This is a genomic window from Nitrobacter hamburgensis X14 (assembly GCF_000013885.1).
Classification (GTDB): domain Bacteria; phylum Pseudomonadota; class Alphaproteobacteria; order Rhizobiales; family Xanthobacteraceae; genus Nitrobacter; species Nitrobacter hamburgensis.
This window is the reverse complement of the sequence record NC_007964.1, coordinates 4,154,796-4,212,466: the sequence shown is the minus strand read 5'-3', so window position 1 is coordinate 4,212,466 and position 57,671 is coordinate 4,154,796. Positions and strand designations below refer to the sequence as shown.

Here is a 57,671-nt window from a genome sequence, read left to right as displayed (position 1 = left end):
CGTACTTGCAGACCTCGAAGAGGGATTTGCGGCCGAGATCATCCAGGGGCGCGCCGCCGCCGACGCCTGGCATCGCCCGGATATCGCACACCGGCGTGTAATCAACCTGCAGGGCCTTCTTGAACATCCCCGCCCATTCGGCTTGCGTGATGTATAGGCCCTTGGCGCGCTTAAAGTACTCCGGCGGGAAAAAGACGAGTAGGTGGATATGCGGGTGGAATTCGCCGGTTTCAGGGTTGCGGGTGATCTCAGTGGTGCGATACCAAGCGGAAACCGCTGCGCTCACCCGCTTGTAGCGCATGAGCTTGCGAAACGCCTTAAGCAACCGATCGAGCCAATAGCGCAGCTTCTCCTCTGTCATGTTCTTCATGGTCAGTGTCAGCAGGGCCGCTTGGTGTTGCGGATTCTGCTTTAGGAATCGTTCGACGGCTTGCGTGAGCCTAACGTGCAGCCAAGCGCTATTGCGCTTCATGCAGAATGGGCAGAGGCGTTCGCGACAGAACGAGCCATTTGCAAGAACACGAAAGGGCTCCTCGCAATCGCCGATGCGGTAGCGGTCAAATGCCAGCACTTTGCCGCAATCGTACATTCGCGCGGCGCGCTTCTTGTGCTCCGCATGTTGAGCATAGCGGTCGGCGATCTGATCCGTGAGCCGGTGTTTGGAATTGTGCTTGGTGAGATCGTGGCTGCCATCGACCAAATGGTCGGGGCTCTTAGCAACCTCGGCTAGATCGGCTTCATCGTCGTACATCGAGAAGCCCATCTATTCGTCGGTACCGGACTGTATGCGAACCACGTCGGGGCGATCGATTTCGAGGATCCCACGCCAAGTCCCGTCACCGCCGTCACGGATCCATGCACGGCAGTTTCCGATGGGGAAATAACGATTCTTATCTTCGTCTTCCCAGCTATTGATCGACGAGATGATGCCGATTTGTACGGTCTGCTTGGTGATCATTTCCGTCTCCATTCGAGAGTAGAGAGTACGCATCGTAGTCCTCTCTCTCTGGAGGCTGCATCACTCGTGACGCACAAATAGGTCGATCAGATATTTGGAGAAAATCTTTGGAAGGCATCATTCGTGCTTAGTTGACGGAAGAATCGACTTGCATTGCCGCTGCTCAAAAGCTGAGGTATTATGACCGGCAAGATCAATCTTCAAACGTTTGCGAAAGGGCCATCATGACGAATATCTCGTCGGTGAATGCACGCGTGCGCTTTAAAGATGCTTATCGGGCCAGTCGGCTTTGCATGAGCATGTTCGACAAGGTCGCTGAAGTGGTTGAACCGTTCTGCGACGCAGCGCCCACAGCCATCAACTATAATCTGCTACTCGGAGCTGTCGGGCAGTCGGTCCGTTCGACAGATCCGGCTATCGATAGGGCTGTGCGAATTGCGCGCGACCCTTTGGGTTCCGACCCGTTGCTGAAGCGGCGGCGATTGAGAAATATTTCGCTCGCCTTGAAGCGAGATGCGCGACGAGGTCAAGACATTTAGCGATCACACCAGGAGAGAGAGCATAGCCGCTCCCTCTCCTATTTTTCTGGCGGGACAACATCTTTGGTCAAGTGGACCAATCCATGTTTTTTGGCAAGGTCAAGCGCTGCCGCAGAATCGGCGCCGGCTAGCCTGGCTAGATTGAGGTCGTTGCTCTTCTTTGAAAGCGAGAAATAGATAGAGGCTCGTGTTTTCAGCAATGAGACGAACGCATATGGCGCGGTTACACCACTTTGAGCGAATCCCGCCAAGCCCTCATTGACAACGTCCATGGCCCTTTCATGGTGCTTTGCCCTGTCGAGGGCTCGCGCCAGACCACCGGCCGAAAAAGCAGCCCCTTCAAAGTCACCATCGTCGATATCTAATTCGCGTGCTCGCACCAGCATCTCTCGAACTGATAGTCCGCCAGCCTTGTCGACTTTGGCATCAAAATCGTATCCGATCCCGGTTGCGCAGGTGCCCGCGTTGTGCAGCAGGCCTCCCTCGCACATGCCGTAACCAAAAAACGGGTGGTTCGACTTCTTGATGTTGTAGCCCAGCATCAGCGCTTCGAAAGGGGCGTCAGAAGTCGCCGATTGGTATCCCTCGTGTTGCAACAGAACGAGGTCGCATAGATCGGCAAAGTCAGTATGATCTTTTTGAAGCGCTTCGACCTCCCGACGAAACCAAACGAGCTGATCGCCAAGCTCGTGCTGGTAAGCTGCGTAGCCGATCCTGATCAATATGTTCAGTCTGAGGTTGACGAGCGCTTTTTCGCTCAACGAGAAAGATCCTGGCCATTTTGTGAAGGCCATATAAATCTGTCGGCCCTTGCCGAATGCTCGAACGCCGTTTCCACGCTGTCGTTCCGAGAAAACGAGCGGGTCGAGAAAAGTGCGGAGGGCAGTCGCGTCTGCCAGGTCCGAACTTTTTAAATTGTTCGCCGACAAAGCCCTTTTGGCAGCGCCGACCGTCTGACCTTTATTGAACGTACCGGTCAGACTTGTACCCTGTCCTAGACCGCTCAGTAGGAGCCACGCTTCCAAATATTGTTCATAGGCCAGGAGCAGCTGGTCCATCTCAGCTTCGGAAAAGTATAGGTCATTGGAATTCGAAGACACCGGTCGGCGGGACAGGGCATCTTCCAATTCCGAATATCTAACCTCACTCAGCTTGCGAAGCGGCTTTCCGTTCAAACGAGGATTTAGATATTCAGCCCGCTTCTCGATAAACCACTTGATACGAGAGAACACATGCTCCCGCAGATCCACGTCATTGGCCCGTGCCTCGAAAACTTCAAGGAGATCCAAAAAGTAGGCAATTCTGAATATTGCTCGTGCGCGATCCATGGTCGTCCTCCGCCTATGAACCGATTTTATCGCGGACCCTATTCCCGAAACGCAACAGAAAGTTCCTCCAAATTAGTAGGCCGTCGCCGTTTTCCGGGCGATTTCTTTCGCGATAACAGGGCCTTGCATTCTGATGTATAACCGTCGACGACGGTCACGTTCGGCGGCATCCCTACACCGGGAGGGAAATGACCAGTGCCGGAAGTCTATCGGTGTGTCTGTTGCGCGTCCCCGCAACCAGTACCCCCTAGACTTTAGGGGATCGGCCGCCGCCCTCTCACCCTGTCCGAGAGGGAAGACGCTCTGCTCTACTGGTTGATCAGCGAGTCCTTTGCTGGTTTTACCGTCGAACATGAGGGACGCACGGTTCTGCCGAAGATAAATCAGCAAGGTCTCAATCAGACACCCGTTCCTCTTCCGCCTTTGCCCGACCAATTGGAGACTGTCAGACGACTACAGACGGCATTCAACTGGATCAATCGTTTCGCCGCCGAAGCGACCAGCGCCCGCCGACTGATCGACAGCCTCGATCAGGCCGTGCTCGCTAAAGGCTTCCGGGGCGAACTCGTGCCGCAGGACCCCAACGACGAATCCGCCAGCGTCTTGTTGGAGCGGATCAGGGGTGAGCGAGCAAACGCTCGCCCGTCCCTCAATTCGACGCAAGCGGCAAGTGATAAACTGAAGGCTCAGCGGAGAATTAAGGGGGTGTCCAAAAAGAACCTCTGCCAAGAGGATTCCGCATGGTTCCTGTCAGATGCTTCTTGGTCGTTGCCTTCTCCACAGCGAACCTCCATCATCCAGTTATCATGATCTATCGGTAGTGAAGCAGTGCCAGACATCATCAGCTTCGAAGGAGCTATAAAGAAGACAGACGGTGAAGATCGTGCGTTACTCATCGGCAATGGGTTTGCCGCACAGTATTTTACTTATGCCAGTTTGCTGACCGAGTCCGGGCTCAAGGAAGGCACGCCGCTGCGCAATCTTTTCTCAGCATTGGAAACGGCAGATTTCGAGGTGGTCGTCCGCGCCCTTGAAGGGGCTGTCATCGTCGAACAGGCCTATGGGAATGAAGACCACGCTAAAGAACTGGAGACACATGCCCAAGAGGTGCGAGAGGCCTTGGTAAAAGCGGTAAACAAGACGAGGCATTGCAACGATTTAAACGGAGAGAATGGGGTCGCTCCTGCCACGTCAACGATTCATCATGGAAAGGCTCGACTTGGTGGAGAGCGGTCGTTTCCTCTGTCCCTGTGGGGCCTCAGCTTCGTGAAAGCGGACGTTCGGAAAAGACTGCGGGTGAAATCGCAGGCACTTCAAAAATCAACCGCGTGAAATCAACATTCGTCACGTCTAAGTTGGAGCGCCATCTGTTCTGACAGATCACGTGTCCACACGTTAAAAAGGCCACATATTGAGAGGATTAGAAAGCGTGCCACCTGCTGGACATTGTACACCTCGTAAGGCCCCAGACGCTGTGTCTCTTTTCCAAAGGCATGTGCCGTCATGAAATTCCGCAAGTAACTGCAGGCGTGAATTGCGTCGGGAAGAGGGAATTCGATGTCTCGGACTATTTGCCCATCGCCATAGTCTGAAAATCGGTCGCGTGCCGGCTGGATTGTAAGTTCGGTCTCATCTCCCCTCACTACCCAATCGACGGTTCTCTCCGGATTGATCCCAACCTTTTCGAGCCGAGACTTGATGTCCTTCAAGACTGTCGGGTTCCACGTGTATTTGTCGTCCAACCATCGCGGCTTTTCCCGGCTGGAATTCACTTGCAGTTTCATCTCCTCGATAGCGGAGAAGGCAAGGTTTATGGCAATGGAACTGCGTACATGATCCGAGAACTCGCCGGAATGTTTCTCAAAGATCTGCCCATACCGTGGGTGCGCCGACCAGGGCGTAATGGCGTCTGTTTCGTAGCTTTTTGAGAGTTTGTGGATCGCATAGACAATCCGCCTATCTGACCAGGCGTTGACCGCCATGGCAACGGCCACCGGCCTCTCCATCTTGAACGAAAAAAGCTCAAAGAACCCGTTAGTCTGGAAGATGTCTTTGAAGATGCTTGCCTGCTCGGACGCATCGTCCGATATCTCGAAGCCCGAAGGGTTTCCGTATTTCTGATCCGGGAACCCTTCAACGACAACATTGGCGGCGCGGATGAGTTGGATGATGTTGTTAGCCTCGGTCCTTTCAGCCTCCACGACCAACAACTGCCCGTGATTTTCGCCGTCTCCGAGAGAGCCAAAAGCCGCCAAAGCCCTAGGTTGTGCAACTTCAGAATGCCCACTTTTATGAAACTTATAGCGTTTTGAAGGATCAGGAATGAAGCGAACGTTCCAACCGGCGCCCCGACAAAGGGATATCACCAACTTAGTTTGACTTGGTTCAAATACGAGGAAGCTACAGAACGACGGCACACACCAGCTCCAAGTTTTGATCTACTGGTTAGCATAGTGGTTGTTCAGCCAGGTCAGCAAGATCGCGTGGCGATACGGCACACTAGTCTGAAAAACCGGTAGAAACCGGTTTGCACCTCGACACGGTCAAGGTGAAGGTGCGGGATTCCAAATGACGGGGTGTCGCGGCTACTGCAGCGCCGCTGCTTTAGCAAATCTATACGAACGGCGCCGCGGCGAGGATGTTCTGGCCCTGGACGATGATGTTGCACCAACGCCTGGCCCGCGTCACGGCGTTGTAGAGCAGCCGGCGCTTGTGCTCGACATCGCCGCCGACCTGATACGGCCATATGACCACGACGCCGTCGAACTCGCGGTTCTTGGCTTGTTGCACCGTCATCGCGGTGAAGAGATGCGCTGCACCACCGCCATACTGCCTGCGCAACGCAACATTTCGAGCGATCACGGCTTCGATCTCCACGCGGGGAAACTCCGTACGCCCGACAGCATGGATTTGATTTTCCACCCATAGGATTGCAGCGCGCACCGGCCCCGATGGTGGCAGCGAACGCAGCGCGGCGCATGTCGCCACAGCGGTCGCGTTCGCAACAAGCTCGAGCCCCCCGAGGATGACCTGCGTCTCGTCTCGATCAGTGCCTTCCCACTGGATCGCGTACGGTCCGTTCTGCTGCTGTCCGCAGGGGCCTTGCCCCACGCGCGTTACCACAGACTGGACGAATCCGCCTTGTAGCGCCGGTGTGATCACAGCGACGTTGCCCCCTTGTCGCCACGCGATAGCGTTGGCAAGTAAGGTCGCAGCCAGAGGAACGCTTGCGCCCGGCTGCAAGATGCGGAAGCCCTGTCCATTCACCGGCGCCTGGCCGTTCCGGATCGCCGCCGCCGCCGTCAGAAGGCCCCCAATATTCGTGCGGCGCACTTGGACCAGCGTTTCTGGTTCTGCCGTGCCTTGCAACCAGGTCACCAGCGGATTTGGCCGCAGCGCCTGGTCGAGACATTGAAACTCATCTGCCGCAATCAATGCGTGGGTAGCGCCAGACAGCGCGACCAACATCCGTAGTCGCTGCGGCCTCAGATCCTGTCCCTCATCCACCAGCACGATCGGGAAGCTCGCCGCCGTCCAGGCCCGGACCTGCTGCTGCTCAAGAAGCAGTCCGGCTGCATCGCAGACCGCATCGAACTCGCCTTCCGTGGCAGGTGCGCTTCCCAGCGCCACGGCAAGGCCGCGCCAGCGCCGGTAGATGCGCCATGCGAAGGCGTCGACGGTGCAGCATTCCACCCGGCCCATGAGACCGGCAACGGTCCGAAGCCGGTCGGACAAGCGGCGCCTCGCACCGTGCATGAAAGTCAGCGCAAGCACGCGCTGCCCCTCGATCAAAGGATGGGCAGCGAGCGTCTCCGAGAGCATCTCCATGAGACGATACGTCTTTCCGCATCCGGCAGCTCCCTCGACCGCCCGAACCGTCACGGTTGGAACGCCCTGACCGCCGGATTAGCAGCATCCGCGGCAAACAGCGGGTTGTTCTCTCCCTTCACCACATCGGTGATCGCGTTGAGCAACGACCGCGCTCGCGCACAACAGGCTTCCGTGGCGCCGATCGCGCCCGCGATGATCTCGTAGCTTGACGTGTCCTTCTTCAGTCCCCCGGCAGCGCGATTGTCGCTTTTTAGGCGCGCGACCAGCTCTGCCACGGTGGCTGCCGGTTGATCGATCTGAATCGCCGGAAGACAGGCATTCGCATTGGCATTGATGATCCAGCCAATGGTATCCTCAAGCATCTGGCCATCCGCCCACCGAAGGATCACGCCCGAGTTTGGAGATCCGGCCGCCACAAGAGTTGCGGCGTATCCGACGCCCTCCACGTCCCCGTCGACCATCGCCACAACGCGGGGATGCAACGGCGCCATGGCCTCGACCGTCCTGACGACAGCGCCATCATGCGTCGGGATCACGCCGACAAAAGCATCGAAACGGCACTCGTCCGCCGCCGCCCAGCTTTGATGCAGATCGACCGCGCGAACCAGCAGCCCGAGCCATTCATAGTCGGTACGTCCTTCGGGAACCAAGACAAACTCGTGCATCACGGCCGCGACCGTTTCGACGCGGTTGACCTGGAACAGCTTCCGCACGCTGTTCGGCGTGTCAGCAGGCAGTGTGGATGTCAGCAAAGGAATGGCAGTCAGCACTCCTCCGTCATTGCGGAGAACCGCCACGCCCTTCGGGTCTGCGAGTGCCGCCACCATCGGCGAATGGGTCGAGACGAACGTCTGTCGGGAAAGGGCCTGAATTCGATGAACCAGTCGACGCTGTAGGGCCGGCGGCACATGCAGCTCCGGCTCCTCAAGCGCCATCCAAAATCCTTCGTTGGCTTCGGCGCGCATACGGCCAAACTGCAACAGCAGAAGCAGATGCTGGAGCGAGAGAAGGCCGCTGCCATGCCGCCTTGCTGGCAAAGGGAGATCAGCCCCCTCATGGGCATAGTGCGAGACGACGGATTCAAGCAGGCCATCGCTATCAGTAGCCGTCACTCTCAAATGGAGCGTGGGAGCTGTCCGGAAGAAACCGCGTAGCTCCTGATTCAGGCGATTGACGATCGGAGCCAAGCGCTCATCCTGCTCAAGCCGCGCCTCCGGCATGCGCAATCTGTCCCGCTCGCTAAGAACTGACTCGGACGGCTGCCCTTCGCCGGCGGCTACGACCCTGCGAAATAACTCCGATCCGAACGACACCGTCCGATCCCATGTCCGGGCGGCCGGCACGAAGAAGAACCCGATGTCGCGGATCAAGCGCGCGGAGAAAGCAGTGGCGCTCTCGTCGGCAAACACATCGCCTACCGCATCGTCGTCGTGGAAGTACCGAAGCGTCTCTACTTCGAGCGACGGCCTGTGAAATCGCGCGGCGAAAGTGACTTGGCATGCGAGCTTCCATGACGGGTCGGTGCGGGCGGGCATCACGGCGCCATCGACCGGATTCCACCACTTTACGATTCCGCGATCGTCCCGAAACCAGTCCATATGCTGAGCCGGGTCGTCACCATCAAAATCGATGACCGTGGCGACAAGGCGAATTCGGTCCACGGGCTGAGGGTTGCTGCCGTAGAAATCATGCTCGGTCAGTTGGCGGACCATCCGATCCCGGCCGAACAAAAGCGCCAGCGCTTCGACAACTGTAGTCTTCCCGCAGTTATTTGAGCCGACGAGGACGGTATGAGGTGAAAAGCGAACGACGCCTTCGCGGATACCCCGAAAATTCTCGATCTCTAGCTTTGCGATTTGCACGGTTGTCCCCCCCACAAATGCATATAAAATATTTCCTCGCGGTGTGACAGGTTAGACGTGCGATATCCGCTCTTTGAGCATGCGCATGTTCCTAAGATGTCAATCAGCACGCAATCGGGACCCGGGATCGGCACCCAAGAAGTATGCCGATCACCCCAAAAACGGGGTCCTTATTCCATGCCTATTCACACCTAAGATGAGGGATCGCATATGACCGTCGACTGGACGCCGGTATTCGTCCTGCCGAACATACCGTTGGACCATGCGGTCGAATGCGAGATCGCGGCGATAGCGCCGGCTCACGACTCTCGTGTCAGAGCCCTGAAACGCGCTCATCCGACCTTCAAGCAGTTCCTCAATCGCTTCACGGACAATTTTGGAGCAAAATTCGAACCGGCAGTGCTGCTCCTCGACGCAGCCGCGCCGCCAAGCTTCCGCGATGTCGCCGCCTTGGGAAGCTTCCGCGACGTCATCGCGCTGTCGACCATCACCCACGGGCGCTCGCTGGAGCTTCGTTATCCGCGCGGACATCGCGTTCTCTTCGGAGAGGCCTTCGCCATTTATCCATGGATGCTCGACCGGCACTACAAGGACGTCATCGGCAGCACGCCGGCGATCCTGGGCACTCACCTGGTCTCCAGCTTTCGTGGCCAATCGTCTCCCGCTCTCTTCCGCACGTCGCTCGCCGCGAGCGACATCGATGAGCCGCTCCTCGCCGCGCTGCTGGCGCGATGGCGCCGACGATATGAGGCCGAGGAGCCGGCGTGGGACGACGTGGCGCTGATGCGCTCACTCAACATGGCGTATCACGCCTCGCTCCTGCCTGCCGGGACCGATACGACATTCTACGACGTTGGCCGGATCGTCTCGCTCTGGGTCAGCGCTTTCGAAATTCTGGTTCACCCGGGCGGAAGCGGCAAGGCCAACCGCGAAAAGGTATTCGAGCTGATCGAGCGGACGCGGTGGGCGATCCCGGCGAGCGGCCAGCTCGCACACGACACCGGCAACAAGACGAAGGTGAAGCGAACATTGGCGTCATGGCTGGTCCAGTCGCTCTATGACTGCCGAAACGACTTCCTCCACGGCAATCCCGTCGAGAGAAGCACGTTATTGCTCGCCACGCCTCAGCGCACGATCTTCGAATATGCGGCGCCTCTCTACCGGATCGCGCTCACCGCCTTCCTCCCGCTCGTATATGACGCGCCGATACCCTCGGCGACCGATGCGGACGCCTTCGGCGGTTTTATCGCCGATCGGATGACATTCATGGACCCGCAGAAAACGGCCGAAGATGCGCTGCTGACTGCGACGCAAGCGCCGCCCGAACCAGGCGCGCGGCGACCCCGGATCACACGGCCCGCACCACAGGAATAAAGCACACAAGCTACGAAAACGAAGAACGCGATGACCGATATCAACGACCTCCGCACGCCCGTGCTCGCGATGAACAATCTCCCCAACGTCGATGGCGCATACACAATGCACGACTGGCAGCTAACGGGCTGCCAAGCACGATAAGCGGACGCTCGTTTATCATTGCCCCGGGGCTGCAAAGACCCATAATCGCTCATCCCGAACCGTTCCCGCTCCGTCTAACTTCAGACGCTCATTCATGTGGCAACATCGGCATTATGGGCTGCCGCTGATCACTGCCCGTTACGGCGTAGATCGAGACGCTGCGCGGGAGGGCGAATGAATGAAGTTGAGCGGCGAGCAGCGAATCCGGCTGAAAGCGACTTCGCAAGACTTATCAGAAGCTTGCGGCACCCTCGATTCTTTCCCATTGTCCGTCGTCAGATGATTTGAGACTGATCAGGGATTTTGAGAAGGGCGGCTCTGGCTCATCAGGGTTAGAGTTTAAGCGGCCTGCAGTCGATGCTGCAAGCGACGGTTTGCGATGGTATCGCGTTTGATGCGCTGACGTTCTGCGAGGATGGTCTCGGACCTGCCGAAGTAGACGTCAGCCGGGGTCAGATTGTCGATGCTTTCATGATAGCGGTCGTGATTGTAGTGCTCGACGAAGGCGCCGACCTGCCGCTCGAGATCGCCAGGCAGGTAATAGTTCTCGAGCAGGATGCGGTTCTTCAAGGTCTGATGCCAGCGCTCGATCTTGCCTTGGGTCTGGGGATGATACGGCGCGCCGCGCACGTGCTGCATGCCTTTGCTCTCGAGCCACTTGGCCAGGTCGTCCGCCACGTAACTCGATCCGTTGTCGCTGAGAAGCCGCGGCCGCTGCTTTCCATTGATGTGGTCCAGCCCCGAGGCCGCGAGCGCCTGGTCCAGCGTCGCCGTGACGTCGGAAGCGCACATGGTGGGGCCGAGCCGCCAGGCCACGATGTAGCGCGAGAAGTCGTCCAGCACGGTCGACAAATAGTACCAGCCCCAGCCGGTGATCTTGAGATAGGTGAAGTCGGTCTGCCAGAGCTGATTGATGGCGGTGGTCTTGTCCTTGAACTCGTTCGCCGCCTTGATCACCACATAAGCCGGGCTGGTGATGAGATCGTGCGCCTTCAGCAGCCGATAGACCGAAGCCTCGGAGACAAAGTACTTTCGCTCATCGGTAAAGCGCACCGCCAGTTCTCGCGGGGACAGCTCGGGGAGCTCCAGCGCCAGTCCAATGATCTGGCCCCGCACATCGTCGGGGATGCGATTCCAGACCCGGTCCGGCCTCGACCGATGATCGGCCAACGCCTCAAGGCCGCCCGCGCGGTAGCGATCGTACCATCTATAAAACGTGGCCCGCGGGACACCGAGCTTGTCCAGCGTGCGCTTGGCCGGTAGATGCGATTGTTCGACCAGCTCGATAATTTCGGCCTTCTCGGACGCTGGATACCTCATGCCTCGTCCTCCCCATCCCCGTTCAAACTTTTTTTGAGCAAACGGTTCTCCAGGGTGAGGTCGGCCACGACCTCCTTGAGGGCGGTAGCCTCGCGACGAAGATCCTTCACCTCGCCGGACGTTGCAGCACGCGCGGTATCGCCCGCCAGCCGGCGTTTGCCGGCCTCCAGAAACTCCTTGGACCAGCCGTAATACATCGAGGCGGCATACATCGAGGCGGCGATGCCCTCGCGGCGACAGAGCTCGGAGATGTTCTCCTCGCCGCGCAGCCCCTCCAGCACAATGCGGATCTTCTCTTCCGCCGAGTACTGCCGGCGGGTCTGACGTCGGATGTCCTTCAGCACTCGTTCTGCCGGCACTTTGCCCGGCCCGGATTTCTGTTTCATCTGCGCTCCTTGCGGCTACGATGAACCAGAAATCCTCCCTCCGGAAAGTCCCTCAATTTGTCTCATGGGCGCTGACGGCAGACACCGAAACCCTAAAAAAGCCGCGCGGGCCCAACGGAACAAGCAGGCTATTGTTAGGAGCCCGAAAAACAACCCCCGGCCTTCTGTTGCCACAGGCTCGATTGAATCGCCTCTCAAACTTCCTGACGATTCAAAACAAAAGGCGCCCATCGTGGAGAATCCGGTGGCTGCCTTACAAGATGGCTTCAGTCAGATGATGCGAGATAAGTATCCAAGGAAAGGGTTTGACTTTTCTTTAGCGACGGCAAACATGCAGGCTTTCCAAGCGACGCTTCTGGAAATGGCACAAGCCAACCTGCAATTGACTTTTGAATTCGGCCAGAGGCTTGGGACGATCAGGTTGCCAATCGAATTTTTCGCCGTCATTGCCGAATTTACAAACAGACGGATGGACACGTTCCAGAAGTATTCAAACGAAATGACTGCTGCATATCCGTTCCGGGCGATCGACGCTTCCCGGGAGCTCACAGCTTTGGCGGGAGGATGACCGCGAACCATCTGCTGCGGCAAACGGTAGCCTCCGCATTGGCCGATTGTGTTGAAGAAGTCGCCTTTTGGACTGGGGTGACGTTAGGTCGAGCGAGCCGTGGCGCTGAAGGGGTCGTAACCAATCAGGCGGCCATGATCGGTGCGGGGGCGGAGATCAGCTTGCCAGTTCCTTGGTTCTGAGCAACGGGGTGAGCACGTCATGTGCGCCCCATGGGCCGCGCAGTCGCTGTCGGTCGAGCTTGAGGATGCCTGAGGTGGGCCAAGCTTATCTCACCTTTTTGCGCTGTCCCCGCGAGGTTAGATATAGCGATGTGCGCAGCGCACTCGGACCGCATAGCGCGGATCCAAAAATTAGGAAAAGCCCAAAAAGTTTCAAGCGGTCTAACAAAAATTCCCGCCATGCCCGGCGGGTTTTTTTATCGTGCACGGTCGTTCATCAGGTGTTTTAGCATCGCATCGCAGGCGGCTTCGGCCTCCTCGAAAGACTTAAACGGGGAGCCGATGATCTTGATGGCGCCACGGCCTCGGTAAAGTGGACGCCATGAGGCCACATAGCCCCGCCTACCTTGAAATCCGGGACCGGAAAACTTTTCGAAGAAGCTGATTGTGAACGAATAGCCGTCGCTATTTGCGCTCCATATTTCCATCTTCTCGAAGACACGGTGGAACTGAAGAGCCATTCATTCAGTCAATGTTCCGTCGGCTGGTTCGTTCCGGAACTGCTTGTCAATCGGACGGAGAACTGAACCAAAGTATCCTGAGTGCGTCACTGTCAAAGAGTAAAACGTATGGCCTGCGCCGCTGCAAGCGTAATTAGAGATGGTTTGAACAGTCTGCACAAACGTATCCGGCATGTCGGCGCTTATGCCGCTGCCAAGATGGAGATCCGCGCATCCCGATCCTCATAAAGGGGCCGGCCTCGAAGGCCATTTTACGCCGGAGGTTTTCGAGACACCGATCGACTGTCAGGCCATCTTCCTTTCACCGCTCGCAGTTCGTCGCGTCCGACCAGTATCCGCCGGGGGCTTGTTCCTCATGCCGTTATCGACACGGCCTGATAAGTCCAGCGCCCAGACGGTGCGCGCCATCTTCGCGGCCAATGCGACGACGGCGACGTTGGGATGGGCGCGGGCGAGAAGTGCACGCAGCCAGACTGTGAATACTGATTGAACTTTGACCCCCTCAATCGTCGCACCCGTAATCTAAAGTTTCGATTTTATTGATGTGACAATAGTGACCCTGGCGCCGATCGGCGTCCAAACCTCGCGCCGAAACACATTGGATTCCAGCCCGGCGGCCGAACAACTCGTTAGCAATTCTTCCGGGATGATCTTGGTCGGGTCGAGCACATCGAAATCAAAGTTGTCGGCAAACGCCTGATCAAACAATTGCACCCGCAGTTCCCATTCGGGGAAATTGCCGGACTGGATTGCGTGCCACAGATCGCGCCGGTGGAAATCCGGATCGGCCCCGTTAATCTTCACCGCCTCGTTCCACACGACCGACTGCAATCCGAGTTTTGGCTTCCAATGAAACTTGACGAAGGTCGACTCGTCCTTGGCATTGAGAAAACGGAAGGTATGGACGCCAAATCCCTCCATGAAGCGGAAGGAGCGCGGGATCGCCCGGTCCGACATAATCCACATGATCATGTGCATCGATTCTGGCGTCAGGCTGATGAAGTCCCAGAAGTTATCATGCGCCGACTGTGCCTGCGGGAATGCCCGATCCGGCTCTTCCTTCACGGCATGGACCATATCCGGGAATTTAATGGCGTCCTGGATGAAGAAGACAGGCATATTATTGCCGACAATGTCCCAGTTGCCCTCCTGGGTGTACAGCTTAACCGCGAAGCCACGCACGTCACGCGCCAGGTCAAAGGATCCCTTGGAGCCCGCCAGCGATCTCCGGTTCCGGAAGGGGCCGCTTCTTGAGCAGATGACCGACGTGGTCGCATCAAAGCCGCGGATCTACCCCGCATCACGAGCGCCCCTACCCTGATGGAACAGCGACTTCGTCCAATGCGCCAACCTCGCGGATTGCTGCTGCGTGAAGGCTCAATCTTCTTTGGCCCGGCCTGCGCCTCGATTTGATCGAAAGTACATTGCAACGGAGCCCTGTCCGGTCGCCATCGAACAAACTTCGTTCTACGCCTGAAGCGATGAGCGGTGACGTGATAAAATCGCACTCGACGAAAAGCTTGGGCGCCACCGGTTCTCAATCATCAATTCGCTTAGCGCTCCTCAAGCCGATTCTGGTCGGCCGGCTCGTTCTCGACCGCATTGCCCAAGAATTTCTTTGCCGAGACCGAGCAGGTTGCGTTCATGACGCAGAACGTTCCGCCGGGCATCGACTTCTCGAATGATCCGCTCTTGCAGGGCCGCAATTTCTCCTATCTCGACACTCAGTTGAAGCGTCTCGGCAGCGCGAATTTCACTCACATTCCGATCAATGCGCCGAAATGTCCGTTCCACCATTTTCAGCAGGACGGCCATATGGCCATGCGCAACCCGGTCGGTCGGGTTAACTACCAGCCGAACTCGCTCGGCGAAGGACCGCGGGAAAGTCCGAAAGGTGGCTTTCGCTCCTTCGCGGAGGTCGAAGAAGGCCGGAAGGTGCGGTTACGGGCCGAAAGCTTCGCCGATCACTACAGCCAAGCCCGTCAGTTCTTCATGAGTCAGACGGCACCGGAGCAGCGCCACATCGCGATGGTCTCTCGGTGCTCTTCAGGCCATCCCATTTGCACCGTTCCGTTTAACTTCTGCGACAAGTGAAAAAATCCGGGCCCCGATTGTATCAGCTATAGGGGCGGGCATCTGAGAGCTAACAGGCCAAAAGGCCCGCCGAGGGCATGGGGGCCAGTTCGGAAGCAGCTTGGAGCGAGGACGCGGAGAATCCCATTTGAAGTTTTAGTGCTTCCAGCCAAAAAAGCCCGCCGTAAAAGCGGGCCTAAGGCAGTGGTTCCGAGCAATTGAAAACCCGCCGGAGTGGAGTGGGATTTTTATTGGGAAAGGCCGCTCACTGGGGCGACCGTCATGACGGTCGGCAAATAGAGAAACGCTCCGATCAGGACAATAACCCCAGCGGCGATGATGAGAAGCAGGACTTTCTGGGGACCGCAAATATGATCCAATTCGAATCCCTCTGGCCTACCGGCGAGTCTTCTAGCCGCGTGGCGGGTGCGAAACGGCTGTCCGGTGCTTTTCATCGGCGTTCCGTGGATCACCCCAACAAATCCCGCAGCGTCAGCCCCGTCAAAGCCGGTGCCCTTCGCCCCGATCGAACTCGATCTCCCGCTCGGGGTTGTTCTGTGAGACCGCTAGGCTCGTCAACCCGCTCCGGCGGGTTTTCTTTTAACTAAAGGGCCGCCCCACTGGGCTTTACGGTTGTTCGTGATCTTGTAGTGCGAGCGATCTTGGCGATCGTGACGGCGTTGCGGATGGCTTCGTCTGGGCGTTTCTCGCCTTTAGGGCTTCTGGGCGTCAGCTAGCCCTCAAGGACAGATTTCGTGGCCTCGAACACTTGTTCCGCCGTGCCCTTGATTGTGCCTTTCGCCCACGCCTGAAACACCGCCACGAAGGCATTTTTATAGGCGTCGTCGTCAGCCGAAAAATAAACTTCCTCGGTTTTGGTATCTAAAACAAGCGCTCCTGTATCGATGCAAATTTCCTCAACGAGAACCATGCGCACTTCGCTTTCGGCTAGGTGTCGTTTAACAATGCTCATTGGGAACTCCAGCTTTGCCCGAATCTAGGAGCGGAGCCGCCTCCAATACACCCTAAGCGTGCGCGCCGCAACTTCCTCTTACCATGCTCCTTGACGAAGGAGACAGCCCCTCGTTGGTTACGTCGCGCTCTGTCACTTATGCCACCCGTCCCGGCTTTTCACCCGCTCACACGATGCTCAACGAACTTTTGCGGCCGGTTCATTTCGCAATTCGATCTTTATCGATTTTAATCGTTACGACGATGCCGTCTTTAAGCCACTGACGATCTATCGAACCGCCGAGTTGCGCCGACATGCTGCGCGTGACCATTCTGCTTCCAAAACCTCCGTCGCCTTCCGGTGCCGAAACAGGCGGACCGCCACGTTCCGTCCAAGTTATGACAATCTCAGGATCAGGAAGCGCACACGACACATCGAGGGTACCTTTCGGCGACGACAAGGCGCCGTATTTTAAGGAGTTGGTCGCCAACTCATGGACTACCATCGCGAGTGTGGTCGCGGATGCTTCGCCAACTCCCATGCGAGGGACGGAAACGCGGATCCGCCCGCTAAACGCACCCAGGTCATCATAAGGAGCAAGCAAGACGGTGAGCAGGTCGCCAAGTAGCGCCGCTTTTCCTTCATGTCCAGGAAGTGGTCGAATAAGATCATGCGCGCGTCCCAGCGCTGTAAGCCGTAGCGTGAGTTCTTTCGCCATCTCAACCGTCGAAGTTGTCGAACGGGAAGTGATTGACGTCAGACCCGATGCAATCGCCAAGAGGTTTTTGACCCTGTGACTCATTTCGCCGGCGAGGAGTTCATGACCTTCTTCCGCCTGCTTTCGTCCGGTCACATCGATGAATATTCCACATATCACTCGATCGCGGATATCGGCATCGTCGCCTTGTCGCCGCGCAGAAACCCAGCGGATTTCACTTTCGACGATGATCCGAAAATCGATTTCGTATGGGCCAACAATGGCTCGCGTAGCCGAGAACGCGGCCCTGACTCTGTCGCGATCAGCAGGATGAATGCGGGCGGACAAATCCTCGAAAGTTACCTCGGTGCTTCTCGGAACGCCCCATAGGTCGAAAGCCCGATCATCCATCGTCAGTTTATCGGAATCGACGTTCCAGGTCCAAAGCGCCACCCCTGCTGCCGCAATGGCACGTTGAAGATGTTCGAGGTCTAAACCGCGTGTTCTCGGTACATCACCGGCCATCAGATATCCTTCGCATTAAAAGTGGCAGTGCCAGTTCCAGCATCTGCGGACGCGTGGCATGGCAGGCCAAAAGCCAAAGGGGAATTGGATTTTTTAACCAAATCAGTTGAGCGTGGCCGTGGGTGTAGAAACGTACCCTACCGACGACTTTTAACCTTTGGAGTCCGAATTTAGTTGCATGAGGGGCGGGGCTGGTTAGACCGGCCGAGCCGCCGGTTCTCCATGGCCGGCGGCACTAAGGCCCTAAAGGGGCCCGTTCCTTCCTGACTTGGCCCGGCGCTTCGGCGTCGGGTTTTTATCGTTTCAGCGGTCCCGCGCCAGCTTGCGGTTATTGCGCCACCCATGGCCCTTCTTGCCCTCTGGATTGCCGATCGGCGGCTTATCTGGCCCGAACCGCGCGCGCATCATCGCGAGTCGCGCAAACCACATCCACGCGATCTCGCGCTCGCAGCCAGGTTCGGCCTTCACGCGCCATCGCCTCGCCCCTGGAATGGTTGAGCGTCGTGGCGATGGAGACTTTCACGCCGAACTCATAGGGCTTGTGCGATTTGCCCTTGGCGATGCATTCGATCTCCGGCGCGTGCAGGGAATAGATTTTCTTGCCGCGCTGCCTTTGTTGTTGATGACGCACCGCGTGGGCCAGCGACAACAGTTGCGCGAAAGCCGCCTGCCTGTCCGGATCGCCGGCGATCTTGCGCCTGATGTCGCGCATCACGGGCCGAGATACGTGCGCAATGTCTTCAGCGTCCGGTTGGCGCGCCTGAACTGTTTCGCGTGAGCGTAGCGCTGATGCGCGATCAACGCGTGCTTGCCAACACGCTCGTAGGATTGCCGCAGGACGACGCCGTGCTTTTTGGCCAACCGCGCCAGCTTCTCGCGGGCGCGATGCATGAGTTTGGCATCGGTCGGGAACGCCACCGCCTTCGGCTGCACCGTCGTATCGACGATGATGCTGGTGAAGTCCGACGGCTTGGCCGCGCCAACGCGCGTGGCGACATTCAGGCTCTCCTGAATGAGCGCGACGATCTTGTCTTCGCCCATGCGCTGACGCCAGCGCGTCATCGAGGAGCGGTCGAAGGGAACGTCGTGACGAAAGAACGCCTCGCCACAAAACAATTGATAATAGGGGTTTTCGACCCAGCGTTCGCACAGCGCCTCGTCCGACAGATTGAACGTGTGCTTGAGGATCGCCAACCCCGCCATCAGCCGCGCGGCAGGGGCGGCCGGCCGGGAACATCGGCGTAGACCGCCCCGAATTTGCCCTCGAGAAATCCCCAGTCGATCTTGCGCGCCAGCTTCGCCAACGCGTGGTTGATGTCGACGATCTGGTCGAGGCGCGACTTGAACAAATCATTCTGTCCGCTGTCTCGCCGCTCCTTCGGAAGCATCGCGATATCTCCGACTCAAACCCAGCGGAGACATGGAATCACGCCGATTCCCGCCAAATCAAATTGCAAGGAAATCGATATCGACATCCCCAAAACCGGCGATATCGAATACTTGCAAAACCCGCGAAATCATTCCGCCAGGACGGTTTCTGCATTTTTCACGGGCGACGGATTAAGCAACTAACCAAAAACCCGCCGACGAGGGGTTCACCGACGGGTCGAGGAGCTTCATGGAGGAGCCGGGGGAGACTACCTCCGCTGCGGTAATGTGTTTCGCAGGGGTCAACGTGAGCGTCTTTATTTGCTCATTCCATTGCTCTTCACGTGGTCCTTTGACTTGCCATGCCTGGACATCGTGCCTTCCGACGTCCCGTTCGGGGACATCCCCGTCGTCTCCGGGGTGTTGCCCCTGGTCTCCGAGGCGCCGGCCGGTGCTTGAGCGGGGTTCTTACTTGAGTCCTTTATACTTGGCTGGCTGCTTCCCGTTTGAGGTGTCGTTGTCGGTGTCTGCGCCAAAGCCCAGGCCATCGTAAATGCTGTGACGGCCGCCGCAGCGCTTCCGATCAAAATGCCTCTTCTCATGATTGCATCCTCTGTGTCCGTTGACATGAGGCAACAATGCCGGGTTCAGTGCAATGTTCCGATCATCGGCAGGGATTATCTTTTGTGCGCTATGTGATCCTAGGCAACATGAGCGAGGCTCCCAGGTGCCGACTTTATCGAAATCGCTGCGGCCCGGGTCGGGCGCTTTGCGGGAGTTTTCCGGTATTAGGTCTGTGCTATTGACCGCGCGGAGATAAGGCGGGGGGCGGGAGCGCTCAGATCGGGGCCACCAAAAAGGCCCGCCGGGGGAGACGCCACATGCGGGCCTGATCGGGTTCGGGAGTGGGGTGCGGGGGTCCCGTTCCGGTCGAAATAATGCGCGGGAGTGGGAAGAGTTCCTGGCAAAGGGAGCCAGTCCTGGCATCGCGGCTGCCTAATTCGCCCCGCTCCGGCGGGGTTTTCTATTTGAGGCGGCGACGCGGCGGGATCGCTTTATTCACCAAGGCCCGCATCTCTTTTAGGAGCTTCTGCACGGTTTCTAAATCATCGCTCTGCGACGCCACGTCGATCAGTATTCGGATGTGAACCAGGGCTTCCCTGGACCTAGCGGCGGGTCGGCAGGCGGCTTGGTGTCGCTCATCAAAAACTCCTGAGCCGCAGCGGATCCCTTCCAGCCTCGCTCCGGCGGGGTTTTCTATATCCCTAGCTCGCCCGGAAGATTGCCGGAATCTATCAGGACTTGCAGGTCATCAGCGGCCTTATCGTATGTCTCGGCCAGGCTCGCGAATGTTTCTCGCTTTGCGGCATTTGTCGCCAGTCTACTAATCAGCCGACACTCCTCCGCTTCGGTGCGGAGCCGATCTAGCCAGGCCCTTACGTCTTTCATGCACGAGCTCCGCTCATAGGGGCTATTCGGGCTTGTGCTTTGCTTACCATCCCTACCGGTCTCTCGCCAGCTTGCGGGAGGAACGCCACCTCGTTCCCTTCTTCCCCTCTGGATTGCTGCGGCGGTGTCTCGCCGTGCAGCGCACGCATCATCGCCGGCCGCGCGAACCACAGGCCATCCACATCGCGCTGGGGCGTCCGCGCCGATGGCGCGAAGGAAGTTCTCGGCCTGTCTGGCAGACCGACTTCACCTACCTCAAGATCACTGGCTGGGGCTGGTACTACCTCTCGACCGTACTCGACGACTTCTCGCGCTACATCGTGACCTGGAGGCTTGGTCCCACGATGTGTACCTCTGACGTCACAGCCACGCTCGACCAGGCGCTCGCGGCTTCCGGCCTCGATCGCGCCACCGTCATGCACCGGCCGCGGCTCCTCTCGGATAACGGTTCGTCATACGTGGCGAGCGATCTGGCCGCGTGGCTCGAAGACAAGGGCATGCAGCATGTGCGCGGCCCGTATCATCCCCAGACCCAGGGAAAGATCGAGCGCTGGCATCAGACCCTGAAGAACGACTTGTCCAGCCGATACTGGTCGCGCTCGAGGAGGAGAAGTGCACGGGCGAGAACTTCCATGCGCTGAGGAATTTTTGCGAGACGCGCGGGGCTATCGCTCTCGAAGCACGGGCACTCGGTGATGCGGGAGAACAAGTTCTATCAAGTGTTCCTTTTCGCCGTAGAGGAGCACGCCGAGATATTCCGCGCGGAGTTCGCCGGCGAGCGGATGCACCCCTCGGAGAAAGGCAGAGGGACCCACTGAAGAAGGGGTCGTACAAGCCGAAAGCCAAAAGCCCCTCTGACGTTTCTTAAGCGGCATAGCAGCTTAAACGGGCCGCCAAACGCTCTAAAATACCCTAGCCCGAACGAAAGCCCCAAAGCTGGGGCTTTGCTCATTGGAACCTTGGGGAACTCTAAGGCTCGCCGGGCGTTTGTACTGGGCTTATAGGAAAACAAGAGCGCTTCTCTACGGCGAGGAGAGGCGCGTTTTTTTTTGCATTAGAGGTATCGATTGAAACAGACAAAATCACTTCAGGACCGCATTGCCGAGTTCGCGGCAAATGCGCGCCAAGAGGCTGCCGGTTTGCCTGACGGCCCGGAGCGCGAGCAATTGCTCAAGAAAGTCCAGCAAGCTGAGACCGCTTCGGAAATAGAGGGATGGGCAAATTCGCCCGCATTGCAGCCGCCGAGATAAGTACAGACTCTAGACAGCCGAACGTGCGCTTCGAAACTAATGGTTCGCGGCGGCGTTAGCGAGCATGTCTCGTTACTTCCTCATTGCCATAACGACCGGCTTGATCGTCGTGACGGCGCTCTCGGGTTGGCTCGTTTTCATACGACCGCAGCCGAACGCCGCGGCGGTTTTGGCCATGGAATCGGAAACGAGCGGCGCCGGGGAACATTTGCCGCACCGGCCGCTTTTTTCCTCCCTAACGAAGGAGAAGCCTATGTCTATCGAAGGAGATACCGGCAACTTGATCGCCAGCAATAAAGTGGATGGCACGGCGGTCTACGGAGCCAATGATGAGAAGATCGGCTCAATTGCGTTCGTTATGATTGAAAAGATCAGTGGGAAGGTTTCCTACGCCGTGCTGGGGTTCGGCGGAATTCTCGGCATCGGCGACGATCATTATCCGCTCCCTTGGAGCTCCCTGAAATACGACACCGCGCTTGGGGGATACCGGATCGGCGTCACCGCAGACCAGCTCGAACGTGCGCCGAAGTATGCCACTGACACCGACTGGAACTGGTCAGATCCGACCCGAACCAGGGCGGTTGACGATTACTACGCCCTGTAATAGCCGATCCAGGAAGAACTTGAGTCAGATGAGTCGGTTGTGATTCCCTGTCTCGGAGCGATTCGAGACAAGGAGCCCCGATGTGGAAACCTGAACACCGTTTGACGGCCGAGCGGCGCAATCTTCGGTATCCAGTGATTTGAGTGATGCGGAGTGAGTGCTTGTTGCTCCGATGATCCCGCCGGCGCGACGAAGGCGGACGCCGCCGTTCGGTCGATGTACGCGAGATGTTGGAACGCGATCTTCTATATGCTGTCGGCCGGCTCCCCCGAAGAAGCCAGGACAGCCCAAAACGCCACCATGCCTTACAACGACGCAGAGCGTGTCGACGCGCTAAAAGCGACCGGGCTATGGAACGCGCCGCCGGAACTGCTGACCGACGAATCCCTTTCAGCGCTCACGCTGGCATTGAATACGTCGGCCGCACGAGGGCAGGAGGCGGACATTAGAGATCATGACCTATTGCTTCACGCCATTGTTGAGATAAAGGAAATTATTGACCGATATTTTGAAGTCGGCACCCCGTGTCCAGAAATTACGATTGATCGTTTGGTCGAAACTCTCGATCGGCAGGAGTTGGTGGTCGCGATCGACCGTGGAGCGTGGGTTTGGACGGCCGCGGCTGATCAACTAAAACGCAACGCCGGACCTTTCTAGTATGGAAGGCTTCGAGTTCGACGCGATGTGCCACGCTGACAACGGTGACTTCTTATTGAGGAGCTCCATCATCTTATCCTGGCTCTTTGCGTCGAGCGCGGATGTTGCTTCGTCCAGCACGTTAATATCGGGGTTGTGCAAAAACAGCCGGGCGAAAGCGAGCCGCTGCTTTTCGCCGCCCGAAAGTGTCTGGTCCCAGGGCGCTTCTTCCTCAAGTTGCTCCTTGAGATGACCGAGTCCCACTTTGTCCAGAGCAGTGCCAATTTCTTCGAGCGTCCAGTTTCCGCGCTCGCGGGGTAGGCGGCGCGCGACGTAACGTTCCAAACGGCACGGCTTTTGCGGTAGCATGAACAACCGACGGTCCGGATGGAAGCTGACGCTGCCGCCACCCCACGGCCACAGGCCAGCGATTGCCCGCACCAGCGTGCTTTTGCCGGTCCCGGACTCGCCCGCCACCAGCACCCGCTCGCCGGCGTCGATGATCACTTCCGCTTCTCCCACCACGGCGGTGCCGTCGTCGAGTGTCATCGACAAGTCGTTAAGGCTGAGGATCGCGTCGCCCTCGGTCTCGCCGCGCTGGATGCGGCCGATGCCGTCCCCACGCTCGGCGCGATCCCCGTCGATCGACATCATCAGCGACGCGATCCGCCGCGCGCCGGCATTCCAGTCAGCCAGACGCGGATAATTGCCGCTATTTCGGAATTGGTCGGGCCAAATCGATACCAAGCGCTACAGCAAGGCGGGTCCACGGCCATCATCCGCATGGATGGCGCGCGCCGTCGTTACCAAGGAAGGTGCCGGACGACGGGTCATAGGAACGATAGCGGCGGCCACAAGCGGCCTGGTTACGCGTCGATCTGAAGATAACCTGTGAAGGATAAGGCGTTGCAGAATGCGAGGGCGTGCTGCCGAATAATCCGGCGGCTCCGATCCACGCGGCGGACGGATCGGTCGCGAAATTCCCGGGAAAAAAACCGTTGGTGGGGAAGTCACGGTTGTCGTCGCGGCCATCGAAATACCCGCCGCTCGTGTTGCCGTAGCGCAGAAGACGGTCCTGCGTGAAAGCCGGCTGGCCAGCCAGACATGTCAGAACGATTGCCGCCGCTGTTGCCACCCAACACCTGATCATGGGCGGGTTCCATCAACGGAAGGCCGGATCGTTCCCCAATCGCCTTTCCAGCCCTTGAGCTGCCCGCGGCGGAACTGCAGGTAAAGTCCGTCACTGCGGCTCGCCAAGGCGCTGCCTTTGACATTGGGAATTGCCAGATACAGCTCGTCGCCGGGACGGCCGCGGACGTAATTCAGCGGTACGCCCAAAGCTTGCGAGACTTGTCCGGCATCCATGCCGAAGCTAAGCGGGATGCTGCTGTTCGGCAGTGTCTGCTGTCCGACGGCAGGCGTAAACGCGCCGCCAGCAAGCGCCAGCAATGCGATTGTGTTGAAGCCCAGATTTCTCACCCAACGCTCCGCGCGCCGCCCACGTCCAAGCTATCGAAAAACTAATCATTGCACAATTGCGACCTCATTATTGCAGCGACACCCGCGTTCCCGGCGGGGTCCGCCACCTCCCCATGCCAGGATGCAGTCGGACAGCGCAGGACTGAGCGCCGCCAGCGCAAAATAGAGTGCAGATCGCAGGCCTATCCCGCCGCGGGAAGGCGCGGGTGCATCACCCCTGCGACGTTGGCTCCAAAATCGGGACCTATCCAGATACAAATAGATCACAGGCGACGAATAAGGAGTCAGCGCCTGACTCAAAATGCATCCGTTCGATGTGGGCGATCTGCTCTTGGCTGATCCATGGAAACGATTTCTGACGTGGCCTCACACTGAAACCGCAATGCCAGCAACGATTCGCGGCTCAGCAACTGTTAATGGTCCTGACCTGCGCGATGCCTCAGCGCGCTTGCGAAGCGCCTCGTCGGTGGCCGTTTTGACAGGGGCTTCTCGGTGGTTATCACTCGCATGGAGTTCGCCGCTCAACTGTGCCACGCGCGCGTCCAGCCTCGCGAAATCGGCCGCGTATTCCCCGATGATGCGCCGTGTTTCACCCAGGCGCGCCGGCGGAAGGCTCTATTTCTCGGATGCGATCTGTGCCCCGGACTGCATTGACGGTGAGATCGCTCAGTTCCTCGCGGCGATGAACACCGTTCGCTGCCGCCCTCAGAATCTGCTCAGCCATGAATGCCTTGGTTGGGGAGTCGGAGTGGGTTTGGAGGCGACATCCTTCGCGTCAAGGCTTCGGCTGCTGTTCCAGCCCTATCTAGTGAACTGCTACCTCACCAGCCAGAAGCGGGGTCGCGATTTGCCTCGCAGTAGACGGCCCATGCAGGCAGCAAAGCTCGCAACAGTGTCGCGGTGCCTATTTTCGTCATGGCAACGGCGGTTTCCTGGCGCTTTTCGAATTGATCCATTCGAATCTAAAATAGCAAGAGGCTGTTCAGTTCCGGGAGAGAGTCGCGGCCTGGCATTTCGCTTCAGGAACAGGTTCGCTCCGGCGGGGTGCGTTTTTCATCCGGGTTGGGACGAGGTTTCTCATCCGGTAATTCCCGTGGTGGCGGTTCTTTTATATCCGGAACCAGGCCGGGAGGAGGGGGTGGCATAGGTTTCGGGTCTTCTGGAACTGGATTACCTGGGGCTGTCTGCATGGAACACCTCCACGGTCCAACGGATGCACAGCGGTATCGTTCCGAAGCTTGATTTGCGCTTCAGGCCGGCCGGAGGACAGACCGTTTGCACCAACGGGTGACGCCAATCCGTTTTTCTTAGCGCCATACGACGTAACCTGACGACAGTTTTGGCGGGGTCGGTATCTTAAGCATCGATCTCTTGGGAATGCCGGTCGATCTTGCGACCTCGATGGAGGCCCCAGTGGCATATGTTGCGCACGGTGCAATCAATCCCCGATGGGCGCCATCTTCGATGCAAGCAAAGGGTTAGCTGGAAATCTGAGCCCGCCGACATCCTCGGTTAAGCTGGTCGGCCCTCGACCGCAGGCTGAGCTCCGGCAGAATTCCACCGATCGCTCACAGCCAGTCGCCGACGCTCCAAAATATACGATGTAGACAACCCCACGAAGGATCCGCGCTCTGCTTCTCGGTAAGCGCGATTTTCCCCGCACGTTGACGCCGCCTTTCGGCGTTTGATTTCGGAAGCGTCGCGCTGGATCAGGCGGCAGTAGCAGTTTTGGGGAAGTTGAAGGGCAGCAGGTCGGTGATATCGGCGTCGTCGGCGCGCTGAGGCAATTCGGTGAGGACGTGGCGCAACCAGGCTAACGGCTCGACGCGTGAGGCGCGGCAGGTCAGCATCAGACTGTAGACGACGGCACTGGCCTTGGCTCCATTCACGGTGTCGCTGAACAGCCAGCTCTTTCTGCCAGTGGCAAAGATTCTGATATCGCGTTCGAGAAGGTTGTTGTCGATCGGCATCCTGCCGTCTTCGGCGTAGCGCGTCAGATATTCCCATTGGTTCAGAGTGTAGGATACGGCATCGCCAAGCTTGCTGTCCGGCAAGACCTTCGGGGCGATTTTATCAAGCCATTCCTTGAGGGCGTTCAGGACGGGGATGCTATGTTGCTGACGGAGGCGGCGAATGCATTGACCTGGCGTTTCGCCTCTGTCCGGTTTTTCGTCCCGCGCCTGCCTTTCAACCCGGTAGAGGTGTTCGAAGAACCGAAGCGCCTGCTCCGGCGGACCGCCGCCTTTCTTCCTGGCCTTGAGGGCATCGACAAAGCGCCGTCTGGAGTGGGCCATGCATCCAATATGGGTTGCCCCTTCCAGCGTGCGCCAGGCGGAATAGCCATCACTCATCACTATGCCGCGGTAATCGCCGAGGAAGGTCTGCGGGTGTATCTGGCCGCGGCCTGGCTGATAATCGAGCAGCACGATCGGCTCGTCACTGTCCTCGCCGCTCCGGTAAGCCCACATATATGACGTGCTGGTGGCCTCTCGATCCTTTTCCTTCAGCACCTGAACCGTCGTCTCGTCACCATGGATGAGAGGCTGCGATCTGAGCCGCAGCTTCAGGGTGTCATAGATGCGGGAGAGATGTTGTTCGCTCGAGCCGATCACCCAGTGGCCCAGAGCACCACGGCTGACGGGAGCGCCGGCGCGCTCGAATGCCTGTGCCAGGCGGTAGAGCGGCGTGCCGTCGACGTATTTGTGAACGAGCGCGAAGGCCAGCGTCGAGGCCGTGGTGATGCTGCCCGGCAAAGGTTGCGCGGGCATAGGCGCGATCACGATCGGCGTGTTGATCCCGGTGCGGTCGCAATGACGGCAAGCATATTTGAACCGCACATTCTGCAGGACCTTCGCTTTCACCTCGATATGAAGTTGCTCGGTAACGGTCTCGCCCATGCGATGCATCTGGTGACGGCAGCAAGGACAAGCCTTCTCGTCGTCGGCAAGGTCATACTCGACGCGCTCGCGCGGCAGGTTTTCCGGCAAGGCCTTGCGGCCGCGCTTCTTTCCCGTCGCCCCTTCTGTCGCCGGCAAGCCCGTGTCCGGCAGGGTAACGACATCGCCATCTTCGTTGTCGGCGGCGTCTTCATCCGCGGCCTGTTCAGCTTCATTGAAGAGGCGGTCAATGTGCTTTTCGCTCTTCGGCGCAAAACGATGCAGTCGTGCAAGCGCCAGCTCTTCCTCGAGTTTGACGACGCGTTCTGTGAGCTGACGGTTCTGCGCCTGCAGCGCGGCAATACGCGCCATCAACTCTTCAACAGTCGGTTCGCCGGGTCGATTCATCAGATTCTTGAATCGAAAGCATGCCGCCGCGTCAACCGCTCAATTCGAGAGCCCTCAACCGGCAACCTGATATTGCCGCAGTGGATGGCGGACCATCGCATCGATATCGATGCCGTCCAGAATCCAGTGCAATTGCTCGGTCGTAAGCCTGACCACCGCTGCCTCGCGGCGCGGCCACCGGAACTTGTCCTCGGTCAGCCGCTTCAGCACCAGCACAAAGCCCGACCGATCGAAGAACAGGAGCTTCATCCGGTCGCGACGGCGATTGCAGAACGCAAAAACCGCCGGAGCAAACGGATCGAGCGCCATCGTCTCTTGGACCAGAACCGCAAGGCTGTTGATGCCGGCCCGGAAGTCGATCGGCTCGCGGTGCAGGTAGACTTTCAGGTCAGCGCCCAGTCTGAACATGACCCAGCGCTCCGATGATCGCCGTCAATGCATCCACATCACCGCACTCCAGCGTCAACTTCACGCCGTTCGGCAGTGACGCGCTCACCTTCGCTGGAGAGGAAAACGGCGCAGCCCTTTTCGATGCCGACCCACGCACTCCATCGCAAGCTCCCGGCAAATCCATCGCAGCCATGCTGCTCTGTCGCAGCAAGGCCCGATCGGACGTGCTTTCAATCTGAACCGGGATAAACGCCGGTGATGAGGACGGCGGGAGGGACTGGGTCTCCGTGCGTTTCTTTATCCACTTCCGAAGAAGGTTCGCATTGACCCCATGTTCGAGCGCAAGCCTCGATACCGACACGCCAGGCTCAAGGCAGGCCGCGACAAGACGGTCCTTCGATGCGGGGTCGTAACGGCGTCGCCCGTTCCGACCAACAAGCCTTACCCGCAGTTTCTGATCATCGTCTTCCATCACAAGGTGTCCACCTATTTTGGTGGACACCTCATGCATCACAGCACTCAACAGCAAAAGGTGCCGAGAAATTCGCGCTTACGCTTCTCGCGCTTCTCTTGCAGTCTCAACAATGAGTCCGTCTTCGAGCTTTGCCATGGGTTCCTCTAGAAAGACGTTGCATGGGGGACGGGCCACGGTCTTGCCCCCCAGCGCGCTCAAATCACCCGGCGAAGCGTCGCGTTCGCTGAAGCCGGTTGAGTCCAACGAAAGCCGGAGGCTCAACTGCGTGTCATTCAAATCGGTGGCTGGCCGGACATCTTATTGAAGTCATCGATGAAAGTTCTTCGGGCCGGGCCGCCTGCAAACCGATGGACCGATACCAGTGTCGGACTGACGTGCCGCGGTGCGGCGCTTGGTCGAGAGGCCTGGAAAGAGTCGAAAGCGGAAACACAGTTGAAGGAGCGAAAAATGCCAGAGCGCAATCGGAGGTAGGCTTGGTAATCGGGTCGGGCGGGCTTCTTGCGCGCTTTGAATGCGAACGGCATAGATTGATTGATGGTGCTTGCCACGTGAACCATCCGGATCCCCAGGCGTCCGATCTGCAGTTGATGCGCCGCTGTATCGCGCTTGCCAGATCTGGCCGGTCGGAATATCCGTTTGCCGCCGTCGTGGGCCGGCGTGGCAAGTTCATTTGTGAAGCCTCCGATATGGTGCGACGTGACACATGCCGACACGGTCGCGTTGTCGGCGGCCCAGCATGCGCACCAGCTCGCTCGATGACTGCACACTCTATTCGACGGTCGAACCCACGCCTTCTATTCTCGGTACCGCGTTGTCGCCGGTGGTTCTGTCGGCTTCACGCTTTCGTGGAACGACAGTGCGGCGGGCGGAAACGGAGCGGGCTCAGTCGGCTCACGCTGCGCCGATATCCAAGAGGCTCACGATCTCGGTAAGGCCTTGCAATGTTCGATCGAAGGCTGCGCACACGATCAGCCGATCAGCAGAGGCAGTCGCAATGGCCTCTGATTGGCCGAAGGAGCACACTGAGGCGCGGTCCCAGGAACCCCTCTGGTCGGAGGCGTTTGAAGAAAGCCGTGTCACGACCTCATCGTCGCTTCGGCAAGACAGGAGGGCGCGATGAAACGAATGCTCATCTTTGCGGTCACCCTGTGGCTTGGCGTGTCTGCCACCGCTCGCGCGCAGGTGAATTCGCCGGTAAACACGCAGCTGTCACCCCAGGTCAGTGCTCAAACCGGCGCACAGGTCAACTCTCCGTCCAACGCGGTGAGCAGTGCGACCGGCGCAATCGTGCCGTCTGGCCAGGCAGTGACCGGGGCAACGGGAGGAAGCTTCAGTACCGTTGCGCGCGCCCGTGGCGGTGCCGTCCGGGACGGCAAGATTGCCGCCGTTTATCTCTTCTTTGATAAGCACCCAAACTGGCCGTCGCGGCGGCGGCAGCGACAATGCTGGCGCCACCGCAATTGCAGCGGCGCTCCGCGAGGTGGAGCGGGTACGAAGGCGCCAAAGTTCATCAAATGGCTGTCGCCGCCGGCCTGGACTGAAATTCCAGCCGTCGGTTGAGTGGCAAGGTCTGTCGCCATGACGGCGGCTGCCCCGCGCAGAAATGCAAGCGGATTAAGCGACATTCGCGCATAGCGCTCAGGGACAAGCTCCGGGACCCGATCGGGATCGCTCTCGGCGAGGATTGCAACGACGTTGCGCGACGGTGATCCCGCCAATTCTGCATGTGCTTCACGCGGCGTCTTGCGTCGGAGTGCTTTTCCCTCCTTGAACCGTTTGATACGCGAACTCAATGAAACCGTCATTTGGCAGGTCCTTCAACGACAGCGTGTGCATACGTAGCGTCGCACGGTTGTCTCAAGGTGGCCACGGATAACTTTGGTAGTGCTGGCTTTGCAGATGATGGGAGTCGACCCGACGCATGCACGGTGGCCGCAACACCTCTCGCCACCAGCAGATGACTGATCACATAAAGCCTGGATTTCGCGGCAGATACTGCGTCCAACCGCCATAGCCCGGCAATGCCATCAGTAGCATTGGAAAAGTGATCTGCATGCCTTGATTGACCGCAAGGCTTAAGGCGCTGTCGCATGTGCCGGGCAGGAACGCCAATATCTTCTCAGCAGAACCATCTGCCGCCAGCTTCAGTTCTGTCGTAAAAGCATCACGAAGGATGTCAGGTCGCGTGATCGCGAGGAGACCGATGTGTCCGTTGGAGCCGATATAGCTGTAGCCGACGCAGTCGTTGCCAGCGCATAACAAAACCCCCGTGGTCGCCGGGTCGTTGAGCAAATAGCGGTAATGCTTCCCGCGAGACGCCTATGGCTCGGGAATCGATCTCGACAAGTTTTTCTATGGTCGCGGCGCTGTTGTCGATCGCGATGGCACGCAATGGCGGCTCCGGAAATTCCTGCATTACCTGTTCGCGCGTGGCATTGAAAGCGCGCAGAGCTGGCGTGAGCTGCTCATCGACATCAAGCAGCGTGGGATCGAGATCGCGCCGGTCCTCGCGGTCGGCGACGGTGCGCTCGGCTTCTGGAGGGCGATCGAGGAGGCCTTTCCGAGCACCAGGCACCAGCGCTGTTGGGTTCACAAGACGGCCACCGTGCTGAACAAGGTTGCGCTCTCAGTCCAGGTCAACATGAAGGAAGACCTTCGTGAGATTTACGGCGCGCCGACCCGCGCGGCAGCCGAGGTCGCGATCGACGTATTCGCCGAAAAATATGGCGCCAAGTACGACAAGGCGGTTGTCTGCCTGACGAAGGACCGGGAAACTCTGCTTGCCTTCTTCGACTTCCCTGCCGAGCACTGGGACCATCTGCGCACGTCGGACCCGATCGAGAGCGTATCCGCGCAATGCCGCCGCGAAAACATGGCGCCGATTGAACGGCGAGAACCAGTTGCGAAAGGTCGTTCAAGGCGTCAAATTCAAAAACGGAATCGAGGTCACTGAAATGCCGGTTCACTACGCCGCCTGATCAATCTCGTCACCCAAAATCCCGCATAGCTCCGACCCAAGGTTGCGGCAGTCATGTGCGGTTAGCGCTGATCTACGACGACAAGATGGAGGGATTGGATGGGATGTCGCTAAACAGTTTGCGCGGCAGAATGATCTCGATGTCCATGCCGCCTACTGTCCAGGTGCGGACATAGCTTCCTTGCAATTGTTCGTTGATTGTAAGATCCAGAAGCTTCGAACCAAAGCCACTGTCCGCAGCATCAGAATAGTCTGTCGTCACGGGGGCCCTCTCAGTCCACATGACATGCAGGTCGTCAATGTCGCGGCTGATACGGACGCCCAAGGCGCCGTCCAGATCACTCAACGCGCCATGCTTGGTCGAATTTGTCGCCAGTTCGTGGAAAACGAGAGCCAGCGACGTAACGATCCCACCATCGATGAACACGTCATCGCCATCGACGACGACGTGTTTGTCTTCAGCACCCTCATAAGGCCGAAGCAGGGTGCCGATGAGCTCCTTCAGTGAAGCGAATCCCCCGGGAGGGCCCGACGACGCGCTCCCGGTGCGAATGCGAACAAGACCATGCGCATGGTGTAATGCCACGAGCCGGCTTCTCAGTGTGTCTGCCAGCGGTTTCATCTCGGGTTTGCCACGGACCGATAGGCTGATCAGCCCGTTGACGAGCGCGAACAGGTTCTTGATCCGATGATCGAGTTCATTGGCCACAAGCTCACGCTCGGCCGCGAGGTGCCTTAGCTGGTCAAGGATTTCATTTCTGGTCGCAGTGGTCGTGGAGATGATGAGCGGGCCCAGAGAGATCAGTGCAGCCCCCATGCTGATCGACAGCACGAGCGATTGATCGACATGCGATGCGTCAACGTAGCCCAACGTTGTCGCCATGATCCCCCATATGCAGAATACGAAGGTCAGTAAGGCCGTCAGAAAGACGCGATAGGAAATTGCGCACCAGAGAAGGGCCGGTACAGGGAAAGCGAGAGCCCCCACTCCTCCGAAGAAGATTCCCGTGACGGCCGAGAGCACCAACACAATAATCGGCGCTTGGTCGTGAAAGGTCGGCTGCGGCAGTTGCTGCCGCCCCCATTTGCGACCTTCCGGGTAGGATAGGATTATCGGCAAAAAAGCCAACTGGTTCAAAAGCTCGACGGAAAACCAGTACCGAAATGAGCTTACGGCTACCGGATCGTGGAATAAAGGACCGATCAGGAGCGAGCCAACGATGCCGGCGAATATGGACGCGGCGCCCACCGCAAAGAGCAGGTAGAAAACCGAAGTCAGGCGCTGGAGACGCTGGTCAATCCGATCGAGCCTGGATAGCAAGACATAGCCAATGACCACGACACCGAAATTATATGCGGCCAGACCCGCGCCTGTCATAAGCCCGCAACCGATAATCGGGACCGCAATCGCGAATCCGGCAAGACAAGCGACCCAGCCCAGGGGAAGCGCCAATACAGGAAAGCGCACGAGCATACCAAGCATAAACGGGTTGGCGGGCCAGATCAGCGACAAGATCTTATCGTTGGCCGTGAGGGCACCGAAAATGCAGAGTACCGAGTAAGCCCCACCGAACATCAGAAAATAAAGCCAAGCGCGGCGCGGGTTGGTCGGAGCTTTGAACCAGTTGATCATCATGGCTTGATATGGCTTTACGATGCTGCCGATCTGATTTGCGAGTTTGATTCCCCAGGCCTTAAGCGAGGACCATTTCTTCGTTCGATAAGGTGACGTCGTCAGAGAGAAGGGAGGGTCTGGCTCATCAGGGAAAGAGTTAGCGCGCCCAGCGCCAGACCCCATAAAATCTTTCTGCGCAGCGCGACCAGTTCATTTCAGCCACCACGCATTCGCGTCAAACATGGTCGACAAAACTCTCGTCAAAACCGTGCATACGGAGGGCCCATTGGAGGCCAACCACTCCGCCCTTGATCGGCTGAATCAGAAATAAGGCCATGAACAGCGTCATCGGCAGATAGATCGCCCACTGAAGGACCAGCGGCGGCGAAAACCCTTTCTCGATCATCAGCGCCAGCCCACGACGTGGCCGACGACGACGATGACGAGATAGGCGGGCAGGTCGTCAGCGCGGTGCGGCTTGAAGTCTAGCCCGCATTCGGAACAATTGTCGGCGGTTTTGAGAAAGGCGCGAAAGAGCTTCCCTTCGCCGCATCTCGGGCAGCGGCTGAAAAAGCCGCGCCTCACCGCGGCCCAGGCGTTGCGCTTGCCGCCCATCGCGGGTTCCCCGGTCCAGATTTTGGTTTCTGTGGTCGCGGTCATGATTTGCCCTTTTACGGTCATTGCCATGGTGCACCCTATCCGGCCGCCTCCTTGCCTATTTGATCTGGCTCAGAAAGTTATAGCTATCTTGGATGGCAGGGGGCCTGACTTCGAACGGCGGCGTGATGCTTCTGGCGATCACCGAGCAGCATCTCGGTTTGGCCGACAAGTTGGCCCGGGTGTTCCCGGATCGGCGCAACCCGACGCGGGTCGTACACAGCCTTACCACTCCCCACTCCCGCCAGAAAAATCGACGAGGTCCCCGACGATATCCGCATGCGATGGATACGGAGCGGCGCAATCCGAATTGATCCGCGAAGCCGTCGTGCTTACCGACGGGAAGGCGGCAATGTGGAAAGGCGCGGCCGTATACGAAAGACCGGTGGCCTGACCAGTTTGGATTCGGAAGTCTTCCATGCGTATTGTGGAAAGCCGATGCGAATTGCCCAAATGGCGCCCCTAGCCGAAAGCGTTGCTCCCAAGCTCTGCAGCGGCACCGAGCGGGTGGTGGCGTGGCTCTCCGGGGACAATGGACATTTGATATTTGTGCGCTCAGGTATCCCCTCATTCACACTCATGAGAAGGCGCTGCGATATTAAGCTTGCTTCGTACCCTGCCGCAAGTTCAAAGAGCTTGGCTGGGAGACGGCTCATTTCTTTGTCAGCATCAATGTGCCTTGTTTCCGGATGGTGGCTTGGAGTCCGCGGGCGATACGATTGAGCAGCCAAGGAAGTGTGACCTCGATACGGACGTGATCGTCGAAAACATCGATGAGCCCGGCCACGGGCTGCTTCATAGCGAGCACAGCAAATACTAGGCGGTCTCCGCTCCAGATTTCTTCATTCACCTGAATCAATCTGCTGTACTGACCGCGCGCGCGTTCGAGCCCCATCTTTAGCCGGCGCACAGCTTCTTGTCTGCCAAGGCGGTGAGGGATTCGGACAACGAGGGGCTCAGTCAAGGCTATCCCTCCCTTTCGCCTACTTCGTTTTCGCCCGCGATTAGTTCGCACCCATTCTTCCATGGCGCGTGTTCGCCTGAACCAGCCGTGCGAGAATTTGCGTCCGCCGGGATGCCTTTGGTTGAAACTCGTTTGCCCTGTTCAAAACGCTCTGGAAGCGTGTTCATGGGAGACCCTTCATTGAGCGCGATATTTGCGGCTCGGAGCAATTAACTTAATAGCATAGATTTAGTTGCGCCGCCGTCCTCGTCCGGAAAGGAACTGCAAATCCGGGTGCGTTCAACGGTAATCAGGGTTCATCCAGATTTACCAGCCACAGGAACACCGCGGCGTGTCGTTTCCTTTCACCTTTAGGTGACGGATCAAACCATTATACACGCCCTGACGGAGAAGCGGTCGAATGCTATGCTTCGGCGTGGTTTGGACGCCGATTGGCGGTCCCGTATCACACCAATAAGATCAAGGCCTTAGACTCGCGTGTGCCCGATTGAATTGTCACAATTCGTTGCGCATTCACGGCGGTGCATTCTCATCCTGATTGTAGCGCCGCATAAGCAGTCGACATATTCGTTTAGCGCAGAATGTGCATGACAATGACAAAGTAGGGCCACAAAAGAGCGGCATGCCGTCGATGCGGGTGGATAAAAGCCGTCTGGATGGGCGACAGCTGGGCTATCCACGCATGACGGAGGTCTCGCAAACGGTCTTCGGAAGATCATGCACGCTTCTCCGGCGCGTCTTCCAGCCAGCCCTTCGGTGGCCCCTCTGCGGTTTCAATCTTCAATAACCGCTCCAACGTCTCCAACCGGTCGGCTTCTCCCGGCGGCTTGTCCCAGCGCAGCCGGTTGATGCGCGGAAAACGCATCGCGACGCCGGACTTGTGACGCGGCGACCGCGCCAGTCCCTCGAACGCCACTTCCAGCACAAGCCCCTTGTCTGGCTCATGAACGACATGACGTACAGGACCAAACTTTTCCGTGGTGTTGCGGCGGACGAAACGGTCGATCTGAATCAGTTCCTCGTACCTTCGGCGTCTGGACCAAAGACGATGGGAGCGATCAGCTCGTGCCAGTCGGCAAGGCCTATTTCGGTTTCACCGAGATCATCCCAACTCACAAAAGAAACATGTGGTGACAGATCGATGCGTGGATCGTTAAGCTGCGCGATTAAAGTCTCGAGTCGTTTGCGGCGTTCGGAATACGGCAATTCGCGCAAATCGGCATCCTCGTCGGCGAGCAGGTCGTAGGCGCGAAGATGGATTGGATAATCCTTCATCAGTTTCGGCGTGACGGATTTGCGAATTGAGACGCCGCTGCAGCACATTGAAGCTCTGCACTCGCCCCTCGCGCAGCACGAGTAATTCGCCGTCGATCGCGCCCGGCAGATGCAGCGCCGGCAAGAGGTCCGGAAAGGTTTTGGTAATATCTTCGCCGGTGCGAGAATAAAGCCGCACAATGATGTTGCCATTCTCATTGCATCCGCACACGGCCGGCCTGTACGCGGATGCCGTCCCATTTCCACTCGGCGATAAAATCTCCCGGCGCAAGATTATGGAAATCGGTTTCCTCGATCGCATGTGCCAGCATCACCGGCCGAAACAGTACCGGATCGCGATTGACTGGTTTGTCGCCTTGCCCTTCCAGCCAGGCGAACAGATCGGTAAGGCGGAGACAATCCCGACCAGAGCAGTTCGATCTCATGCGCTTCCTTATTTCCGAGCGTAGCGGCGGCAGTTTTAGCGAGCCGCGCGGAGACGCCAATGCGCAAGCCGCCCGTGACGAGTTTCAACAGCGCCCAGCGTCCAGTCTCGTCAAGTTCGTCTGAGCCAGCGTGTCGCCGGCTCCTGCCCCGAATTCGGCCAGTTGCGACACGGCCACGTCGAACGGAACGACGACGGGCGAGCGCAAGGAACCGCTGGGTGATAAGCTGGCGAAATCCGACGGCGTGCTGTGCCCGCCTTTGGGTGTCGATCCGGAGATCCGCGCGCCGACCCCGGAAGGCGGCAATACGCCGGTTTATCCCGCCGCCCGGCAGCCCCGGCGGCGATCCTACTGTTCGGCCAAAATAAGCGCTTTCGGCGCGCTCAACCGCAAAGTTTCCGGCCCTCTTATTCCGCGCCTCTGCTCCTAGATTCTGGCGATGAAGCTTCTCACCGTCATTGCCGGCGAATCCATGCCAAACGACTATTGCTTGATCCATGAGGGCCCTAGCCTCGGCAGGATCAGGCTGGCCGAGGAGAAATCATCCCAGGGCGTGGATGTGGAATGTCAACCATCACCCTCAACCACACCAGTGTCCCTGCTACGAGCAGTGCGAGTAATGAAGCGCGGCCTCGCTTCGAACCCGCCGCTTCCGGTCCCGTCATGGGGCAACGGCTCGGCCGATAGTCTGGAAACCGCCAAGAACGAGTTTAAGTGTATGCATACGACGAAGACCGCCTGATTGACGCATGCGCGCGGGCACGGCGGGTTCTATGATGGCGGGGCAATTGTGTGAAGGTCAGGCGGCCTGCTGATCGGCGGGCTCGTCGGCTTGGCGCAGGCGTTTCCACTCCCAGGGCAGCAGTTCGTGCAGACGCGATGCGGGAAGATCGGCGATACGGGCGAGGACGTCGGCGAGCCAGGCCTTGGGATCGACGTCGTTGAGGCGACAGGTCGTGATCATCGTCAGCATGATGGCGGCACGGTCGGCGCCACGCTGGCTGCCGGCGAAGGTCCAGTTGCGCCTTCCCAATGCGATACCTCTCAATGCGCGCTCAGCACAATTGTTGGTCAAGCAGATCCTGCCATCGTCGAGGAAGCGGGCGAAGTCGTCCCAGCGCCTGAGCATGTAATTCATAGGCTTCAGGACCGCGGAGGAGCGCGAGAGGGTCTCGCGCTCGCGGAGCAGCCAGGCGTGCATGTGAGACAGCCGCAGGAAGCCCTTCCAATTGGCGCGGGGTGCCATGAACCCAAAACTCCATCTGCACTGAGGCTCAATATAAAGCCTGACAGTGAGAAGGGGAGTCGGTTCAAAGATTTAAACAGTCAGGGCAAGTGTCGCCGAGCCCGAGCCTGATGGCATCCATCGCCGCGAGGCAGGCTTCCGGTGTGGCGCCGGGGAATGGGTTCCGCCAGGCCTCTTTCCCGCGCCCGGTTCCAAGCGTCCGGGTCGGCGCGGTCGAGCCGGTGCCCGTGCTCCGTGCATTCGACCACCGCCCCCTGGTCAACCAACGTTCCGAGAGCCCAGCCATCTAGCGCGAGAAAGGCGGGACGGGTCTGACGCGAGAGGTTTCGAGCGGTCTTCCGCTGACTGACGACATTCATAGGCGGCCTCGAATCAGTTGACGTCGGAAATATAGCACGCCGCAAAAGCGCCGGTCGTTCGAACTCAGAGATCAGAGGAACGTTTGGATGCCACGAGCATTTGGAGTCCTGGACGGCCCTCCTTCACCCTCCGATTCCACCAACGGCGGAGCCGCCGCGAGGTATTTGAATATGAGCAGGATCGAAGAAAACCTCATGGCGTGGCTTCGCAATGCCCACGCAATGGAGGAACAAGCTGTGACCATGCTAACCAGCCTGGCAAGCCGGACTGGCGACTACCCCAATGTCAAGGCGCGGATAGAAAGCCATCTGGCCGAGACGAAGAGGCAGGCTGAAGCGCTCGAGGAATGCATCAAGCGCCGCGGCGGCGAGACCTCAACCTTGAAGGATCTGACCGCGAAGATGCTCGCTTTCGGCCAAGGCTTGAGCGGCATGTTTGTCGACGATGAAATCGTCAAGGGCGCGATGGCAAGCTACACGTTCGAGCACATGGAGGCGGCGGCATACCGGGTATTGATCGCTGCGGCCGAAGCGGTCGGTGACACGCAAACACAAGCGGTGTGCGAACGCATCTTGCAGGAAGAGCTTTCCATGGCTTCTGATCTGGAAGACCATTTGCCGGAACTGACGCGCAAATATCTGAACCGTTTGAAACCGATGCGTATGAGTTCATAATCACGCGAGTCATAGTCGCAAAGTTGTCCCCAATCGCCGGTGAAAAATTGCAGGCCTGTACGAACATGTCGCGGCCGTCGACCGGGAAGCTCTCGCTGAACTGGACGTCAGTATCGGCCGGCAGTTTTTTAAGGCGGCCATCTTGCTCCCACAACTCATAAGCCCCGCCGATGATCTCTTCTTCGGTAGGTTCGGGCCTCACGCGCGCTCCTTTGGTGCACCATGTGGGGTGCGCGATTGCGAGACCGTGCAGAGCCACGAACGCGGCCCGCAGGTATAATTTTGACGCCGCAAGTTCAGTTCCGCTTCGCAGGTTCACAGAATTGCGCGGCCCTGCGAGGAAGATGCAACTCGCAGAGCCGCGCGAAGGCCGCGGGAACGATGCGCGAGCCGCCAAGTCAGAGCTCAGGTTGCGAAGTACAGGATGTAGACAACCACGAAGGCAACCACGACCAGTCCAGTCCCCGCGACGAGAACATTACGTACCGTAGGCCCGCGCTCTGCGCCGCGCGCTTCGGTTGGCGTCTCAACTATCCGTCCGTTTTCTTTGTGTGGCATCGTTCTCTCCCTGAGAAAGTTTCGACATATGGGGAGGGGGATCAACTGGGATCAACCGGGTTTTATCACTTCATCGTTGTAGTAGTCGTCGAGCTCGGCGTATCGGGCGTTCCAGTCAAAGATCGTCTCGGTGCCGTGCTTGGGCGCGCCTTTCAGCCGACTCTCGCTGATGTCGCTACGGTACCCGCCAAGCTCGGCGTCGTATCGCAGCACCTTCCAGGGAACCGGGTAATGGTCGTTGCCGATCCCGAGAAAGCCACCGAAACTCAGCACGGCGTAGGCAATTTCCCCGCTGGCCGTGTCGACCATGACGCGCTCGATCGAACCTATCTTCTTGTGGTCGGCGCCGTAGACGGCTTTCCCCGACTCTTTATCGCTGTCGATCAGGTTACTGGCTCTGGCTTCGGTGGACATTGGCTTCTCCTTTGCTAGGAGGAAAAAAACGCGATTGGCGTGGCAAATGTTCCCCGGCGCCGCGTTTCCGATTTCATGGCCAAAACCGCCGCGGCGTTTGGCTGCGGTTGTATGAAAGCCAACCCGAGAGCGCCGTCACGATGATCAAGCCGGTCGCGATGGCAATGAGGAAGTAACGAGACATGCTCGGCAACGCCGCCGCGAACCATAGTTGCGACCGCACGTTCGTGGCTGGCTCGAAACGTCCTGTTTATTTTTGAGGCTGCAGACCGGGCGACCGCACCCACTCGTCGATGAGAGCGTCTGTATCTGCTTGCGTCGCTTTCTTGGCCGTCCTTGAACGCGCCAGCCGCCAAGAAGACCGCGAAGCCTGTTGCTACGGTGTGAGGGAGGTAACTGTAACAGACAGCCCTCAAGAGCAGCCTGCCAACCCTCCTGTCGCCCGGCCTCCGGCGAACGGTTGACACTCGATTCAGTCCTGCCGCCCGTCGTCCGGCGCCGTCTCCGGCCATGGAATCCGGCCTCCGGTCCCCCGTCGACCGGCCGCAATATGCTCGAATTCTGCCGGCCCGGCGTGACGGTCCACCGATCCGCGGTCGGAATCCGCGAGCAAGCCCGCCGTTGGCGGAGGGGCGTGGCCCGGTTCACCGTAACCGTGGGTGCCGGTCGACCGGCTCCATCGAAGCGGTCTCGGACGGGATGACGCGGGCACCGTGCGGTGGTCTCGTTCTGCTTGCCGGGGTTGACGCTTGCAGGGCGGGGACTCAGATTCCCGCTGCGGGAGAGCGTGATGACGCAATCGAAACGATGACATCGACCGGATCGTCGCCGCGATCGACGCGACGCGGACCGCGGAGCAATGGCGTAATCCGGATCGCCCAGACAGCCGCTTCGTCAAACGTCGACGGCGTGCGTCAGGATCCAGCGATCACCCGCGAAGACGCGGCTCCGGACGGCCGACTGGCGCAACAGACTCGACCGGCGCGGAGCGGCGACGACCGCGCAAGTCGGAATGAGCCTCATCGTTGCGCTGGTGACCTCGGATTTCGATGAGCTGACCGAGAGCGATCATGGACTCGTCGGGCATGCGCTGACGGATCTCCATGCCCGTGGATTCTCGATCGCCTGATCGCTTCGGACCGACGTCGACGTGTTGTCCACTCGCCAACCGAACGCAGGGATCCCCGGAACCCCCGCGCCTGCAAGCGACGCCAGAGTTCGGCGCCGTTGCGACAGCCACCGCGCCACTCGTCCTCAAGGAGCAGATAATACGCGTCGAGTGAGCGCTGCCGCGTTTGGAACATGTCGGTTCGCCCGCCACGCAAGATCTGGCGAACGAGATTCACCCGATAAGGTTCAAGGCTCTCAGCCCGACATTTCTGCGGTGTCCCTCCGTGAATGTCGCGCGCAACGAAGTCGGGCGATTTCCCTGGACCTCGCTTTGCGCGCTTTGCCGCCGTCGCACCGATCGACGCCGCGACACGGTCGATGAAGTACCGGCCATCGACGATCGCGGCGATCTGCAGGCGATCGAGCAGCCAGAAAACCGGCACTCCCATACCGAAATCATCGCTGAGGATCGTCTTCTGATGGGCGTCGAGGTGGGCGAAGGCCGGCGTCAATCGCAGGTCCAGGTCGGGCGCAATTGCGTGGAGATAGCGGGCCCAAGCAAACTCGCTGAGAGAGACGCCGGAAGCGTGCGAGGGCGTGGTCAGATAGCCGATCGTCAGGAGGAAGTCCGCCGGCAAACGTCGCGGGAAAGGCCGGGAGATCGGGAGGCGTCGGCCAGGTCGATTGGTCGACGTGAACTTGAAACACCCTGTCCATCCGGTCGGGCCTCAGAACAATCGAGGATCGAGCGAGAAAGACTCCTCGGCGACGATGCTGACATCGGCAGCAGCCGGATGGCTGTTGTTGATCAGCACGTTCAGATCGGGAGAGTCCACGATCGGCACGATCGCCGAGGGGACGCGCAGCAAGAGCGTCGCGCGCCCCTCATGCCAGGCATCTCCCCTCTCCTGGCTCCAGGCCTCGTGTCGCCGCCAATCGGCCGGGACATCTTTCAGCAACACATCCTCGATTTCCGTGGACTTGGAAATCTCGTAGGCGACCATGACGAGCTCCGGCAAGAGTGCCGGATCCTCGACATGGACGAGCTTTTCGAGGACGCAGAGCGCTGGAGAGGTCGCGCAATAGGTGACGGCATGTCCCACGGTATTCCAGCGGCCGTCGAAATGCAGGCCATAGCCGCCGTCCAGCGCCTTTGCATGCTGTTTGCCCGACAGGCGCCAGAGCAGCATCAGGCGGCGGCGCCCCAGGCGATCTTGCCGAGGATGGTCTCGATGACCCGTGCGCCGGCTTCGGTCTGCGCGACAACGAGCGGTGTCTCGCCACCTAGCTCGGTGAGCGGGCGGCGAAGCCAGCGGCTCGCTTTGTCCTGATAGCCGAAGGTCTGCTCGGCCAGCGACTGGACGCGCAGAAGGCGCACGGCCCGATCCGACTCATCGACCGTCAGCGGCTGCTGCTTGTCGGCGCGATGACGGCGGGTGCGCTGTGGGATCACGAACCTCTCGATCTCCTGATCGCTCATTCCAGCCTGGCTCAATCCACGTAGCACAGACAAGGGAAGCCTGTTGCGGACGGCGAGGGCCAGATCGGCCTGAGAGCGCACGACCGTGCCGAGCACGCCTTGGCCTCCGAGCTTTCGGGCGACTTCCTCGACGATGGCGATCGACATGAAGGCGTCCTTGCGGTCAATGGCAACGTGCCGTAAGTATAGTCGGCATATTGCCGGATAGCAAGGGCAGCTTTTCCTGACAGGATGGCTCGGAAGGATATCAGGAGCATGGGTGGAGCAGCCGGAATACTGGCATACAGTTCATTGATCGGACGTTTCACATGCCTGAAGTACTTTGATCGTGTGAAGGTATCCAGCACGTTTGAAGATGGCAGCAGCTTCCAGGACCGTTCATTCAAGATGGGCCTGGAGAAAGATATTATTGTCAATGAGAAGCTCATGCAGTCCCGTGCCAAGGACTCAGGGGCGGTCGTCGAAATATCTGGCATCAAGGCGATCAAATTCCCGGACAAGCGGCTGGAAACTATTAGCCGTGTAGTAGTCGAACGGTCCTTACTTCGTTGATAAGAGCCTGTTTGTAAAATCAGGGATGAGCGTTTCTGCGGATGAGAACACCGCCCATGGCGACGTGGATCATTGCGGTTGATACATCGATGCGACGTTCGTAATCACGCACGAGTCTGCGCCCGCGGATCATCCAGCCGAAAGTTCGTTCGACCACCCAGCGGCGCGGCAGGACTTCGAAGCCCTTCTGCCCGTCGCGGCGTCGGATGATTTCAAGTGCGAACTGTAGATAGGCGGCCTTGTCCATCAGTTTCAGCCGGTCGTAGGCGGCGTCGGCGAACAGATGTTTTACCCACGGCCAGCGTTTGCGGATCGCATCGAGGATTGCTTGCGCGCCGGCGCTGTCGGAGATGTCGGCAGTTGTCAGATTGATCATCAGCAATCGCCCGTCTGTATCGACCGCGATATGACGCTTTCGGCCGACGATTTTCTTGCCGGCATCATAGCCGCGTGTCTCGCCATGCGGCGCTTTGACCGACTGACTGTCGATCACCGCAGCAGACGGGCTTGCTTCACGCCCTTGCCGTTCCCGATCGAGCATCAGTTCGACGTCATGGATCGTCTGGAACAGGAAGCGCCGCGCCAACTCGCGGAACCAGCCGTAGACCGTCCGCCAGTGACCGAAATGCACAGGCAGCATCCGCCAGCCGCAGCCCGAGCGCACGAGATAGCGCACCGCGTTGATAACTTCGCGAAATTCGACTTCGCGGGGCCGGCCCCTGCGTCCGGGTTTCGGCATCAGCGGCGCGATCCGCTCCCATTCCTCGTCCGTCAGGTCAGACGGATAGCGCTTGGTCTTCCGGGCGATCCTGGCCATCCGGCCCCGCTGCTTGCGTGTCCACATTCCAAGTGTGAATCATATTCGCAGACAGACCGGAATCCCAAATCATCCCAATTTTCAAACAGGCTCTAACATTACAGTCGTAATTTTTGTTTGATGTGGGCTTTTTGAGCGACGGCCTGGTGAGCGCGTCGCCACAGCGACCATGCTATGACATAGCCAGGTCGTATTCGTTTTCGGGCGAGCCGCTGCGCTATTCTGCGGATTTCCTGGACCGACCAACGGATGAGGTCTCGCGCGTTCGGATTGCGCGCGATGTGTTTTTTTGGGACGGCGCGTTGGCTTTTCGGCGAATGGCGGCCATCATGGCGAAGGTCAACATGACAAGCGACACGTGACGATGCCAGCCATGCCAGGATCGCGTTTCATTGTGATCGAGGCCGAACTCGTTCTTGGCGGTCTCAAAGCTGTCTTCGATCGCCCAGCGATGTCCTTCGACGGCGACCAGCTGCTTGATGGACGTTCCGGCGGGACACCAGGTGGTGAAGTAGGCGAGTTCGCCATCGACGATATGGCGTCGGATCAGCAGGCCGCGCGTCCACAAGCCGCTGTGTTTCGGCGCGGGGTCTCGACCACGATCGGCAAGGGGGTCCCATCATTCCAACTCAACGAAATCAATGGGCTGAAGGGGACTCCATGATGCCGATGGGGGTCATTTTTTGATCAGCATTCACACTTAAAGCTAGACTTAAGGTCACATGCTTCGCGAGATATCCCGTTCAAACAAGGCGGCCCTCGTCGGACGCGGACGATGGTCGGCAAAAAGCGCTTCGTTCAGTCGCCCTTAGGCAGGGGCAAGCCAGGATCCGGGAGAGGCTGCTGGAAGTCTACAATGCAGAGTGTGCTATCACCGGGACGAGAGTTGTAGCCACACTTCAAGCCGCGCATATCTTTCCCTACAGAGGCGTCGAAACTAATTCTGTGCGGAATGGTATTCTTCTGAGAGCCGATATCCATAACCTTTTCGATTTGGGCCTCATTCAGATTGAAGCGGGGTCATTCAAAATATTGCTTTCACCAGATCGTCTACAAAGCCCTTACGCCAAATGGCATGAACAGACGCTGCGCCTGCCGTCGAGGAAACATCAGCGACCTAGCGGGGCGGCTCTAGAAGAGCGATTTCGATATTTCTCAGAGAAAGAAAAATAAGGAAGAATCGAATAACGCGAGGGTGGCTCACCGAACGCCATCGCGCTTTCCAATCTTCTTGCTTACAGCTTCTAAACAAAAGGGCAGAGGAAGGCCGAGCTATTCTTTCGGGGAGTCGACCAGCTTCCGGCAATAGAATCGAAATAAGGCTTCCAGATGCTTTCGAACTGAGGAGTGATGAGACGCTCGTACCGCGGATCTTGCCTCAGCAATTTCCATGACATCCCTGCATAGTTAGCCAAAACGAAATCTATCGCGAGTAATCCATCCATCGGCGGGTGCATCAACCGAGGTGGATCTAACAGTAAGGTAGCCCCCAATTGGCTTCCAAGCTGAGACATTCGCGACCCGCCGTACTGGAAATGGTAAAGCGGATGGATGTCGTCCGTTACATGCGGTGTCGACTTTGCCTTGTCGATGATGTGACGATCGAAGTGCCAAGCCGCCTTTAGCTCAACCCCATTGGCCGTATTGGCATATTTCTCGACGTTAATCTCAAGCTCGGCAAACTGGTCGTCTATGTCTGCGTCAAATCGGCCGATCAATGAGAGATTGAGTTCGATCCGAAAGTTACTCGTTTTCTGAGGCAGTGTGCCCCTTGGTGTGTCAAGTCGAAACACAAGATTTGCAATGTTGTACCCCCACGAGTCTCTTTCGTGAGATGCCTGTTTCGCGCATTGATCGGCTGCACTGCTTAGAGGTGAGATATCAGCGCAAATACCTTTCTGATTCAGTATTAGGCCTAACGACCTAAGTGCTGTGGCGGCCGTCCTGCGACGGTCGTCGTAGTTATTTTTTTTCGTCATCTCGCAAAGCCGCCATCATTTCAGCAATTCTTGGTTGCTCGAACGGATGAATTTCATATCCTTCCGACTTGTGAGTCCTGTCGAGAATGGACTTGACTGATGCATAGATCCCGTCTTGCCACTCGCGTCGCTCAACGGAGAGTTGGACCGCGTCCGTTGGTGCAATTGGTTTAGACAAAAGCTTACACACAAACCAGAAACGAGCGTCGTAGCCATCAACGAGTGGATGAGCAGCTGTCAACTTCGATAACTTGAACGCAGATTTCAATGCACTCACCCTTTCGCTGGCTTCGAGACGCTGTATAGGCGAAGAAGGGTGCACCTCTTTGAACGCTGCCAGCAATTTGAACATCCACCATCGGGGCCAGGCATTGCCAAACGTTCCAGTGTACTTTGTTGCGCTTAACTTCGATTTTAGCCTCTCCCAATCGTCCGACGCCTCGATATCAACGCCGAGGCGAGCCGCTAACAGGCGTTCGTCGATTAACGGGCCGGCACCAAAGATTAGATTCTGAAGGATGGATCGAGCAAAGGCGTGCGCAGGATAGCTACGATTTTCAGCGATATCATTAGCTATGCGCGGGTCTATGATACTAAATGCATCGGGAAGATCGATTAAACGACTATAGATGTTCTTGATCGTGCGCGACTTGAGCGCATTGATGTTTTTGTATCCAAGCGCAAGATCAATCAACTCAGCGGCCATTCGTGGCGCGTCTGCCGTTACGGATCCTTTGTAGTACTTGCGGTCAAACAGATCGTGGCCAGTCTCATCCTTGTCGTATGATAATTGAAAGTTGTCATCTACCGACCACAGAACCAAAGGACGCGATGTCATTTCGCCTTCGGTCATCCGTGTTCTTAATTCTTGAGCCAGCGAAAGCGCCCGGTAATTGACTCTCGCGCCGGATTCATCAGCGGTCCGGTCTAGTCGTAGATCCAGAAGCAATCCGTCGAACTCGGCCTTCAAAAGCATGCGAATCTCGTCATCAAAGTTTGCCGGGGTGCGGACTTCAAGTTCGAAATCTGGGCCGCTTTGCTGCAATAATTCGACAATAGGTCTTACAGCACGTGCATCATCGTCTAAGCAGAGATACCTAATAGGCATTGTCAGGGATCTCCTCATCGGAGGCTTCTGGTACGCTGACGCGGAAGCAGGTTGAAAAACCTTCGGCCGCGGGACGCAGTGCAATCTGGCCGCGGGCGGTTTCAACGATATCCTTCACAATCTTGAGCCCCATCCCCATACCCTCGAAAGTGCCGTCTTCCGCGGAAGCTCCCGTGGCCCAAGTAGTCGTAAAGAACGCGTCGAAAATTCGAGTAGCGTCGGTGGCCGGAATCCCGTCGCCATTATCCATGAAGTCCAAGAAGATGTTTCCCTCGTTGCGTCCGCATTCTATTTGGATGCGACCGTTTACGCCCGCCCGACGAATTGCCTTGAGGGAGTTTGTGAAAAGATTGATCAAGATGGAGGCCCACTCGGACTTGTGCATTGGGCGGGTAAACAATGACACGCCTTGGAAGGCGGTTTCCAGGGTTAGCTCTTTCCGGTTGAGCTTAGGCGATACAACTTTCACAAATGAATTTACGACGTCTCGTATTTCTAAGGCGACGACTTCACGGCTAACGTTGTCCCGGACCGTCGCGTCGAAGTAAGTGAGGTAACCCTCGAAGTCAGCAATTTTATCCAGCAGCGCATCCGCTTGTTTCGGTTGAGATGCTTCTGTCTGGACGCTCGCGGCAAGCAATGATGCCGACGCTTTAACCGACTCGAGCGTTATCCGAATTTCGTGGGTGAACTCTCCGATTGTTAACCCCAAGGTTGCGAGTACTCTCATCATGCCGAGTTCTTCAAGTAGAGCCTGACCGGTATCTCCGATTTCGATTACCGAGGATCGTATCGCATCAACAACCTGCGCCAGTGCTAAAGTATAGGCCGGGTCCCCGTTCGCGTTTTTCTGAAGAGCGCTGAGGCGCCCCAAGAGTTCTTCGGCCTGTCCCTTCGGACTACGTTGCTTCTGTCGAGTATCGGTGGTTGTCAGCTTTCTGTCGCGAGCAGCGGCTATGGGCAGGATGGCTGTTTTTAAGACAGCAGAAACGAAATCTTTTAGCTCCACAAATGATTCGTTTTCCAGCAACCCTTCGCGGCTAGAAGTCTCTTCGAAGTTCGTGCCGTCTACATCGCTGATCTCAACGAAGCCCAGAAAATTTCGGTTACTGTGCGGTGGCAAGACCTTACGCAGCAGGTTTGATGCATTCAGCTTCAACCAATCATCGAATCTCTCTCCATAAGGGAGCACCCGGAAGCCATTACGATAGAGGCGTATTCCACCGCTACTCTGCAGTTTATCAGCAACTTTTGATCTGAAAGCCCGTTGGGTTTCTTTGTCGATGTAGTAGTAGGCTTTGAACCTTACATTCTTTAGATGGGGGTAGGGCTCTGCAGGAGTGTCCTTGTTTGGTCCGATAGTTGATGGACCGCTATCAATTCCAAATTGAGTAGACTTCAGCGTCCAACTCGCATTTCCCGCATGATCAACGAAGCCTTCAATTTCAGCGAGTGCGTGTCTAAAAAAGGCGGACCAATCGTCCGCAACGATTTCAAGATCTCCACTCCTTTCTCGAGCGAACGACGCCTTAAAGCCGGGGTCTGCTCCACTTGCGGTGGCCGCAGCGAGAGGAAATGGCTGGATCAGTTCAGCGATATGCCGATGGGATCGTTCAATCTGAGCATCTGACCAGCTGTCTCGTAGGTCTAGAATCGTTAGGCGTGTGCCATGCTCGAATGGCTTTTTTATTCGGGTTATTTTGCTTGGAACGGCAGATAGATTTCGATTGGCGACAAACTCATCCCAATCGATATCGAGGCGCAATCCGTTGCGAGCAGAATGAGTCGTAGTTTCGAGTACGAGACGACGCCCGAGTCGTTGAGCCGCAAATCGGCCAATACCTTTACGCCCGGCCTTTTGTCTGGCGAACAGCTCGCTTCGCGAATGTTCCACCTTGTTGGGTGTCGACAACCGCATGAAGCCCGCTTCAAGCTGCTCGATATTCATTCCCGAACCGTTGTCGTAAATCTCTAACGATGTCTGGGGGGCGCTCGCAGTGTTGAAGATCAAATCCACCTGAGTCGCATCTGCGTCATAACCGTTTTTGACGAGTTCAGCCACGGCCGTTTCTTGCTTGGCGACCAGTTCGAGTCCAAGCCTAGAGATGTGGCTGGCGTCTACCGAGAAGAAAAGCGTCCCCTCACCGTGCAAGAGCAAGAAGCCGTTGCCCGCGCTCAGCTTTTCTGAGAGATGATCTGTATGTTCGTAACCTTGTCGCGTTAGAGCATATCTAGGGCTACCTGAAGAATCGTCTGACCTTGCGATAAAACCCCGTTCGAGAAACTCGGATGTTACACGAGCAAGCCAGTCTGGCTCATGTGGCAGATTCAGGAAATCCGCAGTGACACGCAAATCATAGCTTAAGGGCTTTTGGCGGTCGTGCGAGCGTCCGTCTTCTCCGATTGAATCTTGAACCATGCCAGCGAGTTCGAAGAGAAATACGTCGCGAAACTCCTCGTAGCTAAGGTCTCGAATCGGAGGAGGCACGTAGTATTTTTCGTAAAGCAACGATGCAATACGCTCAAATCCACTGTTCAAGTAGACCCAGTGCTCATCCTCGGCATGATCTTTCGATGGGCTGTCATGCGATGCTATCGATTCATATCCGTTATCCAGCTCATGCCCTAACCTATCGAGCCAGTCCGGCTCGTAGGTGAGACCAAGGCTGTCTGCGACTAGCCTGTAATTAACCATCCCGTTTGGATTGGGTGGCGCGGCAGGCTTCATCAAATAGTCGGTCAAACCAGCCATTCCGATGAAGGTCAGATCGCGAAACTCTTCGAAATCGAGCTGCTTGCCTCGGAAATTTGATTGCGGTCGCGCCATCATTGCAGAAAAATCCGAGCATCCAGAACAGCATCTCTACCTGTTAGCTGATTGCCATACTAGATTTCTAAATGACTTAAGGAGCTAACTGACTAAGAGCGCGTCCCGGATCGCCCCTGCGGCGATGTTGATACCTAATGCGGCTCCGAAGGACGTAGAATATGTCACGAGATTGGTAAACACGATTGATCGGCGATAGAAAAAGTCTAGCAAAATCAGCTGCAACAGGTGTGCTCTTCGCAATCCTTTTCTGTGCACCACATATGGCCAGATACTCGACGCCTAGCGTAAAAGCTGCTACACAACGGCCAGCAGGCTCGCCTAAAAGATCAGCGATTTCAACGGCTTTATAGGGCTTTTGGTGTTTCCCCTAGGGAGCGCCAGTCTTTTCAATAGCTTGTGTTTCGGCGCGGGGTTTGGACGCCGATCGGCGCCGGGGTCACTATTCTCACATCAATAAAATCAAAACTTTAGATTGCGCGTGCGACGATTGAGGGGGTCAAAGTTCAATCAATATTCACAACAGAGCGTCAAGCATGGAGGGCGGGCGGATTGGATGTGCACAAGGCGACGGTTTGCGTGGCGATTGCCGAGAGCGGCCAGCCGACGGTCGTGGTCACCACCGATAGTTTGTATGAAGGCATCGGAGAGTGACTCCTCCCGCGCCAAGCAGACCAATAGCTTAGCGTGCCGATCGGCGTCCAGATCCCGCGCCGATTAACACGGGTATCCGCGCAAAGCGGTCCGTCATTTTAGCTTGAGCCGTTTTTACTGGCTGCACCATCTTCGATCATCAGGACGTCAAGGCTTTCGATCTCCTGCATGGCACGGCCGGCGATGCCTTGGAGGTCGCCATAAAGGCCGGCGGTGGAGTCGAGAACGCCCTTGAGTTGTTCCTCGCGCTTGGCCCACATCCTCATCATGGTCTTGCGCTCGCGGTCGAGGTCGGCCTGCATATCGGTGAACTTCTCGACGATGGCGTCGATGCGGTGACGGAAGCGGGGGCCGGTCAAATATTGATAGACCAGTTCCATCTTGGTGTGCTGGCCGGCCGCAGCCTGGCGGCTGCCGGCGAGATTGATCAGCGATTCTCGCAGTGCAATGGCGAGCGGAATGGCGAAGCGTGGCTCGGAGACCCAGACGTTATCAACGAGGTCGAATGTCTCGACGCCCTTGGGCAGGGCAGCCGAGACGATCAGCGCGATCTCGGCCTTGGCCGAACGCTGATCGTCGCGCAGTTTGGCGAGCCAGCCGTCGCTCCAATTTTTGGTTCGCTTGGATTCCCAAAGGATGGCGCCACAGCTCTGTCCCGCGGCGCCGAGCACGCGGTGAAGGACGTCACCGCCGAATTCGCCCTTCGGCACCGGCTCTATCAGGTCACGCGGGAAGCGGCCGCGCAGCAGAGATTCCAGTTCCAGTTCGAGTGCTTCGCCCTGCAGTTGCTGGGAGCCCTGACTCGCCTTGCGTTGCAGGTCTTCAATCTGACGCTGCATCCCCGCGATCTGAGCTTCTTTCTCAGACACTTTCGCTTTAAGAGCTTCTTCGGCCTCAAGCTTTGCCTTATCCCGGATAGCTAACAGGTTTTCCTGCACCTTTTTCTCGATCGTGAGCTCGATTTCCCGCTTGGCATCATCAAGCTCGCGGGACTTACGCATGATCTCGGCCTGGGCCGCCTGGGCCTCGGCCAATTTGGTGTTATTTGCGGTCAGGTTCTGTCGCAACTCGGCGAGTTGCCGGTCGCGTTGTTCGAGATCATTGGCCAGTGCGGTGCGGGCTTTCTTTGCCTCGGTTTCGGCGATGGACGCACGCTCGGCTTTCAGTCTAGCTGCGACCTGCTCATCAATGGCTTCCTTGGCTTTGGCGAGATCGTCCTGCGTCTTTTTGAGTGCCGCTTCGCGCCTGCCGAAGTCAGCTTCCTTCGCCGCAAGCTGGTGCTCGAACTGCCGTCTCGTCTCGGCGACAAGTGGGGCTGCGAGGGATTCGGTCAGTTTGATTTCGGTATGGCAGTTCGGGCAGACGATCTGGGGTTCGGTCACGGTGGTGATCCTGTGCATGTTGGCGCCAAATGTAGCGAGATTCGCGAGATTGCCTAAGACGGAGATGCCCGCCGGAGCGGCAGCCGGACGTCGTGGTAGCCGGGACGGCAACCATGCGTGATGAGGCCGATCGTGCATGAGATTATTTTTGTCTCGCTCAATTCCTGGCCGCGCGAAGATCGCGTTCGCGTAGGATGGCCTCGACCAGCCTGCGCAATCGGCGGACCGAGCCGCCGCGCCAATGGGTGGCGACGGCCATTCGCTCGGTGCCATCGAGCGGAGCGACCCATCTGCTGTCGAGACCGCGTTCGCCGACGAGGTCGGCGGTCACCGCCGGCAGCAGCGCGTCGAGATCGTTCGCGGTCGGTTTTGGGAAGGTGATGACTCTGAACCTGTCGCGGATTGGCGATGGCAACGGATCGAGGCTGTTGGCGGTCGCGATATAGCTGACCTGGCTGAGATCGAGCGTGATCTGTAGCGCAGGATCCGGATAACGGGCATTGGTTTCGGGTTCGAGGAATCCGAGCAGGCAGTCCCACAGCCGGCCGTAGTCGGTACGAGTGCCGGCCTTTTCGATCTCATCTAGCAGGACCAGCGGATTGGCGTGTTTCGCCCGGCCGATCGCCAGGAACGGATGACACGGTTCGGCCGAGTACCAGCGCCGGTCCGTGCCAGCGAAGACGGCGCCATCGGAGCGTGAGGCATCGGTGCGCCAGACATTGAGGCCCAGCACCTCGCCGAGACGCCGCGAGAACCGGGACTTGCCGCCGCCGGGATCGCCGACCAGCAGCAGCGGCCGCAGCCGCACCGTCACCCGGCCGACCAGGTCAGCAAGCACAAAGTCGATGACATCGGCGGCATAGGGGAACTCGAACATCAGGAGCTCACGTACCTCATGCAGCGGCGGCGACTGCACGAGCGGGAGCGTGACGTTGATCACCGATTTGAGCGGACCGATAATGTCCTTTAGCTTGATATTCTTCATCTCCTCGTCGGTGAGGCGGGCGACGACAAGACGATCTTCCGGAACAGCCACACGAGGGGCCGCGGTCTGGCTCTCGACGTCGTTGGCTTTCTTCCTCTGCTCTGCCTGTTTTTCTTCCTTTTGCTTCGCCTTGTCCTCGACCAGCTTCCAGACCGAAGCCTTTGCAGCCTCGACCCGGTGCTCCGCCATTCGCGCACCGACAATATCCGCGGTGTAGGCCGCAGACCGGTCATAACGGCTCAACAGAAGGCCGCAGGTGGGAAGTGCCACCCAGCCAAAGCAGAACCGCTCGAGGTCCGAGCACAGCTCCTCGTCATCGCTGCTGCGCGCAAAACCGACGAATGCGATCAACAGGCTCTTGGCCACGCGCCTGTGTTCGCCAAAATGACAGATGTCGGTCGGCACCGGCAGCGATAGCAGCCGCACGCAGTCGGCCAGGGACCGCAGATCCGTCCGGTCTTCGTTAACCGCCAGACGGTCGAGCTCGCTGGCAAGCAGCAGGCCAAGATCAGTCACGAGGTCCTGGCCGGATTCGGTCTCGCGGCCGGCAAGCCAGCCGGTGGTGAGTGCGAGATCCGGGCAAAGCTCGGTGATCTCCGCCGCGAGCCGCTGGTCGATGTGCTTCGCGGCGGTTGACACCAGCATCGCATAGCGCAGGACGCGGGGCAGATTCTTGAGCCGGTCGTCGGCCTCCGAAGAGTCGGCGGCGGCACCAGTTGTGATCGCATCGTGGTCGATCGTCGGCAGATCCGGATCGCTGAGCTTGTCGGCGGTGGGGTCGGTGCTCATACGTCGTCCTCCGGCTCGTGGTCGTCGCGGGTGTCGTGCGGCTCAATCCTTAAGGACGAGATCAGGCTGGCTTCGCCAGGGTTCGCAGGCGAGCCGAGTCGGTAGAAGCGCGACAGGGTGCGGATCCAGGTGCCGCTTGGATCGGCAAACCACAGCGGCGAGGTGATGATCATGCGATCCTCGACCTGGCCGATGAGCCGCACACCTTCCGGCCTTTGGACTGGTACCCAGTATTCGAGAAGGGGAGCGGTCTGCAGCAGAGAGGGCGAGACCGATTGAAGGTGCGCGGCGTCATCGGCCAGTACTCGCAGCCGGTCGATCAAGCCGGCGGTGATGTGAGAGGGATCAAGAAACGGATAGAGTTGCGTCAGCATGAACACACCTGCAGACTGATGACGTCGACAAACAGCGGAATGAGCGGGATCGAATGTTCGGGGTAGGACGACGTCAGGGATCGACCTCGACGACCAATTGACCGTTGAACCGCGGGTTCTCGTTCCCGTAGCCATGCGGGTTCGCGACAATTCGGGTTCGTCCGATCCGGTAATCGCTGGAGTTATGGACGTGACCGTGCACCCAGAGAGCGGGCTGGTAAGCTTCGATCAGCATGGAGAGGTCGGAGACGAAGGCCCCGGTCAACGGGTCGCTCTGGTAACGGGGCAGGACTGAGTCCCAATGCGGCGCATGATGGGTCACCACCACGGTCGGGAATGACGTGGCCAGTATTTCGGTGAGAAACGCCCTTGATTCGTGATGCAGCCGCGCCGCCTCCTGCGGCCGGAACCGCAGCCAGGGTTGCTTCTGCCAGCCGATCAAGCGATGATCGTTCATGCCGTGGGCGCAGGCGTTCATCACCTGCGGAACATTCGCCGCGCCGAAGATCGCGTAGTCGGTCCACAGCGTTGCACCCGCAAAGCGCACGCCGCAAATTACGGTGTTGTCATCCTCCAGCAGGTGGATGTTGAAGGAGGCTGCCCGTTCCCGGGCCAGCGCCAGCTCATCCGGTATGAATCGGCGGTAGTACTCGTGGTTGCCCATCACCATCACGATGGGGATGGCCAGCGGCACGATCTGCCGCAGGTGCTCGAACGTGCGCACCGCGCTCTCGCAGGTGTCGCCGGCGACGATGACCGCGTCGACACCGTCGGCAATGGTGATCGGCTTGATCGAGGCCACGTCGAGGTGCAGGTCGGAGAAGATCTGAAGCTTCATGCGCGGTCTCCCATAAAGAGGGCATCGCCATGATGGAGCGAGCGATCACCTTCCGCCGCCTGAGATGCCTGAGCCTTCTCCTTCGTCCTCATCTGCATGACACGGCGCAGGTTGAGTGCAAGCCACGACAGCGCCAAGTCCCGGGCAAAAGGGTGATCAAGGGGAACGCGGCGCAGGATGTGCGACAGCACCAGAGCGGATGCCGCATCACCGCCAAGCGCATGCAGCGCAACAGCGTTCATCGCGAGATCGACCTCGAGCGTTACAGTCGTGATCGGCAGGCAATGAAGCGCAATCGCGATGCTGGCCGCGGCGTCGCCGCGCATGCCGCTGAGCCACTCTCGCCCCTTGATCAGGCTGACCTTCTCCAGGGTTGCCCGCAACAGCAGATGCTGAGCGTCGTTGAGCCGATCCGCCGGCATCGTGCGCCACCATTGTAGTGGCGTGACGTCGTCCTGATTGAACGGCCATGAGATAATCTGACGCGGGCGAGCAGCCGGCCGGGCTGCATACTCACGCGGCGATGTGATCGGGGACAGTACGGCTGGAGCGCCTGTAACCAAGGTGACGTCGGAGGAACGCACGACAAAGCTCTCCTGTTCGCGCAGGCAGACTTGCGCGTTAATCCCCTCAAGGGATTGGTTGATTGAGAGAGAGAGAGAGAGAGAGAGGAGCAGCTCCGGTCAGGGAGCTCTCGCCTTGCCACGCGGGGCCGTGCACTGCCTCATCGGGCCACGCCCCGCCACGCCTGCGGCGCGCCGGATTCTATTCCAGTTTGACCGAGAACTTGCCGAATTTTGGCCGCCAATCGCCGAGCCCCTCGCGCATGCCGGCGATCTCGAAGGTTTCGACGACCTCGTTTGGGTTGAGGAGGCTCGGCAGAAACTCGACGTCGGCAACCACATGCCATTCGGGAAACCGAGGTCGCGTGCGCATCACCTTGGCGTCGTTGACGTTGACCGCGAACCGCAGCCGGTAGGCCTTGTCGTCCCATAATGACGCCAGATCGCGCGGTCCATCGTACTGGAGCGGCGGCGATCCCACGCAGGCAAAACCCGCCTTAGCCTGTTTGCCCTTGCGCCGCGTCCTTGCCGCGGCAACGAAGGCTGACTCGATCGCTTCACTCGGAATACACGGCCTGCCATCCAATAGCCAAAGCCCGCCATGCCATTCGACTTTTGCAATCTGCTCGTGATCGGCAATTGTCTTGTCACGCTTTTTCGTCAGCCGATCGAGATCGATCTTGACCGGATCGAGCGGATCGGCGAGGCGCGAACTGTGCATCAACAGTGGCCGCTCGCCGGTGAGGCGCACGCGAAGACGTTCGACAGACATCACGTCATCTCCTGAATGTGGGATCAAACAGCGGTGCCGGATGCTCAAGCGCGAGGCGCACATCGAAGACCTTCGGAAGCGCACCCGCGTAGCGGAGTCGACGCTGATGATCGGTCACCAGACGATGGCAACCCCGACACAGCGTCGTCAGATCGCCCACCTGCTCGTTGCCGAGATTCTTATAGGTGCGATGGTGGACCTCGAGCCGGCCCGCCGTGCCATCATTATTGCAAAGTCGGCAGCGGAAGCCCGAGGCCTCTAGCTCCGCCAGCCGCGCTGGATTCTCGCGCCAGCGCCGACTCATGATGTAATCGTGGTAGTTCATATCGAGCAGCTCCATTCGCTGGAATAATGTCAGCGATATGGGGCACAAAAACAATAGATCAATGGAATAATTCCAGCGATACTAATCGTATGGTTAAAAAATCACAAACATCTTCGGAAGTCTGGCCATCGCCGAGACTCATAAAAGCAGGCCGTGTCTTAGCAGGAGTAGATCAAGCTACCTTGGCGAGTCTGGCCGGTATTACGCGCCAAGCCGTAAGTGTTGTCGAAACAGATAGCGGAGAGAAAATGGATCCGCGCCGGCGCAAGGTGCTCGAGGCCATGCAGCGCACTCTTGAGGATGAATATGGCGTCGAATTTTTTGCAGCGAGTGAAGATTCAGGCGAAGGCGTCAGATTCAGGAAGTCATCAAAAGACTGAGCCAGTTTGCTATCGACCGGTTAGCACCGACTAGCCAGGTATTGACGATGTTCCGTTACGCTGATGGTGGATGGCTTGCACTTCGGCGCCACGGACAACCACTACTTGCTTGACGATCTCGAACGGCAGGTCGGCGCCTTCGTCGAGCACTACAATCCATGTCCACTATCACGAGAGCGTCGACAACCTGACCCCGGCTGACATTTACTTCGGCACAGCCGCGACAATCCTGGCCGAGCGTCAACGCATCAAACGCGACACTATGGCAAACCGTCGCTTGCAGCATCGATCGCAGGCCGCTTAAACTCTAACCACTGATGGGCCAGAACCTCTCTTCGCAAAATGCCCGATCATTCTCAAATCATCTGACGACGGACATGCCACAGCAATTAGCCTAATGCACGTGATAGACGGCGAGTGCAGCACAATAGCCATGTCGGACAAGCAACACAGAAACTGGTGCGGCCGCCAGCGACAACTTTTTGGTCATCCGCGCGGGTTGACGTTCCTCTTCGCGACAGAAATGTGGGAACGCTTCTCTTATTACGGAATGCGCGCGCTGCTCGTCATCTACATGGTACGATATCTGCTGCTGCCCGAGCGGGCGGACTTGGTGATCGGGCTCGCGCCACTCCGCAGCCTGTTCGAATCAATCTTTGGTCCGCTTGGCGTGCAGCCCTTCGCCTCGCACCTCTATGGCTTCTACACTGGTTTCGTCTATCTCACACCGATCTTCGGAGGACTTATCGCCGACCGTCTTCTGGGTCAGCGGCGTACCGTGATGCTGGGCGCCTCGCTGATGGCGCTCGGCCACTTCATGATGGCATTCGAGCCGCTGTTTCTCTTCGCGATCTTGACTATCATTCTGGGGAGCGGCTGCTTCAAGCCCAATATATCGTCGCAGGTGGGTAGTCTTTACGTCCAAGGCGATTCCCGCCGTGACCGCGCCTACTCAATCTTTTACGTCGGGATCAACCTCGGAGCGATGCTGGCGCCGCTGGTGGCGGGCACACTAGGCGAGGAGATTGGCTGGCCTTATGGCTTCGGAGCCGCAGGCATCGGCATGATGATCGGGCTTGCCGTCTATATCTACGCTTCCCCGCTACTGCCTCCGGATGCATTGCGTTGCGCTCCCCGCGACAAAATCCGGCTCGACGCAAGCGAACGGAGCGTGGTTGTTGCGCTTCTCTTTCTACTTCTGCCGACGAGCCTGTTCTGGGCGACCTATGAACAGCAGGGCAACACCATCGCACTGTGGGCCAGCGATTTCACCGACCGCTCGATCAACCTCATTTTCTGGCGCGGAGAAATCCCGGTTACCTGGTTTCAGGCATTCAATCCCTTCATGATTTTGGCATTCACGCCGCTCGTATTGGGGCTTTGGAGTTGGCAGGCGC

The 57,671-nt window shown here is 58.2% G+C and carries 46 protein-coding genes and 15 pseudogenes (2 of these 61 cut by a window edge); 18 read left to right on the top strand and 43 right to left on the bottom strand.

Translation table 11 applies throughout. The annotated features are described in order from the left end of the window. A protein-coding gene (locus NHAM_RS19670; protein WP_011512170.1) for a protein rep crosses the window boundary here: on the bottom strand, positions 1-763 show its 5' portion. It extends 335 nt beyond the left edge of the window; 763 of the gene's 1,098 nt are visible here — the first part of the coding sequence; it begins with the start codon at positions 761-763; the stop codon falls past the left edge of the window. Then, positions 764-958: a hypothetical protein gene (locus NHAM_RS19665; protein ID WP_157043696.1), complete on the bottom strand. Its 195-nt coding sequence runs from the start codon at positions 956-958 to the stop codon at positions 764-766. A 224-nt stretch (positions 959-1,182) separates the two neighbouring features. On the opposite strand from NHAM_RS19665, the gene NHAM_RS19660 reads away from it, so the two are divergent. Further along, positions 1,183-1,497, top strand: a complete 315-nt coding sequence (locus tag NHAM_RS19660) for a hypothetical protein (protein WP_041358426.1) — start codon at positions 1,183-1,185, stop codon at positions 1,495-1,497. Positions 1,498-1,535: 38 nt separating this feature from the next. Here the strand turns inward: NHAM_RS19660 and NHAM_RS19655 are convergent, their stop codons facing one another. Further along, entirely contained in the window at positions 1,536-2,825 is a 1,290-nt protein-coding gene (locus NHAM_RS19655) for a hypothetical protein (protein WP_011512168.1), read from the bottom strand. A gap of 315 nt (positions 2,826-3,140) precedes the next feature. Between NHAM_RS19655 and NHAM_RS26965 the strand changes: the two genes are divergently transcribed. Both NHAM_RS26965 and NHAM_RS19645 read left to right on the top strand, forming a co-directional pair. After that, a complete protein-coding gene (locus NHAM_RS26965) occupies positions 3,141-3,635 on the top strand; it encodes a hypothetical protein (RefSeq protein ID WP_157043695.1) in 495 nt (164 codons plus the stop codon). 18 nt (positions 3,636-3,653) lie between these two features. After that, positions 3,654-4,157, top strand: coding sequence for a DUF4917 family protein (locus NHAM_RS19645; RefSeq protein ID WP_011512167.1), 504 nt, complete (start codon positions 3,654-3,656; stop codon positions 4,155-4,157). A gap of 2 nt (positions 4,158-4,159) precedes the next feature. On the opposite strand, the gene NHAM_RS19640 is transcribed toward NHAM_RS19645, so the two are convergent. From NHAM_RS19640 to NHAM_RS29365, 3 genes are all read right to left on the bottom strand, one after another. After that, positions 4,160-5,242 carry a hypothetical protein gene (locus tag NHAM_RS19640; protein ID WP_011512166.1) on the bottom strand — a complete coding sequence of 361 codons (1,083 nt, stop codon included), beginning with the start codon at positions 5,240-5,242 and terminating at the stop codon, positions 4,160-4,162. 196 nt (positions 5,243-5,438) lie between these two features. Beyond that, positions 5,439-6,707 (bottom strand): ATP-binding domain-containing protein, encoded by a 1,269-nt coding sequence (locus NHAM_RS19635; protein WP_011512165.1) that lies wholly within the window; start codon positions 6,705-6,707, stop codon positions 5,439-5,441. Further along, on the bottom strand, positions 6,704-8,518 hold the full coding sequence (locus NHAM_RS29365) for an ATP-dependent nuclease (protein ID WP_011512164.1): 1,815 nt from the start codon (positions 8,516-8,518) through the stop codon (positions 6,704-6,706). Before NHAM_RS29365 ends, NHAM_RS19635 begins: the two co-directional genes overlap by 4 nt. Before the next feature lie 210 nt (positions 8,519-8,728). Here NHAM_RS29365 and NHAM_RS19625 point away from each other — a divergent pair, with 210 nt between their 5' ends. Next, a complete protein-coding gene (locus tag NHAM_RS19625; RefSeq protein ID WP_011512163.1) occupies positions 8,729-9,892 on the top strand; it encodes a hypothetical protein in 1,164 nt (387 codons plus the stop codon). A gap of 483 nt (positions 9,893-10,375) precedes the next feature. Here the strand turns inward: NHAM_RS19625 and NHAM_RS19620 are convergent. Then, positions 10,376-11,742 (bottom strand): IS3 family transposase gene (locus NHAM_RS19620; RefSeq protein WP_086008331.1). Its coding sequence is split into 2 segments (ribosomal slippage): positions 10,376-11,382 and positions 11,382-11,742, totalling 1,368 coding nucleotides; the frame shifts between segments, so codons are not numbered across the junction. Positions 11,743-11,806: 64 nt separating this feature from the next. On the opposite strand from NHAM_RS19620, the gene NHAM_RS19610 reads away from it, so the two are divergent. After that, on the top strand, positions 11,807-12,310 hold the full coding sequence (locus NHAM_RS19610) for a phasin family protein (RefSeq protein ID WP_041358422.1): 504 nt from the start codon (positions 11,807-11,809) through the stop codon (positions 12,308-12,310). A 418-nt stretch (positions 12,311-12,728) separates the two neighbouring features. Here the strand turns inward: NHAM_RS19610 and NHAM_RS19605 are convergent, their stop codons facing one another. The 3 genes and pseudogenes from NHAM_RS19605 to catE form a co-directional block, all read right to left on the bottom strand. Then, positions 12,729-12,992, bottom strand: coding sequence for a hypothetical protein (locus NHAM_RS19605; RefSeq protein WP_011512160.1), 264 nt, complete (start codon positions 12,990-12,992; stop codon positions 12,729-12,731). 285 nt (positions 12,993-13,277) lie between these two features. Then, a pseudogene (locus NHAM_RS28450) lies at positions 13,278-13,463 on the bottom strand (hypothetical protein); the annotation flags it as partial. Between the two features lie 159 nt (positions 13,464-13,622). Beyond that, a pseudogene (gene catE / locus NHAM_RS19600) lies at positions 13,623-14,210 on the bottom strand (catalase C); the annotation flags it as partial. A 341-nt stretch (positions 14,211-14,551) separates the two neighbouring features. On the opposite strand from catE, the pseudogene NHAM_RS19595 reads away from it, so the two are divergent. Next, positions 14,552-15,020: pseudogene (locus NHAM_RS19595) on the top strand (catalase); the annotation flags it as partial. Positions 15,021-15,798: 778 nt separating this feature from the next. Here NHAM_RS19595 and NHAM_RS19585 read toward each other — a convergent pair. From NHAM_RS19585 to NHAM_RS19570, 3 genes and pseudogenes are all read right to left on the bottom strand, one after another. After that, positions 15,799-16,038: a hypothetical protein gene (locus NHAM_RS19585; RefSeq protein ID WP_011512158.1), complete on the bottom strand. Its 240-nt coding sequence runs from the start codon at positions 16,036-16,038 to the stop codon at positions 15,799-15,801. Positions 16,039-16,237: 199 nt separating this feature from the next. Continuing rightward, positions 16,238-17,239, bottom strand: a complete 1,002-nt coding sequence (locus NHAM_RS19580; protein WP_011512157.1) for a sensor histidine kinase — start codon at positions 17,237-17,239, stop codon at positions 16,238-16,240. 481 nt (positions 17,240-17,720) lie between these two features. Further along, positions 17,721-18,627 (bottom strand): annotated as a pseudogene (locus tag NHAM_RS19570) (IS5-like element ISNha6 family transposase); the annotation flags it as partial. 1,659 nt (positions 18,628-20,286) lie between these two features. Between NHAM_RS19570 and NHAM_RS26955 the strand changes: the two are divergent. The 3 genes and pseudogenes from NHAM_RS26955 to NHAM_RS19550 form a co-directional block, all read left to right on the top strand. Then, positions 20,287-20,628, top strand: a pseudogene (locus NHAM_RS26955) (transposase); the annotation flags it as partial. Between the two features lie 495 nt (positions 20,629-21,123). Further along, complete coding sequence (locus NHAM_RS25315; protein ID WP_011512156.1) at positions 21,124-21,306, top strand: hypothetical protein; 183 nt, start codon at positions 21,124-21,126, stop codon at positions 21,304-21,306. Between the two features lie 253 nt (positions 21,307-21,559). Continuing rightward, positions 21,560-21,910 (top strand): PRC-barrel domain-containing protein, encoded by a 351-nt coding sequence (locus NHAM_RS19550; RefSeq protein ID WP_011512155.1) that lies wholly within the window; start codon positions 21,560-21,562, stop codon positions 21,908-21,910. A 535-nt stretch (positions 21,911-22,445) separates the two neighbouring features. On the opposite strand, the pseudogene NHAM_RS19545 reads toward NHAM_RS19550, so the two are convergent. The 8 genes and pseudogenes from NHAM_RS19545 to NHAM_RS19500 form a co-directional block, all read right to left on the bottom strand. Continuing rightward, positions 22,446-23,254 (bottom strand): annotated as a pseudogene (locus NHAM_RS19545) (ATP-binding cassette domain-containing protein); the annotation flags it as partial. A gap of 67 nt (positions 23,255-23,321) precedes the next feature. Next, the gene (locus tag NHAM_RS28445) at positions 23,322-23,696 is read right to left on the bottom strand and encodes a BA14K family protein (RefSeq protein ID WP_011512153.1); all 375 of its coding nucleotides are present in this window, start codon (positions 23,694-23,696) and stop codon (positions 23,322-23,324) included. Further along, the gene (locus NHAM_RS19535) at positions 23,693-24,025 is read right to left on the bottom strand and encodes a hypothetical protein (RefSeq protein WP_011512152.1); all 333 of its coding nucleotides are present in this window, start codon (positions 24,023-24,025) and stop codon (positions 23,693-23,695) included. The genes NHAM_RS28445 and NHAM_RS19535 overlap by 4 nt, the downstream gene beginning before the upstream one ends. A gap of 1,709 nt (positions 24,026-25,734) precedes the next feature. Beyond that, positions 25,735-27,309, bottom strand: coding sequence for an IS66 family transposase (gene tnpC / locus NHAM_RS19530; protein WP_011512150.1), 1,575 nt, complete (start codon positions 27,307-27,309; stop codon positions 25,735-25,737). Positions 27,310-27,363: 54 nt separating this feature from the next. Beyond that, on the bottom strand, positions 27,364-27,717 hold the full coding sequence (tnpB, locus tag NHAM_RS19525) for an IS66 family insertion sequence element accessory protein TnpB (protein WP_011512149.1): 354 nt from the start codon (positions 27,715-27,717) through the stop codon (positions 27,364-27,366). Continuing rightward, complete coding sequence (gene tnpA, locus NHAM_RS25310) at positions 27,698-28,171, bottom strand: IS66-like element accessory protein TnpA (protein ID WP_198136959.1); 474 nt, start codon at positions 28,169-28,171, stop codon at positions 27,698-27,700. Before tnpA ends, tnpB begins: the two co-directional genes overlap by 20 nt. 1,391 nt (positions 28,172-29,562) lie before the next feature. Next, positions 29,563-29,799 carry a DUF2252 family protein gene (locus tag NHAM_RS28440; protein WP_245270083.1) on the bottom strand — a complete coding sequence of 79 codons (237 nt, stop codon included), beginning with the start codon at positions 29,797-29,799 and terminating at the stop codon, positions 29,563-29,565. 340 nt (positions 29,800-30,139) lie between these two features. Beyond that, positions 30,140-30,466, bottom strand: a complete 327-nt coding sequence (locus NHAM_RS19500; RefSeq protein WP_245269949.1) for a hypothetical protein — start codon at positions 30,464-30,466, stop codon at positions 30,140-30,142. 145 nt (positions 30,467-30,611) lie between these two features. On the opposite strand from NHAM_RS19500, the pseudogene NHAM_RS19495 reads away from it, so the two are divergent. Further along, positions 30,612-31,152, top strand: a pseudogene (locus NHAM_RS19495) (transposase); the annotation flags it as partial. A 72-nt stretch (positions 31,153-31,224) separates the two neighbouring features. On the opposite strand, the gene NHAM_RS19490 reads toward NHAM_RS19495, so the two are convergent. Together NHAM_RS19490 and NHAM_RS19485 are read right to left on the bottom strand one after the other, a co-directional pair. Continuing rightward, complete coding sequence (locus NHAM_RS19490; protein ID WP_041358397.1) at positions 31,225-32,787, bottom strand: sensor histidine kinase; 1,563 nt, start codon at positions 32,785-32,787, stop codon at positions 31,225-31,227. 214 nt (positions 32,788-33,001) lie between these two features. Continuing rightward, positions 33,002-33,426: pseudogene (locus tag NHAM_RS19485) on the bottom strand (DUF983 domain-containing protein). Between the two features lie 25 nt (positions 33,427-33,451). On the opposite strand from NHAM_RS19485, the pseudogene NHAM_RS26945 reads away from it, so the two are divergent. Continuing rightward, positions 33,452-33,650: pseudogene (locus NHAM_RS26945) on the top strand (transposase); the annotation flags it as partial. A gap of 425 nt (positions 33,651-34,075) precedes the next feature. On the opposite strand, the gene NHAM_RS19475 reads toward NHAM_RS26945, so the two are convergent. After that, positions 34,076-34,387, bottom strand: a complete 312-nt coding sequence (locus NHAM_RS19475) for a polyhydroxyalkanoic acid system family protein (RefSeq protein ID WP_011512145.1) — start codon at positions 34,385-34,387, stop codon at positions 34,076-34,078. Positions 34,388-35,102: 715 nt separating this feature from the next. Beyond that, positions 35,103-36,208, bottom strand: a pseudogene (locus NHAM_RS25300) (ATP-dependent DNA ligase); the annotation flags it as partial. A 9-nt stretch (positions 36,209-36,217) separates the two neighbouring features. Here NHAM_RS25300 and NHAM_RS19465 point away from each other — a divergent pair. Next, a pseudogene (locus tag NHAM_RS19465) lies at positions 36,218-36,455 on the top strand (hypothetical protein). A 431-nt stretch (positions 36,456-36,886) separates the two neighbouring features. On the opposite strand, the pseudogene NHAM_RS19455 reads toward NHAM_RS19465, so the two are convergent. Continuing rightward, positions 36,887-37,288 (bottom strand): annotated as a pseudogene (locus NHAM_RS19455) (IS66 family transposase); the annotation flags it as partial. Positions 37,289-37,863: 575 nt separating this feature from the next. On the opposite strand from NHAM_RS19455, the gene NHAM_RS19450 reads away from it, so the two are divergent. Beyond that, complete coding sequence (locus NHAM_RS19450; RefSeq protein WP_011512144.1) at positions 37,864-38,367, top strand: ferritin-like domain-containing protein; 504 nt, start codon at positions 37,864-37,866, stop codon at positions 38,365-38,367. A 405-nt stretch (positions 38,368-38,772) separates the two neighbouring features. Here the strand turns inward: NHAM_RS19450 and NHAM_RS27675 are convergent, their stop codons facing one another. The 5 genes and pseudogenes from NHAM_RS27675 to parS form a co-directional block, all read right to left on the bottom strand. Next, positions 38,773-38,925 (bottom strand): hypothetical protein, encoded by a 153-nt coding sequence (locus NHAM_RS27675; protein WP_198136958.1) that lies wholly within the window; start codon positions 38,923-38,925, stop codon positions 38,773-38,775. 51 nt (positions 38,926-38,976) lie between these two features. Continuing rightward, positions 38,977-39,339, bottom strand: a complete 363-nt coding sequence (locus NHAM_RS19445) for a PRC-barrel domain-containing protein (protein ID WP_011512143.1) — start codon at positions 39,337-39,339, stop codon at positions 38,977-38,979. A 1,133-nt stretch (positions 39,340-40,472) separates the two neighbouring features. Further along, positions 40,473-40,679: pseudogene (locus tag NHAM_RS28435) on the bottom strand (ISL3 family transposase); the annotation flags it as partial. 498 nt (positions 40,680-41,177) lie between these two features. After that, positions 41,178-41,639 (bottom strand): RES family NAD+ phosphorylase, encoded by a 462-nt coding sequence (locus NHAM_RS19435; protein ID WP_011512141.1) that lies wholly within the window; start codon positions 41,637-41,639, stop codon positions 41,178-41,180. Further along, a complete protein-coding gene (gene parS, locus NHAM_RS19430) occupies positions 41,639-42,076 on the bottom strand; it encodes a type II RES/Xre toxin-antitoxin system antitoxin (RefSeq protein WP_011512140.1) in 438 nt (145 codons plus the stop codon). Before parS ends, NHAM_RS19435 begins: the two co-directional genes overlap by 1 nt. 108 nt (positions 42,077-42,184) lie before the next feature. On the opposite strand from parS, the gene NHAM_RS19425 reads away from it, so the two are divergent. Beyond that, entirely contained in the window at positions 42,185-42,481 is a 297-nt protein-coding gene (locus NHAM_RS19425) for a hypothetical protein (RefSeq protein ID WP_245269948.1), read from the top strand. A gap of 19 nt (positions 42,482-42,500) precedes the next feature. Here the strand turns inward: NHAM_RS19425 and NHAM_RS19420 are convergent, their stop codons facing one another. Together NHAM_RS19420 and NHAM_RS19415 are read right to left on the bottom strand one after the other, a co-directional pair. Next, positions 42,501-43,325: an IS5 family transposase gene (locus NHAM_RS19420; protein WP_157043692.1), complete on the bottom strand. Its 825-nt coding sequence runs from the start codon at positions 43,323-43,325 to the stop codon at positions 42,501-42,503. A gap of 190 nt (positions 43,326-43,515) precedes the next feature. Continuing rightward, positions 43,516-43,872, bottom strand: a pseudogene (locus tag NHAM_RS19415) (transposase); the annotation flags it as partial. Between the two features lie 254 nt (positions 43,873-44,126). Here NHAM_RS19415 and NHAM_RS29360 point away from each other — a divergent pair. Then, positions 44,127-44,471 (top strand): HNH endonuclease signature motif containing protein, encoded by a 345-nt coding sequence (locus tag NHAM_RS29360; RefSeq protein ID WP_081435036.1) that lies wholly within the window; start codon positions 44,127-44,129, stop codon positions 44,469-44,471. A gap of 71 nt (positions 44,472-44,542) precedes the next feature. Here NHAM_RS29360 and NHAM_RS19405 read toward each other — a convergent pair whose 3' ends face one another. From NHAM_RS19405 to NHAM_RS19360, 10 genes are all read right to left on the bottom strand, one after another. Next, positions 44,543-45,016, bottom strand: a complete 474-nt coding sequence (locus NHAM_RS19405) for a hypothetical protein (RefSeq protein WP_157043691.1) — start codon at positions 45,014-45,016, stop codon at positions 44,543-44,545. A 244-nt stretch (positions 45,017-45,260) separates the two neighbouring features. Next, the gene (locus NHAM_RS24160; protein ID WP_049769378.1) at positions 45,261-46,385 is read right to left on the bottom strand and encodes a hypothetical protein; all 1,125 of its coding nucleotides are present in this window, start codon (positions 46,383-46,385) and stop codon (positions 45,261-45,263) included. Beyond that, positions 46,375-49,215 (bottom strand): sensor histidine kinase, encoded by a 2,841-nt coding sequence (locus tag NHAM_RS19395; protein WP_011512135.1) that lies wholly within the window; start codon positions 49,213-49,215, stop codon positions 46,375-46,377. The genes NHAM_RS24160 and NHAM_RS19395 overlap by 11 nt, the downstream gene beginning before the upstream one ends. A 749-nt stretch (positions 49,216-49,964) precedes the next feature. Further along, complete coding sequence (locus NHAM_RS19390) at positions 49,965-51,248, bottom strand: DUF2130 domain-containing protein (protein ID WP_011512134.1); 1,284 nt, start codon at positions 51,246-51,248, stop codon at positions 49,965-49,967. Positions 51,249-51,405: 157 nt separating this feature from the next. Beyond that, positions 51,406-53,022, bottom strand: coding sequence for an AAA family ATPase (locus NHAM_RS25280; protein WP_011512133.1), 1,617 nt, complete (start codon positions 53,020-53,022; stop codon positions 51,406-51,408). Further along, a complete protein-coding gene (locus tag NHAM_RS19380; RefSeq protein WP_011512132.1) occupies positions 53,019-53,396 on the bottom strand; it encodes a hypothetical protein in 378 nt (125 codons plus the stop codon). Before NHAM_RS19380 ends, NHAM_RS25280 begins: the two co-directional genes overlap by 4 nt. A 73-nt stretch (positions 53,397-53,469) precedes the next feature. Further along, on the bottom strand, positions 53,470-54,234 hold the full coding sequence (locus NHAM_RS19375) for a metallophosphoesterase (protein ID WP_011512131.1): 765 nt from the start codon (positions 54,232-54,234) through the stop codon (positions 53,470-53,472). Further along, positions 54,231-54,818 carry a hypothetical protein gene (locus tag NHAM_RS19370; protein ID WP_157043690.1) on the bottom strand — a complete coding sequence of 196 codons (588 nt, stop codon included), beginning with the start codon at positions 54,816-54,818 and terminating at the stop codon, positions 54,231-54,233. The genes NHAM_RS19375 and NHAM_RS19370 overlap by 4 nt, the downstream gene beginning before the upstream one ends. 181 nt (positions 54,819-54,999) lie before the next feature. After that, on the bottom strand, positions 55,000-55,569 hold the full coding sequence (locus NHAM_RS19365) for a hypothetical protein (RefSeq protein WP_011512129.1): 570 nt from the start codon (positions 55,567-55,569) through the stop codon (positions 55,000-55,002). A gap of 4 nt (positions 55,570-55,573) precedes the next feature. Continuing rightward, entirely contained in the window at positions 55,574-55,894 is a 321-nt protein-coding gene (locus NHAM_RS19360; RefSeq protein ID WP_041359274.1) for an HNH endonuclease, read from the bottom strand. Between the two features lie 26 nt (positions 55,895-55,920). Between NHAM_RS19360 and NHAM_RS26935 the strand changes: the two genes are divergently transcribed. The 3 genes and pseudogenes from NHAM_RS26935 to NHAM_RS19345 all read left to right on the top strand — a co-directional run. Further along, positions 55,921-56,274 carry a transcriptional regulator gene (locus NHAM_RS26935; protein ID WP_011512127.1) on the top strand — a complete coding sequence of 118 codons (354 nt, stop codon included), beginning with the start codon at positions 55,921-55,923 and terminating at the stop codon, positions 56,272-56,274. A gap of 102 nt (positions 56,275-56,376) precedes the next feature. Further along, positions 56,377-56,578: pseudogene (locus NHAM_RS28430) on the top strand (IS3 family transposase); the annotation flags it as partial. 129 nt (positions 56,579-56,707) lie between these two features. Further along, on the top strand, positions 56,708-57,671 hold the 5' portion of the coding sequence (locus NHAM_RS19345) for a peptide MFS transporter (RefSeq protein ID WP_049769376.1). The gene runs 416 nt beyond the window's last position; only the first 964 of its 1,380 coding nucleotides appear in the window; it begins with the start codon at positions 56,708-56,710; its stop codon lies off the right edge, out of view.

What these genes read in the sequence shown, in the direction of transcription:
- NHAM_RS19665 (WP_157043696.1), bottom strand. Translation starts at nt 958, where the DNA reads ATGATCACCAAGCAGACCGTACAAATCGGCATCATCTCGTCGATCAAT.
- NHAM_RS19660 (WP_041358426.1), top strand. Translation starts at nt 1,183, where the DNA reads ATGACGAATATCTCGTCGGTGAATGCACGCGTGCGCTTTAAAGATGCT.
- NHAM_RS19655 (WP_011512168.1), bottom strand. Translation starts at nt 2,825, where the DNA reads ATGGATCGCGCACGAGCAATATTCAGAATTGCCTACTTTTTGGATCTC.
- NHAM_RS19625 (WP_011512163.1), top strand. Translation starts at nt 8,729, where the DNA reads ATGACCGTCGACTGGACGCCGGTATTCGTCCTGCCGAACATACCGTTG.
- NHAM_RS19610 (WP_041358422.1), top strand. Translation starts at nt 11,807, where the DNA reads ATGGGCGCTGACGGCAGACACCGAAACCCTAAAAAAGCCGCGCGGGCC.
- NHAM_RS19605 (WP_011512160.1), bottom strand. Translation starts at nt 12,992, where the DNA reads ATGGCTCTTCAGTTCCACCGTGTCTTCGAGAAGATGGAAATATGGAGC.
- NHAM_RS19585 (WP_011512158.1), bottom strand. Translation starts at nt 16,038, where the DNA reads ATGAGCATTGTTAAACGACACCTAGCCGAAAGCGAAGTGCGCATGGTT.
- NHAM_RS19580 (WP_011512157.1), bottom strand. Translation starts at nt 17,239, where the DNA reads ATGGCCGGTGATGTACCGAGAACACGCGGTTTAGACCTCGAACATCTT.
- NHAM_RS19550 (WP_011512155.1), top strand. Translation starts at nt 21,560, where the DNA reads ATGTCTATCGAAGGAGATACCGGCAACTTGATCGCCAGCAATAAAGTG.
- NHAM_RS28445 (WP_011512153.1), bottom strand. Translation starts at nt 23,696, where the DNA reads ATGATCAGGTGTTGGGTGGCAACAGCGGCGGCAATCGTTCTGACATGT.
- tnpC (WP_011512150.1), bottom strand. Translation starts at nt 27,309, where the DNA reads ATGAATCGACCCGGCGAACCGACTGTTGAAGAGTTGATGGCGCGTATT.
- tnpB (WP_011512149.1), bottom strand. Translation starts at nt 27,717, where the DNA reads ATGTTCAGACTGGGCGCTGACCTGAAAGTCTACCTGCACCGCGAGCCG.
- tnpA (WP_198136959.1), bottom strand. Translation starts at nt 28,171, where the DNA reads ATGGAAGACGATGATCAGAAACTGCGGGTAAGGCTTGTTGGTCGGAAC.
- NHAM_RS28440 (WP_245270083.1), bottom strand. Translation starts at nt 29,799, where the DNA reads ATGTCGCTTAATCCGCTTGCATTTCTGCGCGGGGCAGCCGCCGTCATG.
- NHAM_RS19490 (WP_041358397.1), bottom strand. Translation starts at nt 32,787, where the DNA reads ATGATGATCAACTGGTTCAAAGCTCCGACCAACCCGCGCCGCGCTTGG.
- NHAM_RS19450 (WP_011512144.1), top strand. Translation starts at nt 37,864, where the DNA reads ATGAGCAGGATCGAAGAAAACCTCATGGCGTGGCTTCGCAATGCCCAC.
- NHAM_RS27675 (WP_198136958.1), bottom strand. Translation starts at nt 38,925, where the DNA reads ATGCCACACAAAGAAAACGGACGGATAGTTGAGACGCCAACCGAAGCG.
- NHAM_RS19445 (WP_011512143.1), bottom strand. Translation starts at nt 39,339, where the DNA reads ATGTCCACCGAAGCCAGAGCCAGTAACCTGATCGACAGCGATAAAGAG.
- NHAM_RS19435 (WP_011512141.1), bottom strand. Translation starts at nt 41,639, where the DNA reads ATGCTGCTCTGGCGCCTGTCGGGCAAACAGCATGCAAAGGCGCTGGAC.
- parS (WP_011512140.1), bottom strand. Translation starts at nt 42,076, where the DNA reads ATGTCGATCGCCATCGTCGAGGAAGTCGCCCGAAAGCTCGGAGGCCAA.
- NHAM_RS19425 (WP_245269948.1), top strand. Translation starts at nt 42,185, where the DNA reads ATGGGTGGAGCAGCCGGAATACTGGCATACAGTTCATTGATCGGACGT.
- NHAM_RS19420 (WP_157043692.1), bottom strand. Translation starts at nt 43,325, where the DNA reads ATGTGGACACGCAAGCAGCGGGGCCGGATGGCCAGGATCGCCCGGAAG.
- NHAM_RS24160 (WP_049769378.1), bottom strand. Translation starts at nt 46,385, where the DNA reads ATGCCTATTAGGTATCTCTGCTTAGACGATGATGCACGTGCTGTAAGA.
- NHAM_RS19395 (WP_011512135.1), bottom strand. Translation starts at nt 49,215, where the DNA reads ATGATGGCGCGACCGCAATCAAATTTCCGAGGCAAGCAGCTCGATTTC.
- NHAM_RS25280 (WP_011512133.1), bottom strand. Translation starts at nt 53,022, where the DNA reads ATGAGCACCGACCCCACCGCCGACAAGCTCAGCGATCCGGATCTGCCG.
- NHAM_RS19380 (WP_011512132.1), bottom strand. Translation starts at nt 53,396, where the DNA reads ATGCTGACGCAACTCTATCCGTTTCTTGATCCCTCTCACATCACCGCC.
- NHAM_RS19375 (WP_011512131.1), bottom strand. Translation starts at nt 54,234, where the DNA reads ATGAAGCTTCAGATCTTCTCCGACCTGCACCTCGACGTGGCCTCGATC.
- NHAM_RS19365 (WP_011512129.1), bottom strand. Translation starts at nt 55,569, where the DNA reads ATGTCTGTCGAACGTCTTCGCGTGCGCCTCACCGGCGAGCGGCCACTG.
- NHAM_RS19360 (WP_041359274.1), bottom strand. Translation starts at nt 55,894, where the DNA reads ATGAACTACCACGATTACATCATGAGTCGGCGCTGGCGCGAGAATCCA.
- NHAM_RS26935 (WP_011512127.1), top strand. Translation starts at nt 55,921, where the DNA reads ATGTCAGCGATATGGGGCACAAAAACAATAGATCAATGGAATAATTCC.